At 47.4% G+C, this 56406-nt stretch carries 59 protein-coding genes (2 of these 59 only partly in view); 30 read left to right on the top strand and 29 right to left on the bottom strand.

Annotation, left to right across the window (positions count from 1 at the left end):
- Together K7B07_RS04590 and K7B07_RS04585 are read left to right on the top strand one after the other, a co-directional pair.
- Window positions 1-1314: the 3' portion of an aconitate hydratase gene (locus tag K7B07_RS04590; RefSeq protein WP_223707848.1), read on the top strand. The gene continues 963 nt to the left of window position 1, outside the view; 1314 of the gene's 2277 nt are visible here — the last part of the coding sequence; its start codon lies off the left edge, out of view; its stop codon occupies window positions 1312-1314.
- Window positions 1315-1437: 123 nt separating this feature from the next.
- On the top strand, window positions 1438-1974 hold the full coding sequence (locus K7B07_RS04585; protein ID WP_223707847.1) for a hypothetical protein: 537 nt from the start codon (window positions 1438-1440) through the stop codon (window positions 1972-1974).
- A gap of 90 nt (window positions 1975-2064) precedes the next feature.
- Here K7B07_RS04585 and K7B07_RS04580 read toward each other — a convergent pair whose 3' ends face one another.
- From K7B07_RS04580 to K7B07_RS04560, 5 genes are all read right to left on the bottom strand, one after another.
- Window positions 2065-2706 (bottom strand): carbonic anhydrase, encoded by a 642-nt coding sequence (locus K7B07_RS04580; protein WP_223707846.1) that lies wholly within the window; start codon window positions 2704-2706, stop codon window positions 2065-2067.
- Between the two features lie 38 nt (window positions 2707-2744).
- Window positions 2745-4430, bottom strand: coding sequence for a SulP family inorganic anion transporter (locus K7B07_RS04575; RefSeq protein WP_223707845.1), 1686 nt, complete (start codon window positions 4428-4430; stop codon window positions 2745-2747).
- A gap of 141 nt (window positions 4431-4571) precedes the next feature.
- Window positions 4572-4928, bottom strand: coding sequence for a hypothetical protein (locus K7B07_RS04570; RefSeq protein ID WP_223707843.1), 357 nt, complete (start codon window positions 4926-4928; stop codon window positions 4572-4574).
- Between the two features lie 150 nt (window positions 4929-5078).
- The gene (locus K7B07_RS04565) at window positions 5079-5306 is read right to left on the bottom strand and encodes a DUF6814 family protein (protein ID WP_223707842.1); all 228 of its coding nucleotides are present in this window, start codon (window positions 5304-5306) and stop codon (window positions 5079-5081) included.
- Between the two features lie 28 nt (window positions 5307-5334).
- A complete protein-coding gene (locus K7B07_RS04560) occupies window positions 5335-6864 on the bottom strand; it encodes an MFS transporter (protein WP_223707840.1) in 1530 nt (509 codons plus the stop codon).
- Between the two features lie 155 nt (window positions 6865-7019).
- Between K7B07_RS04560 and acs the strand changes: the two genes are divergently transcribed.
- Window positions 7020-8966: an acetate--CoA ligase gene (gene acs, locus K7B07_RS04555; RefSeq protein ID WP_223707838.1), complete on the top strand. Its 1947-nt coding sequence runs from the start codon at window positions 7020-7022 to the stop codon at window positions 8964-8966.
- A 199-nt stretch (window positions 8967-9165) separates the two neighbouring features.
- On the opposite strand, the gene K7B07_RS04550 is transcribed toward acs, so the two are convergent.
- Entirely contained in the window at window positions 9166-9930 is a 765-nt protein-coding gene (locus tag K7B07_RS04550) for a DeoR/GlpR family DNA-binding transcription regulator (protein ID WP_223707836.1), read from the bottom strand.
- Between the two features lie 147 nt (window positions 9931-10077).
- Between K7B07_RS04550 and K7B07_RS04545 the strand changes: the two genes are divergently transcribed.
- From K7B07_RS04545 to K7B07_RS04515, 7 genes are all read left to right on the top strand, one after another.
- Entirely contained in the window at window positions 10078-11352 is a 1275-nt protein-coding gene (locus K7B07_RS04545) for an MFS transporter (protein ID WP_223707835.1), read from the top strand.
- A 15-nt stretch (window positions 11353-11367) separates the two neighbouring features.
- Complete coding sequence (locus K7B07_RS04540; RefSeq protein WP_223707834.1) at window positions 11368-12348, top strand: NAD(P)-dependent oxidoreductase; 981 nt, start codon at window positions 11368-11370, stop codon at window positions 12346-12348.
- Between the two features lie 2 nt (window positions 12349-12350).
- Window positions 12351-13796 carry an FGGY-family carbohydrate kinase gene (locus K7B07_RS04535; protein WP_223707833.1) on the top strand — a complete coding sequence of 482 codons (1446 nt, stop codon included), beginning with the start codon at window positions 12351-12353 and terminating at the stop codon, window positions 13794-13796.
- Window positions 13797-15251: an FGGY-family carbohydrate kinase gene (locus K7B07_RS04530; RefSeq protein ID WP_223707832.1), complete on the top strand. Its 1455-nt coding sequence runs from the start codon at window positions 13797-13799 to the stop codon at window positions 15249-15251. It begins immediately after the preceding gene.
- A 91-nt stretch (window positions 15252-15342) separates the two neighbouring features.
- Window positions 15343-15945 (top strand): histidine phosphatase family protein, encoded by a 603-nt coding sequence (locus K7B07_RS04525; RefSeq protein WP_223707831.1) that lies wholly within the window; start codon window positions 15343-15345, stop codon window positions 15943-15945.
- Window positions 15946-16259: 314 nt separating this feature from the next.
- Window positions 16260-17453 (top strand): hypothetical protein, encoded by a 1194-nt coding sequence (locus tag K7B07_RS04520; protein ID WP_223707830.1) that lies wholly within the window; start codon window positions 16260-16262, stop codon window positions 17451-17453.
- Window positions 17454-17678: 225 nt separating this feature from the next.
- Complete coding sequence (locus tag K7B07_RS04515; RefSeq protein WP_223707829.1) at window positions 17679-20690, top strand: glycosyl hydrolase; 3012 nt, start codon at window positions 17679-17681, stop codon at window positions 20688-20690.
- Window positions 20691-20695: 5 nt separating this feature from the next.
- Here K7B07_RS04515 and K7B07_RS04510 read toward each other — a convergent pair whose 3' ends face one another.
- The 5 genes from K7B07_RS04510 to K7B07_RS04490 form a co-directional block, all read right to left on the bottom strand.
- Window positions 20696-22141, bottom strand: coding sequence for a TolC family protein (locus K7B07_RS04510; RefSeq protein ID WP_223707828.1), 1446 nt, complete (start codon window positions 22139-22141; stop codon window positions 20696-20698).
- Entirely contained in the window at window positions 22131-25295 is a 3165-nt protein-coding gene (locus tag K7B07_RS04505; protein ID WP_223707826.1) for an efflux RND transporter permease subunit, read from the bottom strand. The genes K7B07_RS04510 and K7B07_RS04505 overlap by 11 nt, the downstream gene beginning before the upstream one ends.
- 83 nt (window positions 25296-25378) lie before the next feature.
- Complete coding sequence (locus K7B07_RS04500) at window positions 25379-26464, bottom strand: efflux RND transporter periplasmic adaptor subunit (RefSeq protein ID WP_223707824.1); 1086 nt, start codon at window positions 26462-26464, stop codon at window positions 25379-25381.
- Window positions 26465-26597: 133 nt separating this feature from the next.
- Window positions 26598-26951: a hypothetical protein gene (locus K7B07_RS04495; protein WP_223707823.1), complete on the bottom strand. Its 354-nt coding sequence runs from the start codon at window positions 26949-26951 to the stop codon at window positions 26598-26600.
- A gap of 248 nt (window positions 26952-27199) precedes the next feature.
- A complete protein-coding gene (locus tag K7B07_RS04490; protein ID WP_223707821.1) occupies window positions 27200-27409 on the bottom strand; it encodes a hypothetical protein in 210 nt (69 codons plus the stop codon).
- A 249-nt stretch (window positions 27410-27658) separates the two neighbouring features.
- Here K7B07_RS04490 and K7B07_RS04485 point away from each other — a divergent pair, with 249 nt between their 5' ends.
- Window positions 27659-29080 carry a glycoside hydrolase family 125 protein gene (locus K7B07_RS04485; protein WP_223707820.1) on the top strand — a complete coding sequence of 474 codons (1422 nt, stop codon included), beginning with the start codon at window positions 27659-27661 and terminating at the stop codon, window positions 29078-29080.
- A 30-nt stretch (window positions 29081-29110) separates the two neighbouring features.
- On the opposite strand, the gene K7B07_RS04480 is transcribed toward K7B07_RS04485, so the two are convergent.
- Window positions 29111-29818, bottom strand: a complete 708-nt coding sequence (locus tag K7B07_RS04480) for a hypothetical protein (protein ID WP_223707818.1) — start codon at window positions 29816-29818, stop codon at window positions 29111-29113.
- Window positions 29819-30044: 226 nt separating this feature from the next.
- Here K7B07_RS04480 and K7B07_RS04475 point away from each other — a divergent pair, with 226 nt between their 5' ends.
- Complete coding sequence (locus K7B07_RS04475; protein ID WP_223707817.1) at window positions 30045-30464, top strand: hypothetical protein; 420 nt, start codon at window positions 30045-30047, stop codon at window positions 30462-30464.
- Window positions 30465-30542: 78 nt separating this feature from the next.
- Here K7B07_RS04475 and K7B07_RS04470 read toward each other — a convergent pair whose 3' ends face one another.
- The 3 genes from K7B07_RS04470 to K7B07_RS04460 are packed head-to-tail and all read right to left on the bottom strand — an operon-like array spanning window position 30543 to window position 32510.
- Complete coding sequence (locus K7B07_RS04470; protein ID WP_223707815.1) at window positions 30543-31298, bottom strand: SDR family oxidoreductase; 756 nt, start codon at window positions 31296-31298, stop codon at window positions 30543-30545.
- Window positions 31299-31357: 59 nt separating this feature from the next.
- The gene (locus K7B07_RS04465; protein ID WP_223707813.1) at window positions 31358-31930 is read right to left on the bottom strand and encodes a Crp/Fnr family transcriptional regulator; all 573 of its coding nucleotides are present in this window, start codon (window positions 31928-31930) and stop codon (window positions 31358-31360) included.
- Window positions 31923-32510: a Crp/Fnr family transcriptional regulator gene (locus K7B07_RS04460; protein ID WP_223707812.1), complete on the bottom strand. Its 588-nt coding sequence runs from the start codon at window positions 32508-32510 to the stop codon at window positions 31923-31925. The genes K7B07_RS04465 and K7B07_RS04460 overlap by 8 nt, the downstream gene beginning before the upstream one ends.
- A 177-nt stretch (window positions 32511-32687) precedes the next feature.
- Between K7B07_RS04460 and K7B07_RS04455 the strand changes: the two genes are divergently transcribed.
- The 12 genes from K7B07_RS04455 to K7B07_RS04400 all read left to right on the top strand — a co-directional run bounded on the left by K7B07_RS04455 (window position 32688) and on the right by K7B07_RS04400 (window position 39601).
- Window positions 32688-33011: an ArsR/SmtB family transcription factor gene (locus tag K7B07_RS04455; RefSeq protein ID WP_223707810.1), complete on the top strand. Its 324-nt coding sequence runs from the start codon at window positions 32688-32690 to the stop codon at window positions 33009-33011.
- Between the two features lie 6 nt (window positions 33012-33017).
- Entirely contained in the window at window positions 33018-33485 is a 468-nt protein-coding gene (locus tag K7B07_RS04450) for an SRPBCC family protein (RefSeq protein ID WP_223707808.1), read from the top strand.
- 41 nt (window positions 33486-33526) lie between these two features.
- Window positions 33527-33910, top strand: coding sequence for a DoxX family protein (locus K7B07_RS04445; protein ID WP_223707806.1), 384 nt, complete (start codon window positions 33527-33529; stop codon window positions 33908-33910).
- Between the two features lie 214 nt (window positions 33911-34124).
- Window positions 34125-35150 carry a PDDEXK nuclease domain-containing protein gene (locus tag K7B07_RS04440; RefSeq protein WP_223707804.1) on the top strand — a complete coding sequence of 342 codons (1026 nt, stop codon included), beginning with the start codon at window positions 34125-34127 and terminating at the stop codon, window positions 35148-35150.
- A gap of 87 nt (window positions 35151-35237) precedes the next feature.
- Window positions 35238-35813: a YdeI/OmpD-associated family protein gene (locus K7B07_RS04435; protein ID WP_223707802.1), complete on the top strand. Its 576-nt coding sequence runs from the start codon at window positions 35238-35240 to the stop codon at window positions 35811-35813.
- Window positions 35814-35883: 70 nt separating this feature from the next.
- Entirely contained in the window at window positions 35884-36432 is a 549-nt protein-coding gene (locus K7B07_RS04430) for a Crp/Fnr family transcriptional regulator (protein WP_223707801.1), read from the top strand.
- 59 nt (window positions 36433-36491) lie between these two features.
- Entirely contained in the window at window positions 36492-36845 is a 354-nt protein-coding gene (locus K7B07_RS04425; protein ID WP_223707799.1) for a bleomycin resistance protein, read from the top strand.
- Window positions 36846-36890: 45 nt separating this feature from the next.
- A complete protein-coding gene (locus tag K7B07_RS04420; RefSeq protein ID WP_223707797.1) occupies window positions 36891-37355 on the top strand; it encodes a DinB family protein in 465 nt (154 codons plus the stop codon).
- A 28-nt stretch (window positions 37356-37383) separates the two neighbouring features.
- The gene (locus K7B07_RS04415; RefSeq protein WP_223707795.1) at window positions 37384-37791 is read left to right on the top strand and encodes an SRPBCC family protein; all 408 of its coding nucleotides are present in this window, start codon (window positions 37384-37386) and stop codon (window positions 37789-37791) included.
- Between the two features lie 28 nt (window positions 37792-37819).
- Window positions 37820-38386 carry a DUF4256 domain-containing protein gene (locus K7B07_RS04410; RefSeq protein ID WP_223707793.1) on the top strand — a complete coding sequence of 189 codons (567 nt, stop codon included), beginning with the start codon at window positions 37820-37822 and terminating at the stop codon, window positions 38384-38386.
- Between the two features lie 48 nt (window positions 38387-38434).
- Complete coding sequence (locus tag K7B07_RS04405) at window positions 38435-38929, top strand: SRPBCC family protein (RefSeq protein ID WP_223707791.1); 495 nt, start codon at window positions 38435-38437, stop codon at window positions 38927-38929.
- A 48-nt stretch (window positions 38930-38977) separates the two neighbouring features.
- Window positions 38978-39601 (top strand): SMI1/KNR4 family protein, encoded by a 624-nt coding sequence (locus K7B07_RS04400; RefSeq protein WP_223707789.1) that lies wholly within the window; start codon window positions 38978-38980, stop codon window positions 39599-39601.
- A 52-nt stretch (window positions 39602-39653) separates the two neighbouring features.
- Here the strand turns inward: K7B07_RS04400 and K7B07_RS04395 are convergent, their stop codons facing one another.
- The 4 genes from K7B07_RS04395 to K7B07_RS04380 all read right to left on the bottom strand — a co-directional run bounded on the left by K7B07_RS04395 (window position 39654) and on the right by K7B07_RS04380 (window position 42215).
- A complete protein-coding gene (locus K7B07_RS04395; protein ID WP_223707788.1) occupies window positions 39654-40112 on the bottom strand; it encodes a DUF1569 domain-containing protein in 459 nt (152 codons plus the stop codon).
- A 67-nt stretch (window positions 40113-40179) separates the two neighbouring features.
- A complete protein-coding gene (locus K7B07_RS04390; protein ID WP_223707787.1) occupies window positions 40180-40608 on the bottom strand; it encodes a VOC family protein in 429 nt (142 codons plus the stop codon).
- 47 nt (window positions 40609-40655) lie between these two features.
- Entirely contained in the window at window positions 40656-41111 is a 456-nt protein-coding gene (locus K7B07_RS04385) for a helix-turn-helix domain-containing protein (protein WP_223707786.1), read from the bottom strand.
- Between the two features lie 93 nt (window positions 41112-41204).
- On the bottom strand, window positions 41205-42215 hold the full coding sequence (locus K7B07_RS04380; RefSeq protein ID WP_223707785.1) for a S41 family peptidase: 1011 nt from the start codon (window positions 42213-42215) through the stop codon (window positions 41205-41207).
- Between the two features lie 182 nt (window positions 42216-42397).
- Between K7B07_RS04380 and K7B07_RS04375 the strand changes: the two genes are divergently transcribed.
- Window positions 42398-43219, top strand: a complete 822-nt coding sequence (locus K7B07_RS04375; protein WP_223707784.1) for a S41 family peptidase — start codon at window positions 42398-42400, stop codon at window positions 43217-43219.
- A gap of 23 nt (window positions 43220-43242) precedes the next feature.
- On the opposite strand, the gene K7B07_RS04370 is transcribed toward K7B07_RS04375, so the two are convergent.
- Window positions 43243-43638, bottom strand: a complete 396-nt coding sequence (locus K7B07_RS04370) for a VOC family protein (protein WP_223707783.1) — start codon at window positions 43636-43638, stop codon at window positions 43243-43245.
- A 33-nt stretch (window positions 43639-43671) separates the two neighbouring features.
- Window positions 43672-44073: a helix-turn-helix domain-containing protein gene (locus K7B07_RS04365; protein ID WP_223707781.1), complete on the bottom strand. Its 402-nt coding sequence runs from the start codon at window positions 44071-44073 to the stop codon at window positions 43672-43674.
- Here K7B07_RS04365 and K7B07_RS04360 point away from each other — a divergent pair.
- Window positions 44059-44352 (top strand): hypothetical protein, encoded by a 294-nt coding sequence (locus K7B07_RS04360; protein ID WP_223707779.1) that lies wholly within the window; start codon window positions 44059-44061, stop codon window positions 44350-44352. The genes K7B07_RS04365 and K7B07_RS04360 overlap by 15 nt on opposite strands.
- Window positions 44353-44784: 432 nt before the next feature.
- Here K7B07_RS04360 and K7B07_RS04355 read toward each other — a convergent pair whose 3' ends face one another.
- Both K7B07_RS04355 and K7B07_RS04350 read right to left on the bottom strand, forming a co-directional pair.
- Window positions 44785-47139, bottom strand: a complete 2355-nt coding sequence (locus K7B07_RS04355) for a TonB-dependent receptor (RefSeq protein WP_223707777.1) — start codon at window positions 47137-47139, stop codon at window positions 44785-44787.
- 331 nt (window positions 47140-47470) lie between these two features.
- Window positions 47471-49213, bottom strand: coding sequence for an NHL repeat-containing protein (locus K7B07_RS04350; protein ID WP_223707776.1), 1743 nt, complete (start codon window positions 49211-49213; stop codon window positions 47471-47473).
- 223 nt (window positions 49214-49436) lie between these two features.
- Between K7B07_RS04350 and K7B07_RS04345 the strand changes: the two genes are divergently transcribed.
- Both K7B07_RS04345 and K7B07_RS04340 read left to right on the top strand, forming a co-directional pair.
- On the top strand, window positions 49437-50222 hold the full coding sequence (locus tag K7B07_RS04345; protein ID WP_223707775.1) for a helix-turn-helix transcriptional regulator: 786 nt from the start codon (window positions 49437-49439) through the stop codon (window positions 50220-50222).
- 68 nt (window positions 50223-50290) lie between these two features.
- A complete protein-coding gene (locus K7B07_RS04340) occupies window positions 50291-50851 on the top strand; it encodes a dihydrofolate reductase family protein (RefSeq protein WP_223707774.1) in 561 nt (186 codons plus the stop codon).
- 102 nt (window positions 50852-50953) lie between these two features.
- Here the strand turns inward: K7B07_RS04340 and K7B07_RS04335 are convergent, their stop codons facing one another.
- Together K7B07_RS04335 and K7B07_RS04330 are read right to left on the bottom strand one after the other, a co-directional pair.
- On the bottom strand, window positions 50954-51664 hold the full coding sequence (locus K7B07_RS04335) for a 2OG-Fe(II) oxygenase (RefSeq protein WP_223707773.1): 711 nt from the start codon (window positions 51662-51664) through the stop codon (window positions 50954-50956).
- Complete coding sequence (locus K7B07_RS04330; protein WP_223707772.1) at window positions 51661-52425, bottom strand: SDR family oxidoreductase; 765 nt, start codon at window positions 52423-52425, stop codon at window positions 51661-51663. Before K7B07_RS04330 ends, K7B07_RS04335 begins: the two co-directional genes overlap by 4 nt.
- 553 nt (window positions 52426-52978) lie before the next feature.
- Between K7B07_RS04330 and K7B07_RS04325 the strand changes: the two genes are divergently transcribed.
- Together K7B07_RS04325 and K7B07_RS04320 are read left to right on the top strand one after the other, a co-directional pair.
- Window positions 52979-53194 (top strand): hypothetical protein, encoded by a 216-nt coding sequence (locus K7B07_RS04325; protein WP_223707771.1) that lies wholly within the window; start codon window positions 52979-52981, stop codon window positions 53192-53194.
- Window positions 53195-53196: 2 nt separating this feature from the next.
- A complete protein-coding gene (locus K7B07_RS04320) occupies window positions 53197-53571 on the top strand; it encodes a YdeI/OmpD-associated family protein (RefSeq protein ID WP_223707770.1) in 375 nt (124 codons plus the stop codon).
- 88 nt (window positions 53572-53659) lie between these two features.
- Here K7B07_RS04320 and K7B07_RS04315 read toward each other — a convergent pair whose 3' ends face one another.
- The 4 genes from K7B07_RS04315 to K7B07_RS04300 all read right to left on the bottom strand — a co-directional run.
- Window positions 53660-54319, bottom strand: a complete 660-nt coding sequence (locus K7B07_RS04315; RefSeq protein ID WP_223707769.1) for a CoA transferase subunit B — start codon at window positions 54317-54319, stop codon at window positions 53660-53662.
- A gap of 150 nt (window positions 54320-54469) precedes the next feature.
- Window positions 54470-55126, bottom strand: coding sequence for a CoA transferase subunit A (locus K7B07_RS04310; protein WP_223707767.1), 657 nt, complete (start codon window positions 55124-55126; stop codon window positions 54470-54472).
- Window positions 55127-55549: 423 nt separating this feature from the next.
- The gene (locus K7B07_RS04305) at window positions 55550-56146 is read right to left on the bottom strand and encodes a DUF6992 family protein (RefSeq protein ID WP_223707765.1); all 597 of its coding nucleotides are present in this window, start codon (window positions 56144-56146) and stop codon (window positions 55550-55552) included.
- Window positions 56147-56179: 33 nt separating this feature from the next.
- A protein-coding gene (locus K7B07_RS04300) for a beta/alpha barrel domain-containing protein (protein ID WP_223707763.1) crosses the window boundary here: on the bottom strand, window positions 56180-56406 show its 3' portion. Its footprint extends 646 nt past the window's final position; the window shows 227 of its 873 coding nt (coding positions 647-873); its start codon lies off the right edge, out of view — the gene reads right to left on this strand; it ends in the stop codon at window positions 56180-56182.

The raw sequence follows: 56406 nt of genomic DNA, 5'->3' as shown, positions 1-56406 counted from the left end.
CTGAACGGCCCCTTCACCCCGGATCTGGCAACGCCGATTTCAAAAATGAAGGAAGCCGCCGCAGCAAACGAATGGCCAACAAAAGTAGAAGTAGGTCTGATCGGCAGCTGTACCAATTCTTCTTATGAAGATATCAGCAGGGCGGTATCGCTGGCAAAACAGGTAAATGAAAAAGGCTTAAAAACAAAAGCGGAATTCACCATTACCCCGGGCTCCGAGCAGGTGCGCTATACCATCGAAAGAGACGGATTCCTGGATACTTTTGCAAGTATTGGTGCTACTGTATTTGCCAATGCCTGCGGACCCTGTATCGGTATGTGGAACCGCCTGGGTGCCGATAAGCAGGAAAAAAATACGATCGTTCACTCCTTCAACCGGAACTTTGCAAAGCGGGCGGATGGTAACCCCAATACCTATGCATTTGTGGCTTCACCGGAACTGGTGACCGCACTGGCAATAGCAGGAGACCTGACCTTCAACCCGCTCACCGATACCCTGGTGAATGAAAAAGGAGAAACCGTGAAGCTGGACCCGCCAACCGGTGAAGAGCTTCCCGTAAAAGGATTTTCCGTGGATGATCCCGGTTATCAGGCACCTGCCGCTGATGGCTCCGGTGTACAGGTGATCGTGGCTCCGGACAGCAAACGCCTTCAGTTACTGGAACCATTCCCCGAATGGGAAGGTACCGATCTGAAAGGACTGAAACTGCTGATCAAGGCTAAAGGTAAATGCACAACAGATCATATCTCCATGGCAGGTCCCTGGCTGAAGTTCCGCGGCCACCTGGATAATATCTCCAATAACCTGCTGATCGGTGCGGTAAACTATTTCAACGATAAAACAGATAATGTAAAGAACCAGCTGACCGGGGAATACGGTCCGGTACCTGCTACCCAGCGGGCTTACAAAGCCGCCGGCATCGGCACGCTGATCGTAGGCGACGAGAACTATGGGGAAGGAAGCAGCCGGGAACATGCGGCTATGGAACCCCGCCACCTGGGAGCCCGCGCCGTACTGGTTAAATCCTTTGCGCGTATCCACGAAACCAACCTGAAGAAACAGGGAATGCTGGCACTGACCTTTGCTGATAAAGATGATTATGAAAAGATCCAGGAAGATGATATTATTGACATCCTCGGTCTTACAACATTTGCTCCTGATAAACAGCTGACACTGGTATTGCATCATAAGGATGGTACTACGGACTCCATCCTTGTAAATCATTCCTATAATACACAGCAGATCGAATGGTTTAAAGCCGGCGCAGCCCTGAATATCATCCGGAGGGAATTTGCCGAAAAGCAGAAAGCGTAATTCAATACAGTTTAAATGATAGCAAACGGTCTTATTAAAGGCCGTTTTTTTTTTACTTTTCCCGGAAGCTGTTGCATTTTGCGGTATGGTTCCGTTTTACCGGTAAATCAACCTTGATCTGTTATGGAGAAAAACCAGGTGCTGTCGTTGTCGGCTTCCCTGCTGACGATGTTACTATTGTTAATTGCTGCCTGCAAAAAGGACGCCCATACTGAAAAAGAGGGTTATGAGCGGGTTGCAGCCTATAAAAATGAGCTGTCCGTATCGGTGGAACTGCGGCGGGGAGTGGTCTGGCAGCGTTCCCTATCCATGCCGGATACCCTCGTTTACCGGGATACCATTTATATAGCGCCCGGTACAACGTATGAGCAAAAGCAATTTATCTGTACCCGTAATTGCATTCCGGAAGGGATGTATGCAACAAGTGTTGTGAGCTATATTGAAATCGCAAAGATCCTTATAGGAGATAAGGTTCGTATGGATTCTTCCTGCCAGGCCGTTGCACTTTTTTCCAAAATGCAGTTCTTTAAATGTGAGGAACTGGTCAAAGGTCCCAATATCTTTAATCCCCGGCGTTTTGCCGAAACCCGGGATGCCGGGGGGAATGTAGTGCGGAGCGAATATGTATTCAACGAAGAAGATCAGCAATCGGTAAACTGACCCGGTTGCAGCACAGTTTCCGGTGGCAGGCAGAAAAAATATAAAAAAGCCCCGCCGGAAAGGCAGGGCTGTAACAGGATGGGAATTTCTTTACTGAAGATTTTCGTACATATAAATGGGATCAACCGGGTTGTTGTCCGGTGTGATCGTATGCAGGGCGTGCAGCTGCCCGTCATCCAGGCCATACACCCAGCCATGCAGCATCGGTGCCTGCCGCTCCTGCCAGGCTTTTTGAATAATGGAGGTCTTTGCCAGCTTTTCTACCTGTTCTTTTACATTCAGTTCTACCAGGCGGTTCGCTCTTGCCGTTTCGTCACTGATACCGTTTAACTCCTCCTTATGTTTATAATAAACATCTTTGATCACCCGGAGCCACATATTAAGTACCTGGTGAAAATCACCATTGCTCATAGCCGCTTTAACACCGCCGCATCCGTAGTGCCCGCAAACAATTACATGTTTTACTTTCAGATGTGCCACCGCATACTCTAAAACACTGATCAGGTTTATATCAGTATGCACCACCAGGTTGGCAATGTTACGGTGCACAAATATCTCACCGGAAGTGGTTCCGGTTACCTCGTTGGCCGGTACACGGCTGTCGCTGCAACCGATCCACAGGAATTCAGGCTTTTGTGTTTCCGCCAGATTGTCAAAAAAATGAGGATCGAAGCTCAGTTTCTTTGCTGCCCATTCTTTATTGTTCTTTAATAATTTCTCGTATGATTGCATAATTCGATTATCGTTGTATGTTTTTTAATAACGGACAACTATTGAGGCGTTGCTAAGTTAGCCAATTCCTCTTTAGCTTCCGGAGTTGTTTTTTGTTTTGTACTGGTGATCACCTTTGTGTAGGTACGTCTTAAATGCCCATCGCTGTTGTCGTTCGCCAATATTTTATAAGAAAATCCGTGATCAATAAACCCGCTGGTCTCCAGTTGTACATCGATGTTTTTTAACGGCGCATGGATGATGAAGTCTTCAATAACCTCCACGATGTCCTTATCAATATAATCCGCGCGCATGGCATCGATGATGACCTGGGCGCCTTCCGGCACTTTTTCAAGGTTTTGCTTGATGATGGCTTTATTGAGGAACGATACATCCTTTCTTAAGCGGAACAGATATTTTGTATCGTCCTTTACCACAAATACGGCCTTGCGGAAATTGGAACGGAAGGCAAAAAATAATCCTACACCGATCCCTACGATAACCCCCTTTAAAAGGTCGGTTGCAAGAATGGCCGCAATAGTGATCACAAATGGTAAGAACTGGTCCCAGCCTTTTTTATAATACAGTTTAAAAAGGGACGGTTTTGCCAGCTTGTACCCGGTGAATATCAGGATGGCAGCCAGTGCCGTCTTGGGGATCATGTTTAATAAAAAAGGAATAAAAGCCACACAGCTCAGCAGCAACAGCCCGTGCAGGATGGTGGACATTTTGGTTTTGGCACCGGAATTCACATTTGCCGAAGAACGTACGATCACGCTGGTAACCGGAATACCACCAATAAGTCCGGAAACGATGTTGCCGATCCCCTGCGCTTTTAATTCACGGTTGGTAGGACTGGCACGCTGATAAGGATCCATATCATCGATCGCTTCCAGGCTCAGCAGGCTTTCCAGGCTGGCTACCAGCGCAACGGTTACAGCCAGTATCCATATCTGTGAGTTCCAGATGGTGCTCCAGTCGGGAGTTGTAAAAAAGGTAACAAATTCTTCTGCCGAATTCGCCCTTGGAATATTTACAAGGTAACTATCTGCAAGACCCGGCATTAATCCGGTGCTTGCGAACAGGGCGTTCAGTCCGACCCCGATAAACACGATCAGCAACGGAGCGGGGATGAGTTTGAGAAACCCTTTTTTACCAGCCACCAGCTTTTCCCATATGAAATGGAAGGCCAGGCAGATCCCGCCGATCAGCAGTGCCGCAGGGGTGATATGACCAAATGCTTTGAAGAAGTTTACAAAAATATTCCCGGTAGCAGCGATCGACTCTTCGTCGTTGGCCGGCAGCGCAGATTTGTCGCCCAGCAGCTGCGGTACCTGGTTGATGATGAGGATCAGACCGATCGCAGCAAGCATTCCCTTAATAACGCTGTTGGGAATATAGTCACCAATGATCCCGGCTTTTACAAATCCCAGAATCACCTGTAATACCCCCGCCAGTACCACTACAACCAGGAAGGCTTCGAAGGACTGAAGCGTGATGATCGCAGACGCAACAATGGCAGTAAGACCTGCAGCTGGCCCGCTCACGCTGAGCTGGGAGCCACTGATAATACCCACGATAATACCACCGCAGACACCGGCAATAATACCACTGAATAAGGGCGCGTTGGATGCCAGGGCCACTCCAAGACACAAGGGCAATGCCACCAGGAATACCACGATCGACGACGGGATATCGGACGCCAGATTTGAAAATATATTTTTCGATTTAGAATTCGTATTCATAATTATATCATTGAATAATGATCCCCCTGGTATTCTATAATATAGAACAGGGTATGGGAAAATAGATGCAGGATGCGATAGCCTTCGAACAAGGCTACACCGGTTGATCCTCACCGCAGCAAAGCAGGAGGTACCAAAGCGTTACAGTAAGGTGTTGGGGGGCGGTGCATGCAGCTCGCCATGAAAAGCGATATAGGTGCCTTCATGCGCGTGCAGGTAAGCAATGTCTTTCAGAAACTCCGTAACTGAAAAATCATAGGTGCCATGGTGCAGGTATTCTTCTGTGATCGATACCGTAGGATTGTTTGGAACTTTCTCTTCAGTAGCGCCTGCCATAGGATTGTTCTGATTCTTCGATTTGGTTTCCGATTGTTCGGTTAGTTGTTGTTTGGCCTCGTATACAAAAGGAAGGCTTACCGTAAGCCATAACAACACCATCCCCAGCAATACTGCCAGAACCCCTGATGTTGTTTTATTGTATAAAAAGCTTGATGTCATACGATGCAAAAATAGCGGATTGACTTTTCCCCGACAAAAAAACCCGGGAATATTACAATAATTTAACGAAAAGAAACAAAATACAAAGAGCTGCTAACCATTCAGGTTCAGCTGGATAGCCCTTCCGGCCTGCATTGCGGACGATCATGATCAGGATTTACGGGTATACTCGCCTTTCAGCGCATACCAGCCAAAAATCATCAGGCCTACAGCTATGGGTAAAAAAATGGTAATGATGATGATCCATATCACCGGGTTATTGATGTCTTTTTTTCCTTCCGGATCAATGTTGTGCGCCGCTCCGGCAAATAAAAAGCAAACAACCGCAGGCCCCAGCAGCAGCCATACGATACCGAGTATTTTTCTTATTGTGTTCATTTTTGTTTTTTTTAAAGGAGCGGAATGGTTAATCGGTTACATCTTTGTCGATCTTGTTGGAGAGATAAACAGTTCCGATGATCAGGCTTAGCGCGGCAATACCGATCGGGTACCACAGTCCCACCAGCGGATCTTCGGTAAATGTCGTTTGTAACAATACCCCGATAAAAGGAACGAGTCCTCCGAATACACCGTTACCGATATGATAAGGTAATGACATGGACGTATACCGGATGTGTACCGGGAAGAGCTCCACAAGAAACGCGGCAATAGGACCATATACCATCGTAACATAGAAGATCAGCAGGAAAACGAGCCCGACAAATTTCCAGTATACCGGGCGGGGCAACAGTTTGTCCTTAATAACCGTTTTGCCTTTGACAAGTGTTCCGGAAGCAACCTGAAGTGTATCTGTTTGTTCTTTTATGCAGGCTGCGCCATTGGAAAAAGTAATGTGTTCGGTTGTTTGTATCAGTGAGTCGCTGCCGTTCTTTAAGAGTGTTGATTGTCTTTTGGAGGCGTCCGGTATGGTATTTTCCACCTGCCATTTTTCCATCCGGGCATCTTCCAGCAGGCAGTTAAAGATCGGGCGGTAAGTAAGTACGCCCAACAGCATGCCAGCCAGCATGATCCATTTGCGTCCGACCTTATCGCTCAGCCAGCCGAAAACGATGAAGAAAGGTGTTGCCAGTAATATGGCCCAGAGCAGGATGGAGCGGCTTTGTTCAAAGTTGAGGGCCACTTTTGTTTCTAAAAAACTCTGTGCATAAAATTGTCCTGTATACCAGATCACTCCCTGTCCCATAGCGGCACCAAACAGGGCCAGCAGCACCATCTTAAAGTTGGCCTTGTTCCGGAAACTTTCCTTCAACGGGTTTTTAGCTACTTTACCTTCGGTTTTTAACCGCGCAAACAAAGGAGATTCTTCCATTTTCAACCGGATATAAACGGATACCACAACCAGAACGATCGAGAACCAGAAAGGATACCGCCATCCGCCCCATTCCGCATTAAAACGTTCGTCACTGAGATTCATTTTTACAAGCATGATCACACCCAGTGCAAGGAACAAACCCAAAGTAGCTGTGGTCTGGATCCAGCTGGTATAAAATCCTCTTTTACCCGGAGGTGCATGTTCTGCCACATAGGTGGCGGCGCCGCCATATTCACCACCCAGGGCAAGCCCTTGCAAGAGGCGCAGCAGTAATACAATCAGCGGAGCCGCAATACCAATGCTGTGATAACCGGGTACCAGTCCGATCAGAAACGTGGAGCCCCCCATCAGCACAAGTGTCAGCAAAAAGGTGGATTTTCTTCCCAGCAGATCACCCAGGCGTCCGAAGAACAGGGCACCAAAGGGACGTACAATAAAACCGGCAGCAAATATAGCCAGGGTGCTCAGCAATGCGGCAGTGCTGTTCCCCTCCGGAAAGAATTCGGTGGAAATGGTTTTAGCCAGCATTCCGAAAATGTAAAAATCATACCATTCAATCATGGTCCCCAACGAAGAGGCTCCAATGACTTTACGAAGCACACCTGCTTCACTTGCTTGTTTCATGAAATTTTGATTTGTGCAATAAAATATCAACAATCGTTCGGTAACGTTCTCATTAACCGGTGTCAAGATAATATTTCTTTCAATAAAATATTAATAATTTTGGATAATTTTTATTGTATTGCCTATATTTAAGCCCGCAAAAAAAAACGTTAGTCATGTCATATTCATTTCAGATAAAGTCGATTGAGCAGTATCACGACGATTACAGGAAAAGTGTGGAGGATCCGGAAGGATTTTGGTCGGCAGTGGCCGATACATTTGAGTGGAGAAAGAAACAACCGTTCAGCAGCCGTGCACTTGAATGGAACTTTGTAGAGCCGCGGGTGAAATGGTTTGAAGGTGCAAAATTGAATATCACCGAGAATTGTCTGGACCGCCATCTGAAAACACTGGCTGATACACCGGCGATCGTTTGGGAACCCAATGACCCGAACGAGAAAGTGCGGACCCTGACCTATAAGGTGCTGCATCGTAAAGTGTGTGAATTTGCACAGGTACTGCGCAACAATGGTGTTAAAAAGGGCGACCGGGTTTGTATCTATATGGGCATGATTCCCGAACTGGTAATCGCAGTACTGGCCTGCGCACGCGTTGGTGCCATTCATTCGGTGATCTTTGGCGGCTTCTCCGCACAAAGTATTGCCGACCGCCTGGATGATGCCGGTGCCGAATACATCATTACCTGCGACGGTGCATACAGAGGTGCAAAGGATATCCCGTTGAAATCGATCATTGACGACGCATTGATCGGTAATAAGGTGGTAAAAAGAGTAATTGTGCATACGCGTACCCGCACTCCGGTAAGCATGATCAAAGGCCGTGATGTGTGGTGGCGCGATGAGGTGGAGGATGTCATTGAAACCATGAATGATGAAGTATTGAATATACCTGCTGAAGAGATGGATGCCGAAGATCCGTTGTTCATTCTTTATACCTCCGGTAGTACCGGCAAGCCCAAAGGAGTGGTACATACCTGTGCCGGCTATATGCTCTGGACCACTTATACCTTTGTGAATGTATTTCAGTACCAGCCTAAAGATGTTTTCTTTTGTACAGCCGATATCGGCTGGATCACCGGGCATAGTTATATTGTGTACGGCCCGCTGTTGTCCGGCGCCACCTGTCTGATGTTTGAAGGTATTCCTACCTGGCCGGATGCGGGAAGATTCTGGGAAATTGTGGACAAGCACAGGGTTAATATTTTGTATACTGCTCCCACTGCGATCCGTTCGCTGATGAGTTACGGGCTGGACCCGCTGAAAGATAAAGATCTTTCTTCATTAAAGGTACTGGGTACTGTGGGTGAACCGATCAATGAAGAAGCCTGGCATTGGTACGATGAGCACATCGGCAAAAAACGGTGCCCCATCGTGGATACCTGGTGGCAGACGGAAACCGGAGGGATCCTGATCTCCAACCTGGCGGGTATTACGCCGGCAAGGCCAAGCTGGGCCACATTGCCCCTGCCGGGTGTGCAGCCCTTACTGGTAGATGAAAAGGGAGCAGAGATCACGGAATTCACGGATGACGTAATGAGCGGGAATCTTTGTATGAAAGCTCCCTGGCCCGGTATTCTCAGAACCACTTATGGCGATCATGAACGTTGCCGGCAAACTTATTTCAGTGCGTATAAAGACCTTTATTTTACCGGTGATGGTGCCTGGAAGGATGAACAGGGCAATTACAAGATCACCGGTCGTGTCGACGATGTGCTGAATGTAAGCGGCCACCGCCTGGGTACGGCAGAGGTAGAGAACGCGATCAACATGCATGCCAGTGTTATTGAGAGTGCCGTAGTAGGATATCCGCATGAAGTAAAAGGACAGGGCGTTTATGCCTATGTGGTACTTGATGATAAACGGCATAAGGATGAAGATGACCTTACACGGAAAGATATACTGGCCACGGTGAGCCGGATCATCGGCCCTATTGCAAAACCGGACAAGATCCAGTTTGTAAGCGGACTTCCGAAAACAAGAAGCGGAAAGATTATGCGGCGCATTTTGCGGAAGGTGGCTGAAGGAGAACTGAACAACCTGGGTGATACCACTACCTTGCTGGATCCGGCGATAGTGGATGAAATCAGGGAAGGCCGGCTTTGATCCCCGGACCGGACTTTTTTTTGTGGCGGTTTTAAAAGTCGTTTTTTTAATGCAGTATCATGCTGAACCAGTATGGTAGCAACGACCTTTAAAACCGTCATATTTTTTTGCAGGCCTACACGGCCGTGCCCGCCCCGGAAAGGCCATGCAATGCGACGTTGCAGCTATTCTGTCAAACGGGATTTACGCGCGCTTTTTATCAGGCAAGCACGATCTTTATTCCTTTTTCCTGAAGGGCAAAAAGTGTTTTTTCGGATATTTTTTTATCGGTAACAATGTATTCCACCTGATCCAGGTTACAGATCTTGCCCAGTCCGCGTTTGTTGAATTTAGAGCTGTCGGCAAGCAGTATCAGGCGTTGCGATACTTCGATCATTTTCCGGTTCAGCGAGGCTTCGGAGATATTGGAGATCGAAACGCCGTGTTCCAGGTCGATCCCGTCCACACCAAGGAATAACAGGTCACAGGATATTTCATCCAGTACCTGCAGCGCCTGGGTTCCTGCAACCGAAGAAGAGTTCGGACGGATCAGTCCCCCCAGTTGAAGTACTTCGATATTGGGCCGGTTATTCAGTTCCAGCCCCACTTTAAGTGCCGGGGTGATGGCCGTCATTTTATGATCGGGATACAATACACGGGCCAGTTCAAAAACGGTGGTTCCCGAGCCGATCATGATGGAATCGGTCTGGCCGATCAGCTGTAATGCCGCTCGGGCGATCTTTCTTTTTGAATCGGAGTTGATCAGTTCTTTTTCATTGATCGGCTTATCAATAGCATAAGGATTGGTTAGCGATCCGCCGCCCTTGGTCCGGAACAGCAGGTTCTTGTCTTCCAGCATTTTCAGATCTTTCCGGATGGTTACGCTGGAAATATTGATCTCCTCTGCCAGATCCAAAATTGCCACTTTTCCTTCTTTTTTGAGTTTATTCAGGATAAATTCATGTCTTTCTGTAATATTTTTCATATCCAAGTATTCTGTAATGCAAAGAAATGAAAAAGAAGTGTATATAAAACGTTTTCGCCCGTATTTATTTAACTTTTTAACTTTTTTTACTTTAATTTAGTTTAATAATCTTTGATTATCTTTAAATTTGTTTCAAATAATTGCTGTATGAATCAACTGAATGATGAAAAGAATTTCCTCGGAAAAATAGGTCTCCCCCCGAACCTCGTGTGGGGTTATCTTGGTATTCTGATCTTTATGATGGGGGATGGGGTGGAACAGGGTTGGCTGAGTCCTTACCTGATACATGACCGTGGGCTGACAATCGAACAGTCGGCCACACTCTTCAGTATATACGGTCTTACCGTAGCCATTTCCTCTTTTTTATCCGGTATCCTGGCGGAAGCCCTGGGTGTCCGCAAGGCCATGTGGATAGGGTTCCTGCTTTTTATAGCGGGCACTTTTGGTTTTGTCGGCCTGGGGCTGAAAGACCTGGATTTTGGGGTCATGCTGTTCACCTATGCCATCCGCGGATTTGGTTACCCGTTGTTTGCTTATACGTTTCTGGTGTGGATCACCTACCGGACGCCTCAGAATAAACTGGGAACAGCAGTGGGCTGGTTCTGGTTTGTATTTACCGGCGGACTGAATGTATTTGGTGCTTATTATTCCAGCTGGGCGATCAATCGGCTGGGCCACATCAACACCTTATGGACATCGCTTTTCTGGGTGGCCCTGGGGGCGTTGTTTGCATTGCTGATCAACCGCGACCGTATCAAACGGACCGGCACGCAGGATAAGCTCCGGGAACTGGCCGACAGCATTAAGATCGCGGTAAATGAGCCGAAAGTTTTTCTGGGAGGTATTGTCCGTACCATCAATACCACTGCACAGTTCGCATTCCCGGTGTTTATGCCGATCTATTTTGAAAAATATGGTTTTACAACAGCAGACTGGCTGAAAATATGGGGCACGATCTTTACAGCCAATATCATTTTTAATCTCATATTCGGTTTTGTCGGGGATAAATTCGGCTGGCGCCGGACCATCGCTCTTTTTGGCGGCGTTGGTTGTGGTTTAACCACGCTGTTGTTCTATTATTCACCTCAGTTATTTAACGGCAATTTTTCCATGGTGCTGCTGAGTGGTGTGCTGTGGGGCGCATTACTGGCCGGTTACGTGCCCCTGTCGGCATTGGTGCCTTCGCTGGTTCCAAAAGGAAAAGGTGCCGCTATGGCCTTTCTGAATCTGGGTGCGGGTTTGTCGGTCTTTGCCGGTCCGCTGATCGTGCGGCTTTTTATCGGATCCGCAGGAAATGCAGGTGTGATCTGGATCCTGGCGGTACTTTATTTTATCAGTGCCCTGCTGACACGTTTTATAACACTGCCTAAAAATGACACCGCACAAAATGCTGATCAGGAATTAAAAACATCAACCATTTAATACGAATCAATTTATATGACTATTTTAATTACAGCGCCGTATAACGAAGCGGGACGCAGGGAACTGGAAGCCCGCTTTGGAAAAGTGATTTACAAAGTATGGAAAGAGAACGGGCGCGCTTTTAATGCAGCAGAACTGGATCAGCTGCTGAACGAAACACAGGCGGATGCATTGATCACCGAACACGACGAGGTTACGGAAACCGTGATCCGCAATCATCCCGGGTTACGGTTTATCGGCGTGTGCCGGGGAACGCCATCAAATGTAGCCGTGAAAACCGCTGCTGAGCTGGGTATTGAAGTATTACATACACCTGCAAGGAATGCCCAGGCGGTGGCGGAACTGTTTGTGGCCAATGTGATCACTTTCCTGCGGAAGACCTTTCCGGCTACGGACTGGTTAAAACAGCGTAACTGGCAAAAAGGGGCGCACGCATCTTACCTGCAGTTCAAAGGAAATGAACTGGCGGGAAAAACGATCGGCATGGTTGGCTTTGGCGCGGTGGGGCAGCGGATCGCCACATTGACAAGGGCCTTTCCCTGTACGATACAATTTTATGATCCGTATCAGGAAAGTCCGGATCCGGCGTATAGCAGCACAAGTCTGGAAACTGTTTTTGAGACCAGCGATATCGTCTCGATACACCTGCCGGTAAATCCTTCTACCATTGGAATGATCGATAAAAAACTCATTGGAAAAATGAAGCCCGAAGCGATTTTCGTAAACACCGCCAGGGCCAGTGTGGTAAACCGGAATGACCTGCTGGATGCCGTTGAAGGCCACAGGATCCGGGGTGCCATTCTGGATGTATTTGACCATGAACCGCCGGATGATACCGATTACCGGCTGATCGATCATCCAAATGTACTGGCCACACCGCATACTGCAGGTGCAACCGATGAAGTGGAAGATCATCATGTTTCGATCCTTAATGAAAAATTATTGAACTGGGCGGAGAAGCAACCGGCCAATTCTTTACATTTATCAAATCAGTAATAATGGCTCAGACAAACGCACACCTCATCATCGATTTTGGCACCGGAAACCTGCGCGCAGCGGTAATTTCCGTCAATGGTGCTGTTCTGGGCGTGGCCCGGGAAGATATCCCTTATATAAGGGATGAGCGGTATGCCGATTCCATTTATTTTGACCCGGAGGTATTGTGGAATCAGATACTGGAGCTGGCCACCATAGCGCTGAAGCAGGCGGGATCTGTACAGATCCTGGCCATTACGGCAACCAGCCAGCGGGAAGGGATTGTGGTGCTGGATCAGGCCGGCACGCCTGTTGTGGGAATGCCCAATATTGATCACCGCGGGAGGGAATGGGAACATATCATCCCGGATAAAGAACCGGTATACCGGCTCGCGGGGCGTTATCCCACCTCGTTGTTTTCTGCATTTAAACTGGTAGGACTGCGGGAAGCGCGAAAAGAATGGTGGCAGCAGCTGGGTACGTTCCTCAGCATCAGCGACTGGGTGGAATATATGTTCTGCGGGATAGAACATTATGAACACTCACAGGCATCGGAGACCCTGCTGTATGATGTGGAGCAGCAGATCTGGTCGGAATCTTTATGCGAATTATTTTCATTTCCTTTTTCCTTATTGCCACCGCTAATGAGTTCGGGAACCGTGCTGGGAACGATCCGGCAGCCGCTGGCAGAAGCCCTGTCGATAGATCCTGAAGCAAAAGTGATCGTAGGAGGGGCTGATACGCAACTGGCGGTGCTCAGTACCCGCGCGTATGCAGGCGATATGGTGATCGTTTCCGGCACCACCACGCCAATCATAAAATTATCAGCAGCATACGATCTTGATGGACAACAACGGACCTGGACGGGAAGGTATATCGATGAAGACAGTTATATGGTGGAGGCCAATGCCGGCGTGACCGGGCTGAATTATCAGCGCCTCAAAAAAATATTTTATCCGAATGAAGGGTATGATGTCATTGAAGAAGAGCTGCGTTCGGTTACAGACTTTCAATGTGTGGCATCGCTGGGCTCGCTGGTGGCGGATGAAAAAAAGCCCCTGATCAAAGGCGGTTTTATTTTTAATACACCGGTCAATCATGAGTTGTCGCGGGCCGGCATGGTTTGGGCCACTTTATGGGACATCGCCTGCAGTATTTTTGAAAATTACAATACACTTATTTCCGTTACACCTAATAAGCAATCGTATATCTGGACCTGTGGCGGAGGTATGGAAAGCAGGATGCTCCGGCAGTTCATTGCCGATCTTACCGGCAAGGAAGTGCGCATCCGCGATAATTACCGGCACGCTTCGGTGGTGGGAGGCATGATGATCTGTAATAAGGCATTGGACATAGATGCGGAACAGACGGATGTGTATGAACAGGTGCAGCCTGCAGCAGGTGCGCAGCATATGCATTTTTACAAACGCTGGAAAGAGCACCGGGAATTGTTAAAGAAGATTTTTTAAATGAGTGAGGCATATTTTATTGGAATTGATCTGGGCACGCAGGGATTGCGCGTAGTGGTACTGGATGGGAAGGGAACAATTGTTGCCAGTGCAGAGCAGGGTTTCCCGTTGTCGCCGGAGATGCGCATGGAACAGGATGCTGATGAATGGTGGACGATCTGCAGGGCCTGCCTGGATAAGGCCATTGGCCAGCTGTCGCAGCAACAGCGGGCCCGTGTGCGTGCGGTGGCGGTTGATTCTACTTCCGGAACGGTTATTCCGCTTGATAAAGAGCAGCGCCCGTTACACCCTGCAATCATGTACAGTGATCAGCGTTCCGCTGTTCAGGCCCGATACTGCACTGATGCTGCGCGGCAGCATCAGTTGCATGGATTTACCGGCTTCAGTACTTCCACAGGATTGGCCAAGATGGTATGGTTCGCCGAGACCTACCCTGAAAAAGCGGCGCAACTCTTTCGATGGATCCATGCGGCGGATTTTATTACGGGAAAATTATGCGGCGTATGGAATGTTACGGATTATACCAATGTGCTGAAATCGGGATATGACCTGTCATTGTTGTGCTGGCCCGATTATATCAGCGACATATTGGGCGTAAAGAAAGAATGGTTACAGGAAGTGCAGCCATCCGGCACGGTTATCGGAAAGCTTACAGCAGACCTGGCACGCGGGCTGCGATTGCCTGCTGATGTAGCCGTTACAACAGGCATTACAGATGGGTGCGCATCGCAGGTAGCATCTGGTGCTATGAAACCGGGACAGTGGAATACGACCATTGGCACCACGCTTGTTATAAAAGGGGTATCGGTAAAAGAAATAAAAGATCCGCTGGACCGGCTGTACAATCACCGGCACCCTGCCGGCTACTGGATGCCGGGAGGCGCGGGAAATATAGGCGCCGACTGGGTTTCCGCCGGATTTAAAGAGGGGCTGGCGCATTATAATGCCGTTGCAGCTTCATTAACACCGACCGGTCAGATCGCCTATCCGTTGATCCAGAAGGGAGAGCGGTTCCCGTTTGTGGCGCCCGGGGCGGAAGGCTTTGGTCCCGGAGAAGTATCCAAAGAAGTATTATATACGGCCAATATGGAAGGGGTGGCATTTGCCGAACGGTATGCTTACGAGCTGATCCAGGACCTTTCGGGAGAGAAAGTGGAAGCCATTTATACAGCAGGAGGGGCCAGCAACAGCGACAGCTGGCTGCAGATCCGTAGCGATGTATTGCAAAAACCGGTGTGCAAAATGAAATATGTATCGGGTGCGGTGGGTGCGGCAATTGTGGCCGCATCGAATACCGGCTTCAATGATATTACAGAAGCAACGGCCGCACTGACACAGGCGGAAAAATGGGTGACGCCGCGAACTGCATTGAAACAGCCATACAATGATCAGTATGGCCGGTTTCTGGAGATAATGGAAGAACGGAAATTTATAAATAAGGCAGAGCAGGGATAATGCAATTTTTTAAACCGCTTAATGGAGCAAGTACGATCTTTCCGGTGAGAAAAAAAGAAGGAACTTCAGATTTGTATAAAATAAAAAAAGGATGCTAAAAGTGATTTTATTGCGGCATGGTGAAACAGCTTATAATGCTGATGGTAACCGGTATTGCGGCAGAACGGATATAGGACTTACAGAAAAAGGAACCGCGCAGGCCCGTAAAGTATTTGAAGCGCTGAAAGGCATATCGGTTGATGCCGTCTATTCATCACCCTTGCAGCGGGCCCGGGCAACTGCGGCTATCGCCTCCGGCGACCATGCTGTAATAACGGACGAACGCCTTATTGAAGCTGATTTCGGCCTGTGGGAAGGAAAAACAAAAGAAGAGTTCAATGCGGAAAACCCCGCACTTTGGGCACAATGGATGAACGACCCTGAAGTGGCGAGGGCCGGTGGTACAGGAGAAACCGGCGGCGAAATTGTAAAGCGGGTGAATGATTTTTTTGAGGAACTGCATCGCCGGCATAACGGACAGCTGGTGATAGTAGTGGCACACAATGGCATCAACCGGTTATACCTGGCTAAAAAAATGGGAATGCCATTGTCCAATTACCGTCGCTTCGATATGGAAAATTCTGCGGTGTCTTATTTTGAGCTGGATGATGAGAATGTACTGACACTAAAAAAATTAAATGCGACGGCACTCTGAGTACCTGTTAACGGTAATAACGTTATGCCGGGCGCAACATAATGGTCCTGATAAATCGAATCGGCGTCAGGCTAATAGTAGCCGTTAAAATGCAGCAGCGCACCGGGAATAGCATAAGTGACTGTGCAGGCGCTGCGCCTGGTTTAACTGACAAATTGTAAGAGAGAGGCCGGTCTGCCCGGCATTTCAGCCGAATGGGGGGTTTCTTGTCTTGACGCCTATACAATAAACCGGATGAAGGACTGCTGAATGGTTAGATGTGGCAGGTAGCGCATCTTAAATAGTTAAATTCAAAACCGTAATCATTTATAGTAATGAATATTCGTAATAAATGGCTGCTCTGTTTTATTCTTGTTGCTTTATGGAGTTGCAGCAGTGCTCAGAAAGGCCGGCACTCCAAAAACGAAAAAGAGCCGTTCTCCATAAACGATCTTCCCCGTCGCATCTACCGGGAAGAAGGGAACTTTCATGTACAGGGTGTTGCTGTTGACATAAAACGCGGATATGTCTATTTTTCATTTACAACAAGCCTGGTAAAAACCAACCTGCAGGGAGAAATCATCGGGAGTGTGGATGGGTTCATTGGCCACCTGGGTTGTCTGGACATCAATCCGGAAGACGGACGTATCTATGCTTCGCTGGAATATAAGAATGATAATATTGGCAAAGGAATTCTGAAAGGATTGGGAAGCGGGGCACAGTCCATCCAAAATGAAGAAAGCTCTTTCTATATCGCGATTTTTGACGGGGAAAAGATAAACCGGCCGGGTATGAATGCAGAAACCAATAACATCATCCATACCGTTTATCTGAAAGAGGTGGCGGATGATTATAAGGCAACGGTTAAAAACAGGGGAAAAGAGGTGGAGCACCGCTATGGATGCAGTGGTATCGATGGCATTGCTTTTGGTCCGCAGTTCGGGAAGGAAAAGGGCCGGAACTTCTTAAACCTGGCTTACGGTATATACGGGGATACTTCCCGTACGGACAATGATTACCAGGTGATCCTACAATACGATGCCGGCAGCCTCCGGCAATATGAGCGGCCGTTATCGCAAAGCGGGTTTAATAAAACAGGACCGGCCCGCCCGCTGAACAAGTACTTTCTTTACACGGGGAACACCTCTTATGGCATTCAGAACCTTGAATATGACATCCGCACCGGATATTGGTTTGCTGCTGTTTATACCGGAAAGAAAACACCATTTCCCAATTACAGTCTGTTTGCAATAGACGGCTCCGGAAGCCCGGTGTCACAGGTGTTAAAAGGATTTGACAATGGAGAAAAAGGCAATGTGCTACAGCTGGCGGCAGCCGGGAAGTACGATGAAAAAAGCGGTGTGCGTGGTTGGGATTATGAATGGGGTGCTACCGGCATGCATTCCCTGGGTAACGGGTATTTCTATATTTCCCGGAACGGAGTGACCAAAAATAAAAAACAGTATTGCGATCTCCGTTTGTATCGCTGGACGGGACAGGTATCGGCTCCGTTTGAAGAAGTAAAATAACAACCGGCGCTGCCCCGGCATAGTGGATTTATACATGCAATCGGAGGGGATCAAAAGTCATTGCTGCTATCCGGAACTTGTTTCAGAAGCTGTTATCAAAAGATAACTTTTGAGAAGCCGGCCCGCTGCTGTGGTATATATCCACAGGTCATAAACAGATTTTTGTTCAGCTCAAATAAATCGTCTGACCCATTCACAGTATATAAACTTCAATATAAAACGGCCATGCAATTAAAAAGAAGGAGTTTCTTAAAGATCAGCGGATTGGCGGGTTTTCATATGGTAATGGTGCATAAGCTGCCGCTGGCGGGTATGACGGAGATGGGTACAACGGATTCGTTGTTCAACGATTTTGTATCTCCGCCTGCGAAGTCGGGTTCTTCCTGCTACTGGTGGTGGTTTAACGGACTCGTGGATCAGGAGGGCATCCGGAGGGATCTTGAAGCGTTCAAAGCAAAGGGGATGAGTGGCGTACTGCTGGTGAATTCATCGGATGGATTGGGTGGCGCCCGTATCCCGCAGGGTGCAAAATTCCTTTCTGAAGAGTGGAGGGAGCTGTATCGCTTTGCCATGAAAGAAGCCAAGCGGCTGGGTATTGAGGTCGGCATCAATCTCAGTTCCGGATGGTGCATGGGTGGGCCGTGGATCAGGCCGGAAAACGCCGGCCGGTGGTACCTCCAATCAACGCAGGAGCTGAAAGGTCCGCAACAATTCAATGGTGTCCTGCCACTGCCGGGCAACCGCGCGGGATATGACAACGTGTTTAATCCTCCGGGATATAAAGAATACATCGATCTTCCTTTGTCAGCGCTGGATTACCGGGATACGGCGGTTGTAGCCATCCGTACATCCGGGAAGGAACATAAAATAACCGGCAGCCGTGCCGCATTGCTCGAAGCGAAGACCAACCGGAAAGATGCCAGCAATTTTGCAAAGTCCTTTGAAATCACCGGTCCGGTTCAAACACCCTGGACGAATGAGCCCGGTGATGCGGCGATCGCCCTGACCGATGTGATCGATCTTACAGACAAGATGGATGCTACGGGACGGCTGCACTGGGAGGTGCCGCCGGGTACCTGGACGATCGTGCGTACCGGCCATCGTATGACCGGATCAAAACTGATGATCGCCCAGCCGGAAGCGGACGGGTTGTCTATTGACTGGTTTGATAAAAAAGGTGTTGAGTTGCAGTTTGAGCACCTGGGCAAAGTGTTCATTGATGAAGCTGCAAAAGTAGGGACAAAGCCCGCGTATTTTTGCGACGACAGTTTTGAAGACGGGTTCCCGAACTGGACCGGACTTATTCTTGAAAAGTTCCGGCACTACCGGGGGTATGATGCCACATCCTATTTGCCCGTACTCTCCGGTTATGTTATCGGCAGCGCCGAAATATCGGACCGCTTTTTGAACGACTACAGACGAACGATTGCGGATTGCATGGCCGATGAACATTACGGGCATTTTGCAGCACTTTGTCACCAGCACGGAATGCTGGTACAAAATGAGGCCGCGGGCCCCAGCCGTTCGGGTACGATCTGTATGGATGGATTAAAAAACCTGGGCCGCAGCGACCTGCCCATGGGTGAATTCTGGCTGGCGCCAAAGCATGAAGATCAGGAAAATTTAACGGATGATAAATCCTATGGGGTATCCCGGCTGGATTTCGGACAGAATAAGGTAACAAAGATGACCGCTTCCGCGGCACATATCTATGGCCGTAAACTGGCGTCAGCAGAGGCCTTCACCAGCTTCCGGCACTGGACCGATTATCCGGGATCCCTGAAGCAGGCGCTGGACCGCGCTTTCTGCGAAGGGATCAACCGTGTTGTGATCCATACTTCCACTGCTACAAGGCCAAAAGACGGATTACCAGGTTATGAGTATGGTGCAGGAACGCATTTTAATCCCAACGTGACCTGGTGGGAATTTTCGGCACCTTTCTTTTCGTATATCGCGCGCAGTCAGCACCTGCTGCGGGCCGGGCACTTTGTGGCAGATCTGTTATTCTATAACGGTGATATCGCGCCGAATCTGGCAGCGCAAAAAAATATATACCCCACATTGGGTAAGGGCTATGATTATGATGTCTGTAATACAGAAGTGCTTTTGGGCCGCGTAAGCGTACGTAACGGAAGACTGGTGCTGCCGGATGGAATGCAATACCGGATACTGGTGTTGCCGGAAAGTGATCGTATGCCGGTTGCGGTATTAAAAAAAATAATAATGCTTTTGGAAGCAGGAGCGCTGGTAATAGGTGCTCCGCCGCAGACCGATTGCGGTCTGACGGATTATCCGCACTGCGATGCGGAGATCCGGCGGCTGGCAAAAATATTATGGAAGATGCCGGTTGCAGACAAAGGTATTGAAACGGGAAAGGGGCGTCTGTTCTATCCCGGATCCATACGGGCAGTATTACAGGATATCGGTTGTGTACCGGATTTTGAAGTGACTGATGAAAAGGCATGGATCGATTTTATACATCGCACTACGGATGAAGCTGAGATCTACTTCATCACCAACCGGAAAAAAGAACATGCCCGGGCAGATTGCCTGTTCCGTGTAACCGGCCGCCACCCGGAGATCTGGGATCCTGTTTCGGGGAAGCGGTGGCGTCCCGTATACAAGCCGGAAGACGGACGTATTAAAATCACATTGGAGCTTGACCGGTTTCAATCTCTGTTCATCGTGTTTCCCAAAGTAAAGACAAAAGGGCTTTCTGTGGCAACGCCGAATGCGTGGCAACCCGCCAACGGTTTTCATAAACTACAGGAGCTCTCCGGTTCCTGGCAGCTTGCGTTTGACCCCGAATGGGGAGGCCCCGCATCCATTGTTTTTGAAGAACTGCAGGACTGGATCCGGCATCCGGATCCGGGTATCCGCTATTACTCCGGCAAGGCTGTTTACCGCAAGCAGTTTTCCTTCGATGATGCATTACCGGCCAGCGCTTTATTCATCGATCTCGGGATCGTAAAAAATATCTGCCGGGTATGGCTGAACGGAACCGATATGGGGGTCGTATGGACGGCACCCTGGCGGGTGGAGGTGACCGGTAAACTAAAACAGGGGAACAATGATATCCGCATCGAAGTGATTAATCTCTGGCCCAACCGGCTGATTGGTGATGCAGGCTTACCCGCTGAACAGCGAAGAACGAATACTAATATCCCGTTTAAAAAAGAAGACCCGCTGTTACCTTCGGGGCTGCTGGGGCCGGTAACGCTTACCACGCTTTCCTGATCGCTCTATCCGGCTCCGCCGCCCAATGCCTTGTAAAGCTGGATCAATACATGCGCCTGATCCCGCCGGGCTTTAAGCAGGTCGAGGTCTGCGGTGATCTTGCTTTTCTGTGCGGCAATGATCTCCAGGTAAGTGGCATATGCCGTTACATACAGATCATTGGATACTTCGATGCCTTTGCCAAGGGCTTCCACCTCTTTGTGCTTCTCCGCCAGTATCTTTTCATTGTTGTCAATATAGCTCAGCAAGGTCCTTACTTCCTGAAAAGCTTTATTGATCGTTTTCTGATAATTCAGAAATGCAATCTCCTGTTCCGCTGTTGCGATATTGAAGTTTGCTTTTAGCTGTTTTTTCTGAAACACCGGTGCACTGATGCCGCCCAGCAGCTGGGTGGCGATGGAAGTGGGGTTAAAAAACTGGGCAGCATTAAAGGACTGCAACCCCGCCGTGGCAGCCAGGTTTACAGTCGGAAAAAATGCCGCGCGGGCTGCCAGTGCATCGGCATGACTGGCCTGGAGCTCATGATAAGCCGCCCTGATATCCGGCCGGTATTGCAATAATTGCTGCGGATGACCATGTTCCGCCAGGTAGCGGATGGCTTTTATGTCGATAGTTGTACTACGTTCAACAGTGCCGGTATAGCTGCCGGTAAGCTCCAGGAGCTTATTTTCTGTTGCGGTAATTTCCTGCCGGACGCCGTAAAGCGTCGCTTTGGTATTGGCCAGCTGGGCATCAAATTGCTGTACGGCGAGTTCCGTTGCCCGCCCCACTTCTTTATGGATCTTTACGATCTCAAGTGCCCGGTGCTGCAGTTCTATGTTCTCATTCAGAATGGCCACTTCCCGGTCGAGCATGATCAGTTCGTAATACAGGGTTGCGGTATGTGTGATAAGTGCTGCTGTCAGCAGGTCTTTTCCCTGCCGGGTGGCCAGGAACCGTTCGCGCGCTGCCTGTTGCAGATTGCCCAATTTGCCCCAAAGATCAATTTCCCATGAGGCGCTTAATCCCAGCCAGTAATCCGGAGTAATGACCGTAGGAATGCGCTGGCTGTTTTCTATATTGGAGGAGAGGTTCGTATCAAAATTGCCGACCCCTTCCATGGTATGTTTGCCATAATGCGTTCCGGAAGCACGCAGGCCGGCAGTTACGGATGGCAGCAGGGCCCCGCGCCTGGCTTCAAGATAGGCGTCAGCAATTTTTATCTGTGCTGCGGCGATCCGGGTATCGAGATTATGAGCCAGTACATGGTCGATGAGTGCCACCAGGTGTTTGTCGTTAAAGAAGTTCCTGAACTGCAGACGGGCCACACTAATGCTGTCGCCGGCTGTTTGAGTATACTGATCAGGAAGCGGCGCGGCCTGTTTGACCGCGGTTGTTTTGGGAACGGCACAACCAATGGAAAGAATGGAAACAGCCAGGGCCGACAGGAATTTATTGTTGTTAATTTTCATTGTCAATAATTTTTATATCAGATTTCTGAAGAGGGATATCGGTAGCCTGCTTTTTTCCACGCTCCGACAAAGAAGCAAAAAGTACATAGAGGCCGGGTATGATAAGCAGACCGAATATTGTACCGATCAGCATTCCTCCTGCAGCTGCCACACCGATAGAACGGTTGCCCATTGCGCCGGCGCCGGTAGCCATACATAAGGGGATCAGACCCGCTACAAAAGCAAAAGAGGTCATCAGGATCGGACGCAATCGCTGCGCGGCACCTTCTATGGCGGCCTGTAATACCGGATAGCCTTCTTTGCGCCGCTGGATCGCAAATTCAATGATCAGAATAGCGTTCTTGCCCAGCAACCCGATCAGCATTACCAGTGCTACCTGTGCATAGATATTATTATCCAATCCTGCCAGCTTAAGGAAAAAGAAGGAGCCGAATATACCGGCCGGTAAACTCAGGATAACCGGTAAGGGAAGTAAAAAGCTCTCATACTGTGCGGCAAGCAACAGGTATACAAACAATAAGCAAAGCGCAAAGATGTATACGGCCTGGTTCCCGGAAAGAATTTCTTCCCGTGTCATCCCGCTCCAGTCAAAATCATAACCACGGGGCAGTTTTTCCGCCGCCACTTTTTCAACCGCCCGGATGGCATCGCTGCTGCTGTAACCGGGGGCAGCTTCTCCGTTGATCATGGCCGAAGTGTACATGTTGTAGCGGGTCAGCTGTTCCGGTCCGTAAACCCGTTCCATACGTATAAACGAAGAATAGGGTACCATTTCGCCATTGCTGTTCTTGACATACTGATGAAGTACATCTGCCGGTTCTGCGCGGAACTGCGGGCCGGCCTGTACCATTACTTTATACATCTGGTTGAAGCGGATAAAATTGGTGGCATAGTAACTGCCCAGCAATGTTTGGAGGGTATTCATCGCATTGTCTACCGTTACATTTTTCTTTGCCGCCATATCATAATCCACGTGGATCAGGTATTGGGGAAAGGAAGCATCAAAGCTGGTAAAAACATTGTTCACTTCTTTTGTACTGTCAATCGCTTGCACAAATGCCTTGGTGATTTCAGATGTTTCCGTAATGTCTTCCCCGCCTCTGTTCAGCAGCCGCAGCTCAAACCCGCTTGTATTTCCAAAGCCCGGCACCGTAGGTGGTGCAAACACTTCGATCGATGCATCCGTGAGCTTCGCGGTCTGCGCTTCGATGGCATCAATGATCTGGTCCACGCTTTTTTTGCGTTCCTTCCATGACCTGAGATTGATCATGCCCATGCCATAAGAAGCGCCGGCGATCTCATTGGTCAGACTGTATCCGGCAAGGGTGGTTACGCTTTCCACTCCCTCGATATCCTTTGTTACAGCATTGAGTTCATCCAGTACTTTTTCAGTGCGTTCCACAGTAGCCCCCTGCGGCGTTGTAACATTTACATAGATCATTCCCTGATCCTCCGTGGGAATAAACCCTCCGGGAAGGACCGCTCCCGCACCCCAGGTGGCAAGGAAGAACAGCGCCAGCATCCCCAGCGTGACTATACGCCGCCCGGCTATTTTACCCAGAATACTGCGGTATTTGTTTGTCGTTTTATCAAATCCTTTATTAAAGGCATTAAAGAACCGGCCCATCCATCCCCGTTTACGGGGTCCGTTATGCTTCAGCATCAGGGCGCAAAGGGCAGGAGTGAGGGTCAGTGCATTGATGCCGGAGATCACAATAGAGAAGGCCAGTGTTAATGAGAACTGACGGTAAAATACGCCCACAGGACCGCTTAAAAAAGCAACGGGCACAAACACGGCAGACATAACCAGGGTAATGGCAATGATGGCACCGGTAATCTCCTTCATTGCTGCTATCGTAGCTTCAAGTGGTGGAAGATGTTCCTCCTCCATTTTTACATGGACGGCCTCCACGACGACAATCGCATTGTCCACAACAATTCCAATGGCAAGGACCAGGGCAAATAAGGTAAGCAGGTTGATGGAAAAGCCCAGTAACAGCATAAAGGCAAGGGTGCCCACCAATGCCACGGGCACAGCCAGTACCGGGATCAGGGTAGATCTCCAGTCCTGGAGAAAGATGAATACGACGATGGCCACCAGCACAAATGCTTCCACAAGTGTTGTAAGTACGGCATTGATAGATGCATCAAGAAAACGGGAAACATCATAAGCCATGCTGTAATTCATGCCGGGAGGGAAACTGGAGGCTTTGAGCTCCTCCATTTTCAGCTTGATGTTATCGATCACATCGCTGGCATTGGATCCGGGCCGTTGTTTGATCATAATGGAAGCTGCGGGTTTGCCATCACTTTTTGATACCATGCTGTAGCTCATGGCGCCAAACTCCACATCCGCCACGTCTTTTAATTTAAGAATGGAACCATCGCTGTTAGAGCGGATGGCAATGTTCTCATATTGCCGGGGTTCCGAGAATTTCCCGGTGTAACGCAGCACATATTGCAGTGCATTTTTTGTTTTGCCGGAGCTCTCACCGGTCTTGCCCGGAGCGGCAGAGACATTCTGGTTCCGCAACGCAGTGATCACTTCATCGGTGGATACGTTGTAGGCAAATAATTTTTCAGGGTTCAGCCATACCCGCATGGCATAATCTTTATACCCCATGATCTCCGCACGGCCTACCCCGTCGATCCGTTTCAGCTCTTTCAGGATGTTGATGTCGGTGAAGTTGTAGATGAAGTCCTCATCGGCAGCTTCATCCGTGCTGGTGATGTTCAGGTACATCAGCATACTGTTCACTTCTTTTTCGGTGGTAACACCTGCTTTGATCACTTCTTCCGGCAGTTCATCCAGTACGGTGGTGACCCGGTTTTGTACATTCACTGCTGCCACATCAGGGTCGGTGCCTACTTTAAAATAAACGGTGATCATCGTAACACCGTCGTTACCGGATACCGTGGACATATAGGTCATGCCGGGAACCCCATTGATAGCGCGTTCCAGCGGAACGGCAACGGCGTCCACGGAAACTTCGGCATTGGCACCGGTATAGCGCGCCGTTACGGAAACGGAGGGCGGAACGATATCCGGGAATTGTGTGATGGGTAAACTGAACAATGCCAGTACACCGATGAGCGTGATAAAAATAGAAAGCACCAGCGAAAGGACCGGCCTTCTTATAAACGTTTCAACCATAGTTTTATAGATTCAGATGGTGTAATAAAGTTTTGGCAGCCAGGGGAGCCCGGCTGATAATACAATGAATAACGGCATTGCAGCTATCCTTTAGGAGTGATCCTTTCACCTTCACGAATGCTCTTGATGCCTTCGTAAACGATGCGGTCATTAGCATCCAGTCCTCCGGAAATTACGTAGTAATCTGCCAGGCGCTGATCGATACGGATGCTTCTCATCCGGGCAATATTATTCTGATCCAACACGAAAACGTAATTCTTATCCTGTATTTCAAAAACCGTTTTCTGCGGAAGCAGGATCGCGTTTTGCAGCGGCCTTGTGATCAGTAGTTTGCCGGAAGCGCCATGGCGCAGGGTTTTCTCAGGATTGCTAAAACGGGCTTTATAGGCGATGTTGCCGGTATTTTCGTCAATTTCACTTTCCGCGCTTTCGAGCTGACCATTATAGGGATAACGGGTGCCATCGGGTAATATCAGGTTGATGGAAGTGATCTGCTGTGCACTGTTTCCGCTGAGCAAGGTCCGGAAGTATTCATTCTCTGAAATATTAAAATAGGCAAATACGGTACCGATGTCGGATATAGTGGTCAGTAGCGAACCGGTGGTAACCAGGCTGCCCTCTTTAAAAGGGATACGGTCTACCACGCCGTCAAAGGGTGCGGCGATACTGGTATAGGAGATCCGCTGTTGTACCGCATTTTTATCTGCCAGTGCCACATCTGCTTTTGCAAGCAAGGCTTTATATTTTGCAGTGACCAAGTCCAGCTCTGTTTTGGTGATAACTTTTTTATCTACCAGCATTTGTACCCGGTCTACTTCCACCTGGGCCACTTTTGCATCGGCTACCGCACTTTTGTAGGCCGCGGCTGCTTTGTTGAGCTCGATCCGCAGTTCGCTGTCGTTGATTTTAAACAACACCTGTCCCTTGCGCACCTGTTGCCCTTCCCGGATATAGATTCTGTCAAGTAATCCGTCAATGCGGGGATGGAGTTCGATATTGCGTCCCGCCTGTATATTGGCCACATAAGAGATCGAAAGCGTGGTATCGCGCGGCTGAACGGTAACTACAGGGTATTCTTTATCGCCGGAGCTGTTGTTCCCCTGGGAGTTGCTATGACAGGCGGCAATGGTTGTAATAAGGAGTCCGTAAAAAATATAATTTTTTATCATGATGATCAGTTAATTTAATAAAATAGGGATGATACCTGAAATGAGGATCAGTGGTGCATTAGATGAAATTATGCACTTTCCGTTCCGTTGCAGTTACAGCAACAGACAGGTAATAAAACAAATATCGAAATTGCTAAAAGAGGTAGTAGAGAAAGAGATTGCCGTAGCCGGGTTCTTGCAGCGGGGTCGGGCTCAGGTGCTTCCATGCAGGAAGTAGTACATTAAAATGAAAAAGGGGCAGGGAAAGGATGCTGTAGAATGTTCGCTGTGAAAGCTGGTCTGCCCGGTTGATGAAATGATTACAGAACCGGTTGATGATGATATGATCCCCCGCATCCTGTGTATTATTCTTATGTTGCTGCTGTTGCCGGTCTTTTACTGCTGAATTGCATACATTGCTTTTAACAGGAGCGAACGCTTCGATCGTATCGGAACTACTTCCAATGAACAAGATAAAGAAAGCAAGTATATGGGCGAATTTTCTCATTTTCCCCTGGGTGCGTAACAATTTAAATTTCAGTAAAAGCTTGCAGATGGCGCGAAGTAAGGGAATAATTAAGTAAAATGCAACAAAAGCAGTTTAAAAAAATATTAAAATAGCTTCGCCCATTCATACAGCCTTTTTACGCAGTTGCTAACAAAATAGCGTGAAAAAAGTTTAAAAAAATAAAAAATGCAGCGACTGATAAGCGAAAGCGGATTATTGATAGGAGGAGCGGGTTGTTTTTACTGCTGTCAATCTTTCAGCACCTGGTTGGCTGTTTCCAGGTCCTTTGAAAAGATCTTTACTTCAATACCAGCCAGGGGTGTCATACCTACTACGTCCATATCGTCAATGGTAGCAGTGATACCGGCTTCCTCTAATTTTTCTTTTGCAGAAACAGCTGTTGCGATATCATTATAGGTTCTTACAACAACAATGGCGTCCTTATTATGATCGGTCATAAGAGTGGATTTACTTTAAAAGTACAACAAATCGCTGATATAAAGGCGGGCCACGAAGGCGCGAAGAAACAACAAAGGGTTAGAGTTCGTAATACTTTAGGTCCTGGAGCCCTGGTGGCAATAAAGGATCAGTATTTCTGTGTCTCAGCGGCAAAAATCAGCTGTTGCCACTTTACCCGAGTTATTGAAAAATGGATTAGCTTTACAGGTATATAATAAACCATTGCTTCATTTAAGTATACATCAACTATGAACCGTAAGACCTTTTTACAGCATACCAGCGTGCTGAGCGCCGGACTGGCATTGAATCATTTTTCTTTTGCCCAAAGCAAAAACGATTTTCCTTTGGTACGGGTTTCCGAAAGTGAGCGGCATTTTAAAAGCGCCGCAATTGAAAACGCGATCAAGGCATTTCAGTCGAAAGTAAAAAGTAAAGAACTGGGCTGGTTGTTCAACAATTGTTTTCCCAATACACTGGACACAACGGTTTTTTATACTGAAAAGGACGGAAAACCGGACACCTACGTTATTACCGGCGATATTGATGCCATGTGGCTGCGCGACAGCTCCGCACAGGTGTATCCTTATTTACAGTTTACGAAACAGGACCAGGCGCTGCATAAGCTGATTGCGGGTGTGATCCGTAAGCAAACCCATTTTATTTTGAAAGATCCGTATGCCAATGCTTTTTATAATGATGACAGCAAAGTAAGTGAATGGAAGGAAACGGATAACACCGATATGAAACCCGGTATACATGAACGGAAATGGGAGATCGATTCATTGTGTTATCCCATCCGGCTGGCCCATCGTTTCTGGAAGGAAACAGGAGATACCACACCTTTTGATGCTACATGGAAGGAAGGTATTGCCCTTACATTGAAAACCTTTAAAGAACAACAGCGTAAGGAAGGGCCCGGTCCTTATAAGTTTGAACGGAAAACTTCCTGGGCTACAGACGGCATCCCGATGGGGGGCTATGGCTACCCGGTAAAACCCGTGGGGCTGATCTGTTCCATGTTCCGGCCAAGCGATGATGCTACTATTTTCGCTTATCTGATCCCCTCCAACCTGTTTGCCGTGGTAAGTTTGCGACAAGCTTCAGAAATGGTGGGCAAGATTTCAGGAGATGCCCGGCTGGCGAATGAACTCACGCAATTGGCAGATGAGGTGGAAACTGCTGTAAAAAAATATGCAATCATTACACATCCGCAATACGGAAAAATGTACGCCTATGAGGTAAACGGCTATGGCAGCCATATATTGATGGACGATGCCAACGTTCCCAGTCTGCTGGGACTGCCCTACCTGGGTGCAGTAAAGAATACAGACCCCTTGTATAAAGCTACACGTAATTATGTATGGTCATCCGAGAATCCGTTCTTCTTTAGAGGTTCGGCGGCTGAAGGTATTGGCGGTCCGCATATTGGTAAAGACATGATCTGGCCCATGAGCATCACCATGAAAGCACTTACCTCCAATGATGACAAGGAAATCCGCTGGAGTATCAGCACCCTTCAAAAAACACACGGCGATACCGGCTTTATGCATGAGTCTTTTCATAAGGATGATCCGAAGAAGTTCACCCGGAAATGGTTTGCCTGGTCCAATACCCTGTTCGGCGAATTGCTCTGGAAGACCTTTAATGAGCGTCCGGCACTGTTGGGATAGCCGTCGTAAAGCGATTTCCGGTGCTATGTTTTAACGCATGATCGTTCCGTCAGGATTAAGTACCTGTATCCGGGGCTGCTTGTCCTTGTCAATAAAGATCTTGATGCGGGGTTTGCCATCCTGGTCCTTAATGAAAAGCCCCATTTCTTTTTCATAGGTCTGGCCGATGAACAGGCGGTCCTGCATCAGCAGGCTGTCTTTCAGCATTTGTTCATAGGCTTTATCCTGTTCTTCCCTGGTGGGGAGTTGTTTTAAGGCCTTGAACCGGCGCAGGCGCTCATCAAAGGTATTTTCTTTGGGATAATCCCAGAGCTGTAATCCATATTTCCGGCGCTGTTTCTGAGGATTCTCTGAATATTGAAGTTGCATGACCTGGTCATCCCCGAACTTATCTACCGAGAGGAAAAGACCGGCATCCTTATCATTGCCATTATACACAAGCCCGCCACATTCGTCGCCGGCTTCATTAAAAAAAATGATGCCGGCAGGCCGTTCACGTGCAGGCAGCTGCTGCCCGTTCATTCTGCCCGGGTGCTGGCGGTGCTCGTTGCTGACGACCATGCGAAGGGCGCCGTCTTCGTCTACTATATTTATACGTTTTACAGTGAGCTCATCCGTCGTCTGACGGAGGGTGGCCCGGCGAAAGGATGTGAATGCCAGGAAACCGCATACAGCGGTGATTGCGATTACGTAGATGATTAAGAAACGTAGTTTTTTTTCCAGTTTACCGGTTGTCATAGTTATCTGTTTAGCATTAATAAGAGGGTTCAGCGATTGACGCTTTTATGCAGCCTTACCTGGCTGGAGTGCCGGGATGTATAAAAATAATAAAAAAAAACGCAACAGGCGTCAGCTACAGCCCGGCCGGCTTCTACTCCTGAAAACTATCGCGGATATCTCTTCTCTTTTGTAGCTTTGGTGTAGCCTGGTACCGTTTTTCAGGCAGGGTCGTTATTCGTTATTTATGAAGTCCGAAAGCAGTAATACAAAAAAATACCTCTTATTGTTAACAGCAGTGATGTGGTTGCCCTTGCTTGCCTTTTCTCAAAAGGCCTACGATGCGGTGGATTACCTGGGTAAGACAGCGGATCTGACCATCCGGTTTACATTGGGAGATGGCTATATTGCCGCCTGTGAGATCAAAACGACCGATAATAATACAAAAAAGACCTCCCGGTTCCTGCCAGAGAAAGGATATCCTGAAGAGGATAAGACGATGAAGTTCTATCATGTTTCAGTTACCGATAGAACGTTTACAGATTATTTTATCCTGAAAGGCATCAAAGAATATTACGAACAAGTACCGGCAACCATCAGTGGGGTCTACTATTTCGCCGGCAGGGAGTATCCGTTTGTACTAAAGCGGTACCGGCATAATCGTTAACAGGGAAGGACATAAATATAAGGACAGGTGTTTGCCCGTCCTTATTATCAGTAGTTGCTTTATTTTGATTGCCGTCAGCTATCGCTGATTTCCGGGAATTGCGATCCAGTCTGCATATTGGGTAGGGCCAAGATAAACGGCTGCTTTGGGAGTCAGTGTATCAGCTTCCAATGGCGCGCCTGAATATAGCGCTGTAGCATCGGATGTTACTGCGTAATTCTTATGAGTGGCCTGCATATATTGCCCGATCCAGGACTTCATATTGAATTTTTCAGGTCCGCCTATTTCCAGGATTTTATTGGCCGGGGCTGCCAGCGCCGTTTCTGCTATAAATGCCGCCACATCCTTGCTGGCGATAGGCTGGATATTGGCATCCGGTAAAACAATGGTATCGCCTGTGAGACTCATCTGGATAATACCACCGGCAAATTCAAAGAATTGTGTGGCATGTACAATCGTGTAGGGGATGCCGGATGCTTTGATCATATCTTCCTGCACCTGTTTCGCGCGAAAATATCCGCTGGCCTGCAGGTCCGGGGTGCCAACTACCGACAGGGCGATATGATGTTGCACGCCCGCTGCTTTTTCCGCCGGCAACAGGTGCTCATTGGAAGTTTTGAAAAAATTCATTACAGGTTCATCTGCAAAGGAAGGCGAGTTGGAAACATCAACCACTACCTGAGCGCCCGCTAACACTTCGTTCAACCCTTCACCGGTAAGCGTGTTCACCCCCGTATTCGGAGAAGCTGCGATGGCTTCATGTCCTGCCTGCTGCAATTGACTGACAACCTGGCTACCAATAAGGCCGGTACCGCCGATAACAACTATTTTCATCTTGTAATTTTTTGTACAGCAAAGATGAAAGGCATTCCGGCCGGAAAACTTAAGCTGGTTTAAGAAATAAGGGCCTGCCTGATCGCTATCAGTTGTTCCGTTGAAACACCCATATAAGAAGCAAAAAGGGCATCGGGCACCCGTTGCAGGAAAGCAGGATAAGTGGTGCTGAAATAACGATAAAAATCTTCTTTGGACAAGGTGGCATAGGTCTTTTGTTTGAACAGTGCTGCGCCATAAGCCCGTTCATGTATTTTGTTAAAATACAGTGCCATCATCGGGACGTGCAGCAGCAGTTGCTCATAGTCTTTGCGGCTGATGCTGGTGATCTCCGAGTCTTCCACAGCAGCTATCGCATACACAGAAGGGTTTTCATCACCAAATGTTTTATAATCCGTCAGCCACCAGTTCTCCAGTGCAAAATGAATGACTTCCTTCCGGTTATTATAATTATAAAAAAGATAGAGACACCCCCTGTTTACAAAATAAATGTCGTTGCAGAGCATTGCTTCTTCTAAAAGCAGTTCTTCCTTTTTTACGGACCGGGTCCGGAATAAAGAACGCATTTCTTCCCGGGGCGGGATAAAATCCGGGAGTAATTGTTGAATATGGCGGATCAGCTGTTCAGTCATTCTTATTTTTTTCGATTCTTTTTTTGCGCAGCTCGCTCAGGTACTCCGGTGTAAAACCCAGGAAGGAAGCCAGCACCTTTTGAGGCACCCGCTGGATGAAATCCGGATATTTAGATTCAAAGAGTTCATAAAATTCATTTTTCGGCAACCGCGAGATCATCTGCACGCGAAGCAGTGATGCTGCATAGGCACGTTCATACACCCGGCGGAAATATTTTTCCATCAGGGGGATTTCTTCCAGTAGTTGCGCATAGTTTTTTGCATCGATGGCCAGTACTTCTGTGGCTTCCAGTGCCTGGATGGAGTAAGCCGAGTTCCGCCCGGTACGAAAAGCGTCCAGGTCGGTCATCCACCAGTTCTCCAGTGCAAACTGCATGGTCTGCTCTGCTCCGTTGTGATCGGTAAAAAATAAGCGCAGGCATCCTTTTATTACAAAAAAATAAGAAAGGCAGCGTTTGTCTTCTTCCTGTAGCAATGCCTTTTTCCGGTAAGACCGGGCTTCAAAAAACGGCAGGAGCTGTGCTTCGCCGGCATCACCGGAGCTGGTGATCTTTTGGATGTGTTGAATAAGAGGATGCATGGTTCAATGACAGCGGAAAGATATAAAAAAACGTGGAAGAATGTACCAGATGCAATGCGGTAAACCGATGAAATACAGCTGGAAATGATCGTTTCGGAATTTATTTTCCGGGGAAATAAAAAAAATATTTGTGTAGCTAAATAACTACATGTATATTTGTAGTCAAATAACTACATAATGAATCTGAGACGCGATGTTTTCCAGGCAATAGCAGATCCCACCAGAAGGGCCATCCTGCTGCTGGTAGCGGCACAATCCATGACGGCCGGTGCCATCGCCGCAAATTTTGATACCGCCCGCCCCACTGTATCCAAGCATCTGCAGATCCTTACGGAATGCGAATTACTGCAACAGGAACAGAACGGCCGGGAAATTTATTACCATTTTAATGCAAAAAAAATGAAAGCAGTAGCCGATTTTATTGAACCCTTCCGCAAGATGTGGGACGACCGGTTTAACAAACTGGAGGACGTGATGAAAAAATACAAATCAAAAAAATAATACAACATGGAACGAAAAACAAAAATCGATGCCGCAGAAGGCCGGCAGGATCTGGTGATTACAAGGGAATTTGATTTGCCGCTGGACCTGCTGTTCCGGGCATATGCCGAGCCCGAAATTATTGAACAATGGATGGGTACCAAAGTACTCAAACTGGAGAATAAACAGCACGGAGGATATCAGTTTGAAACCAGTGATGGTAAGGGCAATATCGTTTTCCGCGCCAATGGTGCTATTCATGAATTTGTACCGGAAAAAAAGATCACCCGCACCTTTGAAATGGAAAACGCCCTTTTTGGGATCCAGCTGGAATTCCTGGAGTTTGAATCCCTGTCGGAAGATACCAGCAAGCTCATCATGCAGATCGTTTACCGGTCGGCAAAACACCGGGAGGAGCAATTGAAACTGCCCTTTTCCTATGGGATCAATATGGCGCACGACCGGCTGGAAGAGGTGCTGGGCAAATTAAAATAAGATCACTGCTACCCCTGTATAACCTAATATAAACGACTATCATGAATAGGAGAAACAAGATCATCTACTGGATCGCTACCGTCTGGCTGGCACTGGGTATGACATCTACCGGTATCGTACAGCTGATCCGGCAAAAAGAAGAAACGGAAATGATGGTACACCTGGGTTACCCGGTTTACCTGCTTACACTACTCGGCATCTGGAAAATCCTGGGCGTGATCGCTGTACTGATCCCCCGGCATCCTTTGCTGAAAGAATGGGCTTATGCCGGTTTTTTCTTTACCGTGACGGGTGCGATCTTTTCCCACCTGGCCGGCGGTGATGGTGGCAGGGGGCTTTTTGGCCCGGTGCTGTTACTGGTGCTTACCGCGGTTTCCTGGTATTTCCGTCCGGCAGACCGGAGAACAAGTACGAGAAATCAGTAACGGCTGGGAAGCTGTTTTTTATACCGGATCGTTAGTAAAAACCAGTGATCGCAGTATGTGTTTTGCCAGTGTATTTATATATCTTTATAGAAGACAGTAATTTCAGGGTTCAGGATTTAGCTTTTAAATGAAAAGTAACCTTGTAAAACTGCAGGTGCCGGATTTCTGATCAATTACTATGAGGTGCAGACCAGTGATTTATAGGTATTTAATTATGCATGCAAAGAAAACAAAAACAGAAGTTGCAAAGCTCACATTGGTGGCAGAGCTATCACAACTGATAGAGCAAAGCCAGCAACAGGTAGTACAGCAGGTGAATAGCGGGCTTACAATGCTCTTCTGGAAAATAGGCAGACGTGTAAATGCCGATATTCTGCAAAATAAGCGGGCTGACTATGGTAAGCAAATCATATCAACTGTGGCGGCACAATTGGAGGCCCGTTATGGGCGCAATTTTGAAGAGAAAAATCTTCGCAGAATGTTGCAGTTTGCTGAACAATTCCCTTTGGAAGAAATTGTCGTGCCACTGGCACGACAATTGAGTTGGTCGCATTTTCTCATTCTTATTCCGCTTAAAAGTTGGGAGGCAAAGGAATTTTATGCGAATAAAACGATATCGGAATCCCTGGGAAAACGTGAATTACGTAAGCAAATTGCAGAAAAAGTATATGAGCGGACAGCCATCGCAAACCTACACAATATAGGAAACAGTAGTCCCGCACTGCACAATAACTTTAAAGATCCCTACTTTCTGGATTTTCTTGGTTTACAGAACACTTTTTTGGAGAAGGATCTCGAAGCCGCCATTTTGAGAGAACTGGAAGCATTCATTCTTGAATTAGGCAAGGGCTTTGCATTTATTGAAAGGCAGAAAAGGATGATTATTGACGGCGAAGATTTTTACCTTGATCTTTTGTTTTATCATCGCGGCTTGAAACGATTGGTGGCGGTAGAGTTAAAGCTTGGAAAATTTGAGGCAAAGCATAAAGGACAAATGGAACTGTATCTGCGGTGGTTAGATAAATACGAAAAACAGCAGGGAGAGCAGGCTCCCGTTGGTTTGATCCTTTGCGCTGAAAGCAGCCGGGAACAGGTGGAGCTGCTGGAAATGCATAAGGATGGAATTATAGTGGCAGAATATTGGACCGAACTTCCTCCCAAAAAAGAACTCGAAAAAAAAATACACAGTATTTTAATAGAAGCACGTGAACGGATACAGCAAAACAGACTGGGATTGTAAGTGAAACAGATATCTTACGGTTAAGATATAAGCGGTCTCCACAGCATAAGAATGAATATCAGTAATAGAACAGTATAAACAAAACACATGAACCCAAAGGTTGACTTCTACTTCGATAAAGGAAAATGGCAGGAAGAAATAAAGCTCCTGCGGAAGATCGTTCTGGATTGTGGCCTCACCGAAGAGCTGAAATGGGGCTGTCCCTGTTATGTATTTGAAGACCGGAACATCGTATTGATCCATGTGTTTAAAGAATATTGCGCATTGCTGTTGTTTAAAGGCGCCCTGCTGCAAGATCCGGAAGGCATACTGATTCAGCAAACGGAGAATGTGCAATCGGCACGCCAGATCCGGTTCGCCAACACCAGGGAAATTACGAGTCAGGCAGCTGCTATAAAATCCTATATCTACGAGGCCGTTGAAGTAGAGCGGGCCGGATTGAAAGTGCCGTTAAAAAAAACAAGGGACTACGCCATTCCGGAAGAATTTCAAAAACAACTGAACAAAAGTTCTGCATTGAAGAAGGCCTTTGAGACGTTGACGCCGGGTCGCCAGCGGGCTTACCTGTTTTATTTCTCGCAAGCCAAACAATCCAAAACCCGGGAGGAACGGGTGGAGAAATATATACCAAAGATCCTGGAAGGAAAAGGCCTGGAAGATTAGCGGAAGCCAATAGCTGGAAGAATGATGCTGCCAGGATTTTGGGATCTCGGTCGTAAATTATAAGTTGTTAATGAAGTATTATACCGTTTTAAAGGATATCGGTCCGTTTTCAGAAAGCGATCTGTTGTGTTTTGAAGAGGCCGCCGTAAGAAGGCACGTGAATAAAAATGAGCTGTTGTTAAAAGAAGGAATGGTGTGCAGATCTGTTTTTTATGTACTGTCGGGTTTGTTGTATCAATACCGGTCCGGTGAAATACAGGAAGAAATCATTGACCTGCACCTCGAAAAAGAATGGGTCTTCAATCACGCCAGCCTGATCGGTCAATCTCCCTCAACAACTGCCATTAAATGCTTTGCAAAATCTGAGATTCTTGAATTGAGTCTGGAGCGCCTTCACGCGCTTATTGCAGCATCAAAGGCGTTTCTGCAATTTGGAAAAATTTTTAACCAACATCAGGCCCGGACCTATCTCTTTGACAACGGTTTAAGTCCGGCCCGTAAATACAGGTATATACAGGAAGCAAAACCGGGAATAGCAGCGGTTTTTCCGGTTAAAATGATCGCCTCCTATTTGAAAATGGCTCCGGAAACATTAAGCCGGGTTCGGGCAATGCCCTGAGATTTCCTGATCCGGATCAGTTCCGGTTTGTGAAGAATCGCCCAATTTTGCAGAAAAAAATGCTTACAGACATTCATCCAAAATTGCCGATGCGCAATAAAGACCGCACAAAAGAGTTTTATATAGATAAACTAGGCTTCCGGCAATCCGGAGGCGATTTCGACGGATACCTGATGGTTCAGAAAGATAATATTCAAATTCATTTTTTTGAGTTTAAGGATCTTGATCCGGCGGAAAATTACGGACAGGTGTATATCCGCACCAACCAGATCGAACGGCTTTATCAGTCATTGCTGGAGAGCGCGGTAGACATACACCCTGCAGGTCACCTGGAGGATAAACCCTGGGGGCAGAAAGAATTCGCATTACTGGATCCTGACAATAATTTGCTAACTTTCGGACAGCAAAGCTGACCGGAAGAAATAATAAAAGGTCAGTAGCCCCTTTAAGTCAAGACCATGGACAGGCGCATCGAAAAACTAATTAAGTTCCGGCAGTTTTTGCTGGCGCAGATCGACGGACTTACCGCCCGCCAGCTGAATGCCATCCCGCCAGGGTATAACAATAATATCATCTGGAACCTGGGACATATGATCTGCGCGCAGCAGGGTGTTTGTTATATAAGGGCGGGGCTGCCGGTAATTGTGGAAGATAAATACATGAGGCCTTTCCAGACAAATACAAAACCCGAAGGCCTTATCGGGGAACCGGAAATAAAAAGTATTAAAACATTACTGGAGCGTACGATCGATGTATTTCAAGCTGATTTTGATAAAAAAATATTCAACAATTACACAACGTCACCCAATATATTGAAGGTGTACGGCATAACGCTGAATAATATTGACGACGCGCTTGAGTTTCTGATTTATCATGATGGGGTACATAGTGGTACAATACTGGCATTGAAACACCTGGTATAAATTATAGCACGCCGAAAAAGAAAAAAATATGGAAAATACGGTTATAGAAAAAACAGTGATCATCAATGCACCGGTCAGTAAGGTGTGGAATGTTTTTACAGATCCCGCGGTTACAAAACAAATGGGCGGATATTATGACACCGACTGGAAGCCCGGCAGTTCTTTCGGATTCAGGAATATGCAGGGCAATAAAGTGACGAATGGTGAGCTGCTTGAATTTGAACCGGGGCGGCTGATTAAACATGACCTCCGGGAGTCGGATAATGAAACCATTCTGTCCGTGATCACATATGAATTCAGGGAAGAAGATGGCGCTACGATACTCACAGGAAAAGAAGTGATGAAACATCCGCTGGAGCAAACCGCTTTTGATGATGCTGAAGCTGGCTGGGAATTTGCACTGAAGGCCGTGAAGGATCTTGCCGAAAAACTATGATATTGTAACGGTAATAAACAACAGCGAAATGAAAACAAGTAAAAAACAATTGCCTGCTTCGCAAAAGGAAACCCTGCTTGGGGCACTGAAAAAGCGTTTTGAAAAGAATACCAACCGGCATAAAGGGATTGAATGGGCCAGCGTACTGGCAAAGCTGGAAGCCAGCCCGGAAAAACTCTGGTCGCTGGATGAAATGGAAAGTACAGAAGGAGAGCCGGATGTGGTAGGATATGATAAAAAGAATGATACATATATATTCATGGATTGTTCAGCGGAAAGCCCAAAGGGACGCAGAAGCCTTTGTTTTGATGGTGACGCACTGGCCTCAAGAAAAGAGCACAAACCGGCAGACAGTGCTATGGAAATGGCAAAGGCCATGGGCATTGAGCTGCTGACCGAAGAGCAATACCGGGAATTACAGCAGTTGGGCAGCTTTGACCTTAAAACATCCAGCTGGGTGCAAACTCCTGCAGCGATAAGAAAACTGGGAGGGGCGTTGTTCTGCGACCGCCGCTATGATCAGGTATTTACCTATCACAACGGAGCGGAATCGTATTATGCCGCAAGGGGCTTCCGCGGAGTGCTGCACGTATAGATAATATTGGTACGGCAGAATTTATTGACTTAATTAATCATTTGTGTAATGCCAAATATTCACCATGAAGTAGTGATCGCCGCTACTGCTGAAAAAGTATATCATGCCCTTACCACACAGGAAGGACTGTCGGCCTGGTGGACGCCGCATACGACTGCCGTACCGGAGGTGGATGCCATTGCCCGTTTTGCATTTGGCGGGGATTATTTTAAGGAGATGAGGATCGTTGAGCTGCGGCCGTTTGAACGCGTACAATGGCTCTGCGTTGCCGGTGCGCAGGAGTGGATCGGTACTACCATTGCTTTCGGACTTCAGACCGGCGACAGGGAATACCTGTTACAGACGCATCCGGAAGCGGCAGACCAGATACAGCAAAAAATTACGGACGGGCCGGCAACGATCTTAACCCTGCGTCACGACAACTGGAGCGATTACTCGCCCATGTTTGCCGAATGCAGTTATACCTGGGCACAGTTTCTCCGCAGCCTGAAGTTAGCAGGTGAAACAGGAACAGGCCGCCCCTGGCCGCACCAGCATCAGTAATATAGTAACCCCTCCTGAGAACAAGGATGTTCTTTAATAAAATTAACAATGATACATCAAGACTTTGAACAGATTGATAACTGGCTACGGCAGCATGCCGAGAAAATCGCTGTTCATTCCCTGCAACCGCCGGCAACAGAAGCGGCATTGGAGAAGTTGGAGACTGCAATCGGCAAACCATTGCCCACGGATTTTAAAAAGCTCTATCAATGGCACAATGGATTATCCGATACCGAAAATTTCGGCAGCCTGTTCTTTGGAATGGATTTTTTTTCCATCGACCGGATCATAACGGAATATGGCGGGCAACGGGATGCTGCATCGGATATTATTCCGCTGAAAAAGGCAGACATGGAAATCGAAGCTTCCAACCTCTTTAACCCTTCCTGGATCCAATTCGCATTTGACGGATCGCATACCGGCTTGTACCTGGACCTGGCTCCTGCAGCGGCCGGACAAATCGGGCAAATCATTTTTATCGACACCGAATATGACACGGGCATATGCGTTGCCAGCTCCACGGCCGGCCTGGTTGCTGACTTTGCGAAGTACCTGAGGAATGGACTGTACCACCTGGCGGAGGATGCCCTGGAGGATGATAACCACTATCTGGAAGCGGATGATACTATTGATATAGTGAACTGGCAAACCAGTGAACGCTGGCGCCGTTAAGGAAAATGCAACTGGGAGGCCTCGTGCGGCCGAAGGATGCTGGCCTGCTCTGTCAGGCGCCAAACTGCCGCAGGTGATGATCTAAATGTTTGTAAGCAAAGATGCCTATTTGTTCTCTGGTCATCTTTCCAAAAAAATCATGTATGAACCGGTCGTTGGAATAGGTGGCGTAATCCCCGATCAACTGGATCCAGTGTGCTTTTTCTGTTTCCAGGTTACCATCCCTGTCTTTTATCACAAGTGCACCTGCGGGCATGTTCCTGCCCATCGGTTTGTCGTTTTTGGTATTGCTGCGCAACGCCATCTTGCCAAAGATCTTACCCAGGAGATCCTGCTTATAAACATGGTTATTGTAGCCGCCTTTTCCTAAAACCCAGCTGTTCCACTTATTGCAATGCCTTGCCATTTGCACTACATCCATTTTGCCCCACCGGGCTTTGCTGTCCGCTTCCAGTGATTGGATGCGGTTTAATAATTCGTCTCTTACTGTTTTATCAAATAAGGTTTTCATTGTAGTGGTTTTTACTGTTAATAAAGGTTTATCGATTTTATCGAAGGAACCCGGAAGCCGTTACCTGTTACGGCTGCTGGTCAAAATTGTTCAGTGGCTGAAGCGAAAAGTAATTGCCGGAGTCGTCTTTAAAAAGGGCTTCCGTGCCGTAGAACTCCTTGGTAGGTGGTTTTATAAATTCCACGCCCTTGGCCTTCAGTTCTTCATAGGTGGCAAAGATATCGTTGCAGGTAAGCACCCCGCAGCCAAAGATCCCCTGTTTAATCAGTTTGATCAATGCATCTGCGGTTTCCTTCGGAAACATTTTGCTCACTTTTACGGGGAAGAGTACCAGTTGCAGGTCTGGTTGCTCGGGAGGTGATACGGTAAGCCATCTCGTGTCCGGCCCCATGGGAATATCGTCCACCAGGGTAAAGCCCAGTTTGTTTATATAAAAATCATAGGCACTGTCCTGGTCCAGAACATGGATGTTGGTAACGGTCATTTTTGTAATCATATCTTTCGTTTTAGTGGTTAATAACGAAAGTAAAATTAGCCCCCCCGTTACTGGTCTGTTTCTTCAAAATTGCTATTTTCCGTCCAGCCATGCTGGTAGGCATAACAGCCGGGTATAAAAGCCAGCGGTGTTTTGGCTTTTTGCTCCTTGTTCTGTTGGTAATGTGCGGCGTAGGCAGACGCTGATTGCCCCACCATCCGTTTAAAAAGACCGCTGAAAGAGCTCAGGCTGTCGAAACCAACCAGGAAACAGGCATCCGATACGGGTTTGCCCTCACGCAGCAGTTGTTTGGCTTTTTCAATACGTGTAGCTTTTAAATACTGATGCGGTGTTTTCCCATATACCGTTTTAAAAAGGCGTATAAAATGGAATTTTGAAAAATAAGCTTCGTCGGAAATATTATCCAGATCGATCTTATCGGCATAATTGACATCAATAAACAACTTTGCCTGTACGATCCTGCGGTACAAATAAACCTTGGGGTATTCCTGTGCTGCGCTCATTCTCTTTAAAAATAGGGCTTTTTAGTGGTTATGTACGCGATAACCTTAACAAATGTCGCTGTTTTTATAGGAGGGAGGAGGCATATACAATAACTAATTCATTTGGTTTTTGATCCATTTAATCGCCGCTTTTACTTTTTCATCTTTTTTAAGGTCATTAAAACTGTCAGGGCTTATGATCGATATGTCCGGCTGTATAATACCTTTATAAATTGTTTCATTTGCATCACGACCGTAACTGCTGGCAATAAGTAAGGATGCTTCTTTGTTGATCTGCAGACCAATATTACCGGTGGCATAACCGGCGGTGGGCTCCCCAATAAATATCCTGTTTTTAATGACTTTGAGGGCGATGGCAAAAAATTCTCCGGAGCTGCCGGTAGCGCCGTTAATCAGAACAGCAACGGGCAGTGCTACTTTTGCGTTGCTGCATTTAGGAGTAATACTTGCCAGTATAGCGCTGTCTAACAGGAAATTATTTTCTTTTAAATACCAGGTCTCATTACTTCTTCCTGTAAAAGAGCCGATTTTGCCTTTTGGTAATAATTGCTGTACTCCAAGTATCATTGGATACATGGCTCCGCCTCCATTTATTCTTAAGTCGATGATTAATCCTTTAATGTTCTGAGCCAGCAGATAGCAAAGGCTGTCATTCAATTGCTGGGCTTGTTTATCTGCCTCTTCTTTTCCTGAAAATGGCATAGAAGGAACACGAAGATATCCTACCGCATTTTCAAATATGGCGGTTTTAATTCCGCTTCTTTTATTCCATTCGTTTTGTACGGAGTCGGAGATAGGTGCTGAATGTCTTTCCCATCGGAATACGCTGTCCTTGTAGTAGAACATACCGTGATCGTCATTGACAGACTGGAACAAATATCTGAATGCATTTCCGGCTTCATACATGCCGTTACTTTTTTGGCATATTGCATATGCTTGCCTGCGTATTTTATTCCAGTCGACCTTTTGCCCATTCAATGCATTTTTTTGCATTAATGTAATAGTGGTATCCAAAAGATGCCTTACTTCAGCCGGCTGACTGAACAGGATGGTTGTATGTAAAAGAAACATACACGTTAAGCAAAACAAAAGTTTCCCTTTCATAAGTGTCAGTGTTTTGAATTTAGTTATTAAGATTTTCCACTCTAAATTAAGCCATTTATAAAAGGAGAATTGTTAATATTGATCTTAACGAAGTGATAGCAGCGTAAAGGTCATAGCAGCGCACCCGCGCTGTCGCTTGCCGGATCATCTCATTTTTGTACCTTGAATTCTAATTTGAGTTTATGCGCAATCTTTTCCGGTTCGGGATGGTTTTTCTGCCTGTAATATTATTGGGAGCGATCATCGGGTATAATATCAGTTGGCGGTCTCAAATAACTTCTATTCCGATGGATCTATTTGATACACTCGAAAACCATTCTTTAACTCCTGTAAAAAGTGATGCGCTCCGGATGGAAGTGGTGAATAAGATATTGGCGCAACTGGACAGTTCGGCAGCAATTACAGAAATAAAACATAGCGCGGAACTCATGATTCCGGTTCAGGTTGTAAGATGCAATCTGGATAGTGTATCAATATACCTAAAACCTTCAGCAATTTCTGCTGATATCTATTCGAAATTCGCAAAAGAACTGGATGCTGCAGTTTCACCGAAAGTTGAAAGGGTGGTTCTTGATCTGCGTGGAACCGCTGGTGATAACTATGATGCCGCGATCCGGATTGCCGATGAATTTTTATCAGGTGATAAACTAATAGCATATGCTAAAAGTATACATACTTCAACACAGGAATTCAGAGCGCAGCGACCCGGTCTGTATGAGGAAGGCCGGCTGGAACTCCTGGTCGATAACTTAACCTCCGGCGCGAGCGAAGTCATTTGCGCGGCTATTAAAAGCTGGAAAAGAGGTTTGCTGATCGGAACCAAAACTGCAGGGGAGGCGCTCCGGAAGGAACGGTTTGTTATAGAAGATAAATTTGAAATAACAATTCCAACACTCAGGTATTTCTCCCCTGACGGAGACCGTCTGCAAAAGAACTTTGCTGAAAATACCACAGGTGGAATATCACCGGATTCTGTTGTGGATTTTAAGTCGCACGCCCTGTGAGCTCTGCCTGAAATGAGGAAGCTTTATAACATTTCCACCAGTTGTATATGATTGCCGCAGGTATCATCAAGTACCGCAATCTTAACCGTGCCCATTTCCGTCGGTTTTACACTAAAGGCAACACCCAGGCCGGTCAGCCGCTGGTATTCTTCTTCTACGTTGTCCACATCAAACTGGGTATAAGGGATACCGGCGTTAAACAATGCTTTCTGGTAGGTGCTGGCTGCTTCCAGGTGGTTGGGACTGGGTTCCAGTAATATTTCTGCTCCGTCCGGTTCTTCTTTGGCTACTACGGTCAGCCACCGGTCGTTTCCGCTCAGTGGCACATCATGTTTTTTTATAAAACCCAGTTTGCCGGTATAAAAATCCAAGGCCTTTTGCTGGTCCTGTACGGGGATGCTTATAACTTTTACTCTCATTTTCTATGATTTAAAATTAAAGCGGCAAGTTCCTCAAATGGGGGTTAATACACTTTGCGAAAATTGCTTTTTTTGAAATTCGGCCGGAGGCAATCCTGTTTTCTGCTTGAACAGTGTGCTGAAAGAGCTCGGACATTCAAATCCCACTGAAAAGCAGGTATCGGTCACCGTCATGCCTCCCTTAAGGCAGGCTATCGATTGTACGATGCGCTTATGCGTGAGGTATTGTTTGGGGGTTTGACCGTAATACTTTTTAAAAAGCCGCAGCAGATGGAACTTTGAGGTGAGACCGGCCTGCGCCAGTTGTTCCAAATTCAACTCCTTTTCAAAATTATCATTGATAAAGCGCCGGGTCCGTATCACAGCGATCAGGTGCGCGTCATTTGAATAAACGGTGCTCCGGATCCGGTTTATTTCCTGTTGATAAAAGGTCATGTTATTAAAATTAGGATTATTCATCAAAATCTGATGCTATTAGGTGGCCTGTCTGATGAGATCATGGCGACCGGGGGGGCAGGGTGGTTGATGGATGATTTTTGTAAACACCTTTATATCAGCGTTTTTATTGCAGGGGTTGGAGGGGTACAGGATCTGCTGTTGCAAATATTTTATAACAAAAAAGGTTGTCAGAGGAAGCAAAAAGATAGTTCAGCCCGGCAAAAGGCGGAAGATGTGTTTAAAATGTTTTTATTTTTTTTATTGTCCGGGCTTTAGTGCTCATGGCGGCGGTCTTGCGTCGCACTCTTTAGCTTCTCAATAGGTGGCGGCAGACGGTTGATGTGTGTTGTAACACTTCCAGGATTTTTACTTCGGAATTTATTCCGGCGGCCAAACATACTAAAAGAGCAGGTGAGTGCCATAGGAACGGTTCATACGGGTACCTGCATGTCTCACCAATCTCGCCGTATCCAATGCGAATACTACAGGGGCCTCCAGAACAGTAATATTAGCAGGACATTAATTTCATTGAGCTCAGTACTGACTAAATCGTGGCGCCTGGCTGCTCTTTGCCATGTATCAGATTCGGTATAAGAAAAGCACCGCCAGTTGTTCACTACATAAGTTTCTGTACCAATCGGCGCTTCATCGTGTCCGGAGTATAAACAGATCCGGTCGTCAAATATGATGGCGGTAGCACCTGTATTCCTAATAACCAATCGTCACTCCGACATTCACCGAGCGGCCCCGGCCCTTGGAATAAAACCCGGGCTGCATAAACCATTGCGCGCGGGCAGGGAAATAGTCTTCATTAAACAGGTTGTCCACGCCCAGCGTAATGCGGGTGTTTTTGCTCACCGCGTAGCTGCCCAGCAGGTTGAACAGGTTATAGGCTTTCACCGCCCCCTCGTTGCCGTTGTAGACGCCCTTATCATTTTTATCAAAACGGCTACGGGAGCCGATGCCGGTGTAATAGAGGGTAAAGTTGAGGTCGGTAATGGGGGTGTAGCTGATCATACCGGTGATCTTGGGCGGGGCAATACGACGTCCGTTAAGGTACATATCGGTATCATCATTGTATTGGCCATTATCGTTGATATCGCGCTTGCCCTCCGTATAGCTGTAGGACGCGCCCAGCTGTAATTGCGGGGATACCGTATACTGCGCAGCGGCCTCAAAACCATAGATCTTTTCCGGGCTGCGTGCCGTATTAAAGAGATCCGTTGCCGGATCATACACCACTTCAATACCCAGTTTGGAAGTGCTGGTATAACCGGATACAGTCAGTTGCAGGTTGCGGATGCGGGTATCAAACCCCGCTTCATAATTATTCACCAGTACCGCATCGGTATTGATCTTACTGATATTGTCTACCTTGGCATCCCGCAGTGCGAGACCGATATCCATTACGGAAAAGCCCTGCGAGAAACTTACATACGGGCTAAAAAAAGCCCATTTATTATACTTCAGCCCGGCATTGAACAGACGTGCATCATACTTTAAAGCACCGCCGGTTACGGCAAAAGAGGGAGTTACCGTAGTGCCGTTGGCTCCGGTAATGCGCAGTGTCTGGTAGTCATCTACATGAATGGCTACTTTTTCATAACGGAAGCCCGCTTTTGCAATGAGGTGACGGAACAGGGTGGCATCGGCCTGCACAAAGGGTGCCAGGTTGTTCATGTCCATCGTAGGTACCCAGGTGCGGCCATCCACCAGGGGCTGGGCTGTCTTGTCATTTAAAAAATCAAATCCATATGAGAGATTGGCAATAGCCGCGGTACTTTGTACCACGGGCGTGTGCAAAAACAGACGCGCTCCTTTTTTATCGTTGGTTGCCAGTGATTGTCCGTCGCCGCCATCAAAGCGGCCCAGGGATACATAAAAGATATCCTTCCGGATTTCATAATAAGCATCTGCGGTAAGACTGGTATTTTTAAACAGGCTGTCGATGGTATACATCAGATGCAGGTTATGATTGTATTTTACACCGGTGGGGATGCCTGCGGGCTTGCCCAGCACGCCGGTAGCCTTCTTACCGTTGGCGATGTCGCCGTTCACCAGGGTGAAATTGCTGTTCTGTAAGCTGCTGTATAAGTTATAAGTGACTTGTATGCGCTGGTTGGCGGCGGGGGTGTAGCCCAGCTTGGCAAAAGCATTATAGCTGTCTGTTTCACCCAGGCTGTAATTAGGGCCAACCACATCGCCGTCGGCATCTTTATATTCTCCTGTTTGCTCATACATACCGCTTACTACGTAATCGAATTTATTCAGTTTGCCATAGAACTGCTGGCTGATGCGGCCACCTGCGGAGTTCTTCAGGTTCACCACAGAGCCGTTGAGGTTCAGCTGTGTTTTACCGGCAAAGCGGTCGGCGGTATCAGGTACCAGGGTCGTGTAGTTCACCAGCCCACCTGCCGCACCATTACCATAAATAGCGGTAGCTCCTTTGATCACTTCTATCTGCTGCAACACACCGGGGTCAATCGAACGCAGGTCCACCTCTGCATTGCGCAGGGGGGAGGATTGGCTGACACCGTCGATCATTACCAGCATGGGGCGTCCGCGCAGGTTCTGTCCTACATTATTGCCGGTTTGCGCTGTCGGACCAAAGCCCGGTACCTGGTTGGCCAGGATGGTGCTGGGGTCGGGGGTAAGCGCGATCTCTTTTTGGAGGGTGGCGTGATTGATCACGCTTACGGAAGCCACCACATTGCGAATGTCCTGCGGGCGGCGTGTGGCAGAAATGATCACTTCCTCAAGACTGTTTTCCCCGATGGAGAGTTCAAAGTCGATCAGGGTATCCTGTGTAAGGACCGGTATTTTGATGGTTTGCGGCAGATAACCGGCAGCAGTGGCTTCCAGTTGTATGGGACCGGCGTTGTCCAGCACCAGCTGGTAATGTCCACTCTGGTCGGTGGTGGTTTTTGCCGTGCCTTTTACCGAGAGGGTGGCAAAAGGAACGGGTCCGTCTTGTTTTTTTACAGCACCTTGTATCGTAACGGATTGTGCAGCAGCCATAACACCGATGGAAAGGCTGGCACCAAGTATAAATACCTTCTTCATGCAGGGGATCCAAAATTTTTGCAAATGTAGCAGTGAGCGGCTGCGTGATAGTTTCGAAATACGGAAAAATTACAAGAAAATGCAATCGATTAACATTACAAATGTGTGAGAACCAGTCCGGAAAAGAAAAAAGGCCTGCCCTGAAAAGAGCTGGCCGTTGCTAACCTATGAAAAACACCGGGGTGAAATTAGGGAAAAATTCAAATCCAACAAAAATTGTAGAATATTTTATTTAAAAAGCTGAAAAAAAGTTTCGGAAGGACGCATCAGGCGATGCAAAACAAAAGGCCGGAATATTGTCCCGGCCTGAGTAAAGTAGAAAGATGTCGGATCAATCCCGAACGACCTGAACGGTCTTTGACACATTGCGGGTACCATCCTTATCTACCTGGATGATCCGTACCGTTAAGCGGGTTTGCTGATCTTTTTCCAGCGCAGCCCTGTTTTTTGTACAGGCGGGTGCTGCAATGATCAGCACAAGGGCAATGAGCAGTTGTATCCTTCTACGCCGAACTGCTCCAAGGCCGATCAGCAGGGCGATTGCGGCGGGCAGCATAGCCGTTACCGGGAGCTGCGCAGTTGTTTTTTCAAACTGGTACAGTTGCTCCTGGTTGCTGTTACCATCGGATGCTTTTGAAGCTACCTGGCCGATGGTTTGAAAATTAGTGCCATCCGCAGAAAGCTGTATCTCAAAATGGGCATTGTTATTTTCAGCAAGCGTGCTCCAGTTCACCTGCAAACGGTCGTGTTTCAAAATAGCACTGATAGGCCCGAACGTTACCGGTAGCGGGTTAAGCACCGTTATATTCGCCGGGTTGTTGGCAGCGGTACCCGCCTGGTAAAAAGCAGCACCATTGTTTTCCACCACCATTACCCGGTAAGTGGTGCCGGCTGTAAGTCCTGTCACTGTTACATTGCTGCCAGTACCTTCATATATACTAAACCAGCCACTGGTGCCGATCTGCGACCCGCTTCCGAAAGCGGTATTCGGGGTATAAGTAGTGCCGTTAACCGGTGCGGGAGTTCCGGTAGTTGCCGCTGCCATAAATACCGTACGACTGCTGCCGCTTCCGTTTGTCCAGTCGATGGCGGTGCCTGTGGCAGTGGTATTGCTGAAGGTGATATTACTTGCCGGTACTGCAGGAGTAAACAGATAATGCAGGAGTCCACCGCCAATACCCGGGTTGTCATCGCCGGTGGCAAAATAAAGATTTCCGCTGTTGAGTGCTACGATACCCCAGGGAAAGAAATTGCTGCTGCCAAGCAGCAGGTCTGCCATTTTGGTGGGCGTTCCTGTACCCCCGGAGTACTTGTTTAATACAAAAATACTGCCGTTGTATTCCGAAACATAAAGATTGCCTTCTGGGTCGAGTGCCAATGCACTGGAGTAATTATTGCTCGAAATTGTTATCCGGTTTGTATAATTGGATGCTGCAGTAAATTTATAAACGGCTCCAAACTTGCTGACCTGACTGTCAAATCCGTCAGTGGCATAAATATCTTTATTGGGTGCAATAACCAACCCGGTAGGATATTGACCATAAAACAGCCCGTGATAAAGCTGTGTACCAGACGGATTGGCAGGACCTGTGGGATATTTTACAATAGCATAATCGTCTGACGCCAGAACATATTCCAATGTATACAGGTTATCATCCGCGTCAATGGCAAGAGCAGAATAATAATTCCCGCTTAAAAAGGTAACAGCTGCACCATAGTTACCGGTGGTGCTGTTGTAAGGAAGCCGGATCACCCTGTTCTCCACATTGGACGCTGCAATGTACACATCACCGTTACTGGCCACGGCCAGTCCCCAGGAAAAATCAACACTGTTAAAAGCAAGTCCGCTGTAAATGACCTGCGGAGTGCCGGTACCATTTATATATTTTGCTACTTCATAATTGGTGCCGTTATACCGGGTCACGTAAATGTTATTGGCCTTGTCTGTTGCCAGGGCGGTATAGTAACCTCCTGTTTCAACCGGCGTGATCGTTTGGGAGCGTGCCGTAAAAGTGAGGAAGAGTGCGGTTATTACGGACAGCACGTAACAATAGCCGCGGAGCATTTGTCTCATTGTTGATAGTTTGATATGTAGTTAAATTTGAGGATCCGTTAAGAGGTATACCGAAATAGTCAATCACAATTGCTGTAAAGCAATGCGAATCTAAAGCGAAACGCGGAAACAGCCAAAACCGCTTATGGAAAACCGGTAAGCTTACCGGCAGCAGGTAACGTTAGTAAGTAAATCCGCTGCCCACATTTTATCCGTCATCTTTATTTTATGTAGTTTTGATCCGATGAAAACCGCATTCTTTTTACCGCCGGAGCCGGTGTCGGATTTTGTAAGCGGCATCCTGGTGATCGAAGATGTGAACGCCGCCGAGGATTTTGTGATCCCGCTTTTTGCCAACGGATTTCCCACGCTGATTTTTCAGAGTGCGGCCGCAACCAAGGACGGGAACAGAATAGGGCATCTCACCCTTTATGGACAAACCATCAGACCGGCGGAGCTGGTATTGAAAGAGGGCTTTAGCTTTATTGCTTATTTTTTTTACCCGCAATACCTGAAGCAATTATTTAATATAAATCCAAAAGAAATCACTGATGATTTTGCTGATCTTAAACTGCTGAAGAAAGCTGGTGAACGGGAGCTGGAAGCAAAACTGCTGGAAGCGGCATCGCTGGGAGAGCGGTTGCGTCTGATTGATGATTATATCGTGAAGCTGGCCGGGGGTGCCGGACCTGGAAATGAAAAGCTGGTATTTGCCACCGGCCGCCTGATGCAGACCAACGGTCTTTATGCACTAACCGACCTGCAACAGGAATTGTATATTACCGAACGAAGTTTTCAGCGGTTGTTTGAAAATAATATCGGAATTACTCCCAATCTTTACCGGCGTATCTGCCAGTTCCAGTTTGCCTTTCAGCAGGTAAACCGGAAAAAGATCTTACGGCTTACAGATGTGGCTTATAACAGCGGCTTTGCCGATCAGAGCCATTTTATAAAAGTGTTTAAAGAGTTCACCGGTATCACCCCAAAGGAATACCTGGAAAAAGTAGCTCCATATAATCCCGAATTCTGATTTTGTCGGTTCCATACTATTTTATCGTTCCTTCCGTACGCATTTTTGTGGTGTAAAAATTTAAAAAAATGAGCAACTTAATTGTAACGGAATGGATGTCTTTAGACGGCATCACTGATGCCACTACCATGGCGGAATGGTTCAACCCTTTTCACAGCGACAGCCGCGCACAGGTGATACAGGATACCATTAACAATTGTAATGTGATGTTGTACGGCCGCAATACCTACCAGATGCTGTATCCCTATTGGAGCGCTTTTAAGAACAATGAAATGGGCGTGGCGGAACGTCTGAACAATGCAAAAAAGTATGTTGTCTCTACCACGCTGGAAACAGCTCCCTGGAACGATACCACTATTATCAGCGGGGGCGTACCGGAGCGTATTGCTGATCTTAAAAAGGAAGCAGATGGCAATATACTGGTGCAGGGCAGCATTACACTGGTAAAATTGCTGATTGCCTCGGGGCTGGTGGATGAACTGCAACTGCTGGTACAGCCGTATATTGTAGGCACCGGGAATGGCACGTTGTTTAACGGGCTGACCACAGCGCTGGAACTGGTTCGCAGCGAACAACTGGAAAAAGGCGTACAGCTGTTAACTTACAAACCTGTTGCGGGTAATGCCTGAGCGGGCGGCTGGTACCGGGGGAAAGATCTGAGCGCCGGTACTTTTTATAAAAAAAGACAGCACCATAAATAAAGTGTGCTGTCTTTTAAATTATTGCCGCAGCTAACTGAGGGCATCATGAAAAATAATACCCAGGGTATAGCGCGTACCATCCCGTACTTCACTGACGCCATGTTTCATATTGACCCGGTAATACCCTTTTGTGCCCTTTACGGGTTTGAAATTGGTGGTAAAAAGCAACAGGTCTCCCTGTTCCGGTTGCAGCACAATGGCTCTTGACTGAGAACGAGGTATTTGCTGGGTCAATACAAATTCGCCGCCGGTAAAATCTGTCCCCGGCTGACTGAGCATGAATACTGCCTGGATGGGAAAATAGATAAGGCCATAAAGATCCTGGTGCAGGGTATTGTAGCCGCCGGCATCGTATTTAAGGATAAGTGGGGTGGGCTCCAATTGCTGATGGACATGACACTGTGCCAGCAGTTCCGAATGGTTTGCAGGAAACTGCATGTCAATCTCCAGCGCTTTAAACCAGCTGTTGGCCACCGGCACCAGGTAAGGGTAAAGATGGGTCCTTATGGCTGCAAGCGGCTCGGGCAGCGGATAGCGGAAGTATTTATACGCTCCTTTTCCAAAGCGGTACCGCTCCATTATCACTACCTTGCGGTACCCGCCGGAATGATCGTAGCTGGCCTGAAAAAAAGTACATTCTTCCGTGGTAAGAACACCCCGTATCAGTGCAAAACCCTTTTCGTGCAGGGAAGCGGTAATAGCTGACCAGTCCTGCGTTGCAAAACGTTCTTTAAAGTTCATGACCACATTTTTTTAATAGTGGGAAATCCGCCATCTACAAACACCTCCGCCCCATGCATAAAAGAAGCGGCATCCGAGGCCAGGAAGGAGATCACTTTTGCCACTTCTTCCGGCTGACCAAAACGGCCCACCGGGATCTCCGGTGCGAAGGACCGGGCAAAGGTTTCAGCCTGTTCGGGAGAAAGATTGGACCGGTCGAGGTAATTGGTCTGGATGGGACCGGGACTTACTGCGTTGATGCGGATCTGCCGGGGTGCCAGCTCAGCAGCAAAGGTTTTCAAAAAGGACTGCACAGCGGCCTTTGCCGCCGAATACACGGCTGCATAAGGCATACCTACCTGGGTAACGATGGAGGTGTTGAGGATAATGGCGCCTCCGGGTCGTACCATGGGCAGCAACTGCTGCACCGTAAACAGCGTTCCCTTTACCATGATATTGAACATCTCGTCAAAATGACTTTCATCGATCTGTTCCAGTGAAGCGTACTTTCCGATGCCGGCATTTACATAAAGGATATCGATGGCCGGGAAGATGGCGGCTGTCTTTTCCCGGAGTGTCATCAGATCCGTCATGTTGCCGGCATCCGACACAATTCCAAAAGCGTTCGGTCCTAATTCCGAAACGGTTTCGGATACCGTTTGCTCATAACGACCGGTGATGATCACCGATGCGCCGTTACCGATAAAATCCATTGCTGCTGCTTTGCCGATGCCGCTGGTGGCGCCGGTAACCAGCGCCCGTTTTTGTTCTAATTGTTGCATATTTTGTTGTTTTGTAACTGGGCAAAATTGGTAAAAAAGGCAGGGGCAAACAATCCGATTCTTGCGGAGTTAAATGAAGCAAAGCAGACCTGACGGCCGTTCTTGTCACTAAAATTCATGACAGGAAATAATGGCCCGGATAATGAAGGAGGTATTATTTATTATTATTTTTGTTTTACGTTAGCACCGAAACTAACGCTTACAAATAGAAGGTCCTGGGTTAGCGCCGGGACTTTTTTGCTGAAAGGAAGCCTGTACAGATTTCCGGATTGTTACGCCACCCGTTTTTCATAAGAATAAAAACACCCGGATAAACATTCCTCACCTTTCCTGAATACACTGGTATAGGCTTTTACAGACCCCTTAAAAAAATGCCCGGAAGATGTCTTTGTTTATGTGTTTCAGATATTTGATTGTCAATTTGATATAATTTGTTTTAAACGGATTGGAGGCCCTTCAGAAAATAATTAAAATACCTGTTTTCCTGCTGACATAAGGTTGTCACACCCTCATAATAGCTTTGTATTGTTGATTCACTTTAAACCCGGATGTTATGACTACAATAGCTCAATGGCAGGCAAATGATCTTCAAAGCATTCTTTACCGGTTGCTGGTAAAGGGCACTGCCCCGCAGGAGCCGGTTACTGATCACAGCGAGGGGAAGGGGCTTTTTGAAACGGCAGTTATCGTGGATCCGTTTGGTTCTGTTTTCAGGATGATGACCGGTAAGGACGGAATAGAGATTATCGAAAAAAATAAAACCCGTTAATAATGGAAATAAAAGATGGAAAAATGGCAGTGTATGCCAAAACCCGCCGTCAATGGCGCACCTGGTTGCAAAAGAATGCGGCGAGACAGGAGCCGGTTTGGCTGATCCTTTTTCACAAAAGCAATGATACTCCCTCAGTGGATCGTATTGCGGCTACGGAGGAAGCGCTTTGCTTCGGATGGATCGACAGTCTGTGTAAAAAACGGGACGCCGGCAGTTATTACCTTACGTTCTCACCACGCAATTCCCGGAAAAGCAACTGGAGCCAGCCCAATATAGAACGGGCAAAACGCATGATCGCAGAAGGAAAAATGACTGCGGAAGGCATGCGGCTGATCGCGATAGCTAAGACAAAAGGAACCTGGCAGAAAGGGTAGGATCAATGACCGGCGATCTTTGGTATATTTGAAACAGGGTATTTTTTCCATAAATGACTACAACATATTGATAAATGTGTTGTCCTGATTATGACAGTTTTATTTCCGGTACATCGCCCTTTATCACCAACCGGCCTTCTGTCGCTTTTTTTATATCCTCCACAGATACTCCGGGCGCGCGTTCCAGCAGTACAAAGCCTTCATCGGTAACTTCAAGCACGGCCAGGTCGGATACAATTTTTTTTATGCATCTTACACCGGTAAGGGGAAGCGTACATTGTTTTAATAACTTGGATTGTCCGTCCTTACTGGTATGCTGCATGGCTACGATAATGTTTTTAGCAGCTGCCACCAGGTCCATGGCGCCACCCATACCTTTCACCATTTTCCCCGGGATCTTCCAGCTGGCGATATCGCCGGTATCGCTTACTTCAAAAGCCCCCAGTACGGTAAGGTCGATATGCCCGCCGCGGATCATTGCAAAACTGGTTGCGGAATCAAAATAAACACCACCCGGCAGCAGGGTGACCGTTTGCTTACCGGCATTGATCAGGTCCGGGTCGGCCGTCCCTTTTTTCGGGAACGGGCCCATGCCCAGCATACCGTTCTCCGATTGGAGGACCACTTCCATACCTTCAGGGATATAATTAGCAACGAGCGTCGGAATGCCGATACCCAGGTTAACGTAATAACCGTCTTTCAGTTCCTGTGCAATGCGTTGCGCTATCTGTTGTTTTGTGAGTGCCATTGTTTATTTTTTAGCGAGTGGTAATTAAGAAATAATTAGCTTCTTCCTTTCCCGGAATTGCAGATCCTTTTACTTAACATCTTGAAAATCGATTCAGGAAAAATCCTCTAATGTTGCTATTCCCGCTCCGTCAATTGTTCGATCCTTTTTTCATAATCCGTTCCCTGGAAGATCCGTTTTATATAAACCCCGGGTGTGGATCTGCATAGGGTTTAATTGTCCGGCGGGTACCAGCTCTTCTACTTCTGCAATGGTGATCTTTCCGGCGGTGGCCATGGGATGATTAAAATTGCCTGCCGTCTCTTTATAGATCAGGTTGCCATGCGTGTCACCTTTCCAGGCTTTAATGAGCGCAAAATCAGCAGTAAGCGCCTGTTCCAGCAGATGCGGTTTGCCGTTGAATTCCCGCACTTCTTTTCCTTCGGCTACTTCGGTACCATACCCTGCTGGTACATAAAAGGCAGGGATGCCCGCTCCGCCTGCACGACAGCGTTCGGCCAGAGTGCCCTGGGGGATCAGTTCCACTTCAAGTTCACCGTTTAATAGCTGTCGCTCGAATTCTGCATTTTCCCCCACATAAGAAGAGATCATTTTTTTAATCTGTTTTTTTTGCAGCAGCAGACCGAGCCCGAAATCGTCGACACCGGCATTGTTGGAAATACAGGTAAGGTCTCTCAGACCGGTTTCCGTAAGCGCCTTGATGCAGTTCTCCGGGATGCCGCAGAGCCCGAAGCCACCTACCATCAGTGTCATGCCGCTTTCAATACCGGCGATAGCTTCCTGTGCGTTTTGTACAACTTTGTTCATGTTATTTATTTTTTGCCACGAAGGCTTGTTCTTTATATCTCTGTGTCCTGGTGGCCTGTGTTCTTTTTGCCACGAAGGCACTAAGTCTCCAAGTATCACGAAGGTTTGTTCTTTGTGTTTCTTCGTGCCTCTGTATCCTGGTGGCCTGTGTTCTTTTTGCCACGAAGGCACTAAGTCTCCAGGTATTACGAAGGTTTGTTCTTTGTGTTTCTTCGTGCCTCTATGTCTTGGTGGCCTGTATTCTTTTGCCACAAAGACACTAAGTCTCCAGGTATCACGAAGGTTTGTCCTTTATGTTTCTTTGAGTCTCTGTGTCTTAGTGACCTGTGTTCTTTTGTCGCGAAGGCACTAAGTCCTCAAGTATCACGAAGACTTGTTCTTTGTGTTTCTTCGTGCCTATGTGTCTTCGTGGCTCATTGATCACTACAAATGATAAACCATACCAATTCCGCTTTCCGTAACAGCAAATTCAGGGCCCGCCTTTGTCCAGCAGCGTTGTTGTTTTTGATGACTCAGGTACATGGCGGCATCAAATAAGAGCAGCCCTGCTCCCTGAACGATCAGTGAATTTCCATACCCTCTGTTTCTTGCCGGATTCTTTGCCTTATCCGCACTGGTTGTTAAAACTATCCCGGTGCCCATATACAACAGGTCAAGACCGCCATTGATCGCATATAATTTTTTTACATTTTTATAAGCCCTGTATTTACCGGCATCTGAAACAGACAATCCCTTTTCTTTTTTGGCACGCATCAGGCCTAAAACACCAATGCCGGTATTGACCACCCCCCATAATGCATTCATTGTATGGAAGGCCTTCACCTCCGTATTATTGGTACTTAACGCTCCGATAATACCACTGCCCATATTCACCACGCCCCATCCGGATAGTACCCACATGCCCTTCCTGTTTGTTTCGATCCGTTGTTGATGCAGGTCGTCAGTATTCATGGTTTCTTTTTGTTGTGCGGCTGAAAAACAGTACAGGCAACTGAGGAATAACATATATATAAACTTCATCACCGGCTTTTTATGTAAGTTACGGCATCCTGTTTAAGATTTCAACCCAATAAAATCCGGGTAAGCCGCAGCGGTCTGCCGGATACGGGCTTCATCCAATCCCGTTGCAATATTGTTGTCACGGAAGTATTGCAGCAGGGTCAGCGTATTCACATTGCCCAGCAATTCATAACCTGTAAGCGGACAGCCGCCTAACCCGTTAAGGACGCCGTCAAAGCTGCGGCAGCCGGCTTTCCAGGCGGCATCGATCTTATCATATG

This window comes from Niabella beijingensis (assembly GCF_020034665.1).
In the GTDB taxonomy this organism is placed as follows: Bacteria; Bacteroidota; Bacteroidia; order Chitinophagales; family Chitinophagaceae; genus Niabella; species Niabella beijingensis.
The sequence above is the reverse complement of the archived record's forward strand: the minus strand, read 5'-3'. Positions and strand labels throughout refer to the sequence as shown.

Excerpts from the sequence above, each read along its gene's own strand:
- K7B07_RS04585 (WP_223707847.1), top strand. The coding sequence starts at position 1,438 with ATGGAGAAAAACCAGGTGCTGTCGTTGTCGGCTTCCCTGCTGACGATG.
- K7B07_RS04580 (WP_223707846.1), bottom strand. The coding sequence starts at position 2,706 with ATGCAATCATACGAGAAATTATTAAAGAACAATAAAGAATGGGCAGCA.
- K7B07_RS04575 (WP_223707845.1), bottom strand. The coding sequence starts at position 4,430 with ATGAATACGAATTCTAAATCGAAAAATATATTTTCAAATCTGGCGTCC.
- K7B07_RS04570 (WP_223707843.1), bottom strand. The coding sequence starts at position 4,928 with ATGACATCAAGCTTTTTATACAATAAAACAACATCAGGGGTTCTGGCA.
- K7B07_RS04565 (WP_223707842.1), bottom strand. The coding sequence starts at position 5,306 with ATGAACACAATAAGAAAAATACTCGGTATCGTATGGCTGCTGCTGGGG.
- K7B07_RS04560 (WP_223707840.1), bottom strand. The coding sequence starts at position 6,864 with ATGAAACAAGCAAGTGAAGCAGGTGTGCTTCGTAAAGTCATTGGAGCC.
- acs (WP_223707838.1), top strand. The coding sequence starts at position 7,020 with ATGTCATATTCATTTCAGATAAAGTCGATTGAGCAGTATCACGACGAT.
- K7B07_RS04550 (WP_223707836.1), bottom strand. The coding sequence starts at position 9,930 with ATGAAAAATATTACAGAAAGACATGAATTTATCCTGAATAAACTCAAA.
- K7B07_RS04545 (WP_223707835.1), top strand. The coding sequence starts at position 10,078 with ATGAATCAACTGAATGATGAAAAGAATTTCCTCGGAAAAATAGGTCTC.
- K7B07_RS04540 (WP_223707834.1), top strand. The coding sequence starts at position 11,368 with ATGACTATTTTAATTACAGCGCCGTATAACGAAGCGGGACGCAGGGAA.
- K7B07_RS04535 (WP_223707833.1), top strand. The coding sequence starts at position 12,351 with ATGGCTCAGACAAACGCACACCTCATCATCGATTTTGGCACCGGAAAC.
- K7B07_RS04530 (WP_223707832.1), top strand. The coding sequence starts at position 13,797 with ATGAGTGAGGCATATTTTATTGGAATTGATCTGGGCACGCAGGGATTG.
- K7B07_RS04525 (WP_223707831.1), top strand. The coding sequence starts at position 15,343 with ATGCTAAAAGTGATTTTATTGCGGCATGGTGAAACAGCTTATAATGCT.
- K7B07_RS04520 (WP_223707830.1), top strand. The coding sequence starts at position 16,260 with ATGAATATTCGTAATAAATGGCTGCTCTGTTTTATTCTTGTTGCTTTA.
- K7B07_RS04515 (WP_223707829.1), top strand. The coding sequence starts at position 17,679 with ATGCAATTAAAAAGAAGGAGTTTCTTAAAGATCAGCGGATTGGCGGGT.
- K7B07_RS04510 (WP_223707828.1), bottom strand. The coding sequence starts at position 22,141 with ATGAAAATTAACAACAATAAATTCCTGTCGGCCCTGGCTGTTTCCATT.
- K7B07_RS04505 (WP_223707826.1), bottom strand. The coding sequence starts at position 25,295 with ATGGTTGAAACGTTTATAAGAAGGCCGGTCCTTTCGCTGGTGCTTTCT.
- K7B07_RS04500 (WP_223707824.1), bottom strand. The coding sequence starts at position 26,464 with ATGATAAAAAATTATATTTTTTACGGACTCCTTATTACAACCATTGCC.
- K7B07_RS04495 (WP_223707823.1), bottom strand. The coding sequence starts at position 26,951 with ATGAGAAAATTCGCCCATATACTTGCTTTCTTTATCTTGTTCATTGGA.
- K7B07_RS04490 (WP_223707821.1), bottom strand. The coding sequence starts at position 27,409 with ATGACCGATCATAATAAGGACGCCATTGTTGTTGTAAGAACCTATAAT.
- K7B07_RS04485 (WP_223707820.1), top strand. The coding sequence starts at position 27,659 with ATGAACCGTAAGACCTTTTTACAGCATACCAGCGTGCTGAGCGCCGGA.
- K7B07_RS04480 (WP_223707818.1), bottom strand. The coding sequence starts at position 29,818 with ATGACAACCGGTAAACTGGAAAAAAAACTACGTTTCTTAATCATCTAC.
- K7B07_RS04475 (WP_223707817.1), top strand. The coding sequence starts at position 30,045 with ATGAAGTCCGAAAGCAGTAATACAAAAAAATACCTCTTATTGTTAACA.
- K7B07_RS04470 (WP_223707815.1), bottom strand. The coding sequence starts at position 31,298 with ATGAAAATAGTTGTTATCGGCGGTACCGGCCTTATTGGTAGCCAGGTT.
- K7B07_RS04465 (WP_223707813.1), bottom strand. The coding sequence starts at position 31,930 with ATGACTGAACAGCTGATCCGCCATATTCAACAATTACTCCCGGATTTT.
- K7B07_RS04460 (WP_223707812.1), bottom strand. The coding sequence starts at position 32,510 with ATGCATCCTCTTATTCAACACATCCAAAAGATCACCAGCTCCGGTGAT.
- K7B07_RS04455 (WP_223707810.1), top strand. The coding sequence starts at position 32,688 with ATGAATCTGAGACGCGATGTTTTCCAGGCAATAGCAGATCCCACCAGA.
- K7B07_RS04450 (WP_223707808.1), top strand. The coding sequence starts at position 33,018 with ATGGAACGAAAAACAAAAATCGATGCCGCAGAAGGCCGGCAGGATCTG.
- K7B07_RS04445 (WP_223707806.1), top strand. The coding sequence starts at position 33,527 with ATGAATAGGAGAAACAAGATCATCTACTGGATCGCTACCGTCTGGCTG.
- K7B07_RS04440 (WP_223707804.1), top strand. The coding sequence starts at position 34,125 with ATGCATGCAAAGAAAACAAAAACAGAAGTTGCAAAGCTCACATTGGTG.
- K7B07_RS04435 (WP_223707802.1), top strand. The coding sequence starts at position 35,238 with ATGAACCCAAAGGTTGACTTCTACTTCGATAAAGGAAAATGGCAGGAA.
- K7B07_RS04430 (WP_223707801.1), top strand. The coding sequence starts at position 35,884 with ATGAAGTATTATACCGTTTTAAAGGATATCGGTCCGTTTTCAGAAAGC.
- K7B07_RS04425 (WP_223707799.1), top strand. The coding sequence starts at position 36,492 with ATGCTTACAGACATTCATCCAAAATTGCCGATGCGCAATAAAGACCGC.
- K7B07_RS04420 (WP_223707797.1), top strand. The coding sequence starts at position 36,891 with ATGGACAGGCGCATCGAAAAACTAATTAAGTTCCGGCAGTTTTTGCTG.
- K7B07_RS04415 (WP_223707795.1), top strand. The coding sequence starts at position 37,384 with ATGGAAAATACGGTTATAGAAAAAACAGTGATCATCAATGCACCGGTC.
- K7B07_RS04410 (WP_223707793.1), top strand. The coding sequence starts at position 37,820 with ATGAAAACAAGTAAAAAACAATTGCCTGCTTCGCAAAAGGAAACCCTG.
- K7B07_RS04405 (WP_223707791.1), top strand. The coding sequence starts at position 38,435 with ATGCCAAATATTCACCATGAAGTAGTGATCGCCGCTACTGCTGAAAAA.
- K7B07_RS04400 (WP_223707789.1), top strand. The coding sequence starts at position 38,978 with ATGATACATCAAGACTTTGAACAGATTGATAACTGGCTACGGCAGCAT.
- K7B07_RS04395 (WP_223707788.1), bottom strand. The coding sequence starts at position 40,112 with ATGAAAACCTTATTTGATAAAACAGTAAGAGACGAATTATTAAACCGC.
- K7B07_RS04390 (WP_223707787.1), bottom strand. The coding sequence starts at position 40,608 with ATGATTACAAAAATGACCGTTACCAACATCCATGTTCTGGACCAGGAC.
- K7B07_RS04385 (WP_223707786.1), bottom strand. The coding sequence starts at position 41,111 with ATGAGCGCAGCACAGGAATACCCCAAGGTTTATTTGTACCGCAGGATC.
- K7B07_RS04380 (WP_223707785.1), bottom strand. The coding sequence starts at position 42,215 with ATGAAAGGGAAACTTTTGTTTTGCTTAACGTGTATGTTTCTTTTACAT.
- K7B07_RS04375 (WP_223707784.1), top strand. The coding sequence starts at position 42,398 with ATGCGCAATCTTTTCCGGTTCGGGATGGTTTTTCTGCCTGTAATATTA.
- K7B07_RS04370 (WP_223707783.1), bottom strand. The coding sequence starts at position 43,638 with ATGAGAGTAAAAGTTATAAGCATCCCCGTACAGGACCAGCAAAAGGCC.
- K7B07_RS04365 (WP_223707781.1), bottom strand. The coding sequence starts at position 44,073 with ATGACCTTTTATCAACAGGAAATAAACCGGATCCGGAGCACCGTTTAT.
- K7B07_RS04355 (WP_223707777.1), bottom strand. The coding sequence starts at position 47,139 with ATGAAGAAGGTATTTATACTTGGTGCCAGCCTTTCCATCGGTGTTATG.
- K7B07_RS04350 (WP_223707776.1), bottom strand. The coding sequence starts at position 49,213 with ATGAGACAAATGCTCCGCGGCTATTGTTACGTGCTGTCCGTAATAACC.
- K7B07_RS04345 (WP_223707775.1), top strand. The coding sequence starts at position 49,437 with ATGAAAACCGCATTCTTTTTACCGCCGGAGCCGGTGTCGGATTTTGTA.
- K7B07_RS04340 (WP_223707774.1), top strand. The coding sequence starts at position 50,291 with ATGAGCAACTTAATTGTAACGGAATGGATGTCTTTAGACGGCATCACT.
- K7B07_RS04335 (WP_223707773.1), bottom strand. The coding sequence starts at position 51,664 with ATGAACTTTAAAGAACGTTTTGCAACGCAGGACTGGTCAGCTATTACC.
- K7B07_RS04330 (WP_223707772.1), bottom strand. The coding sequence starts at position 52,425 with ATGCAACAATTAGAACAAAAACGGGCGCTGGTTACCGGCGCCACCAGC.
- K7B07_RS04325 (WP_223707771.1), top strand. The coding sequence starts at position 52,979 with ATGACTACAATAGCTCAATGGCAGGCAAATGATCTTCAAAGCATTCTT.
- K7B07_RS04320 (WP_223707770.1), top strand. The coding sequence starts at position 53,197 with ATGGAAATAAAAGATGGAAAAATGGCAGTGTATGCCAAAACCCGCCGT.
- K7B07_RS04315 (WP_223707769.1), bottom strand. The coding sequence starts at position 54,319 with ATGGCACTCACAAAACAACAGATAGCGCAACGCATTGCACAGGAACTG.
- K7B07_RS04310 (WP_223707767.1), bottom strand. The coding sequence starts at position 55,126 with ATGAACAAAGTTGTACAAAACGCACAGGAAGCTATCGCCGGTATTGAA.
- K7B07_RS04305 (WP_223707765.1), bottom strand. The coding sequence starts at position 56,146 with ATGAAGTTTATATATATGTTATTCCTCAGTTGCCTGTACTGTTTTTCA.